The sequence below is a fragment of the Erwinia sp. genome, from assembly GCF_049696395.1.
In the GTDB taxonomy this organism is placed as follows: Bacteria; Pseudomonadota; Gammaproteobacteria; order Enterobacterales; family Enterobacteriaceae; genus Erwinia.
This window is the reverse complement of record NZ_JBAVTT010000114.1, coordinates 1-46694: the sequence shown is the minus strand read 5'-3', so window position 1 is coordinate 46694 and position 46694 is coordinate 1. Positions and strand designations below refer to the sequence as shown.

Below are 46694 nucleotides of genomic sequence, written 5' to 3'. Positions count from 1 at the left end.
TGATATTCGTGATGGCGGAGAGTGGTTTGCAGCGCAGTGATTTTGTCTTGTACGGATTCCATAGCGGCACCATAGCGATAAAAAACCCCCGACTGGCGGGGGTTTTGAAAAACGGGGAGTCAGGCTGTTGCCTTACTGCTCAGTGAATCAGGCGTTAGCCTCGATCACATCACGAATACGGTTTTTATAGGTTTCCAGCTTCTGCGGCGTCATCATGCGGCGCTCATCATCCAGCACCACACCGCCAACATCATCGGCGATACGCTGGGCAGACTGCAGCATCAGCTTGAAGTTCTGATTCGCATCACCATAAGAAGGCACCATCATAAAGATGGAAATCCCCGGCGTAGTGAAATCACCCATCTCATCCGGGTTGAACGAACCCGGTTTCACCATGTTCGCCAGGCTGAACAGCACAGGGCCACTTCCGGCCGGACTCAGGTGACGGTGGAAGATGTTCATCTCACCAAACTGGAAGCCGGCCTGCAACACGCCCTGCAACAGCGCTTCGCCGTTCAGCGTGCCGCCAGCATGTGCACCTACATGGAGAACCAGCACAGTTTCTTTCGCGCGTTCTTGCTTCGGTGCAGCTGCAGGCGCTTCTGGCTGTGTGGCTTCAGATTCTGGCTTAACGTCGGCAACTGGCGGACGAGGAGCGGTAACAGGCTGATGCGGAGCTTCAGGCTGTGGACGAGCAGGCTGCGGCTGACGAACCGGTTCAACGTCTGCTTCATCGTCGTAGTCTGGTTCAGGCGCATGCGGCAGCTCCCCGCCGAACAGCGGATCCAGTTCCGGCTGCTCATCAATCCGGGGCTGGTGACGCACCGGCTCAGGCTGGGCACGAACGGGACGTGGTGGCGCTTCATCAGTGCCAAAAGCAACTGGAGAAACGACGTCATCGTCTTCTTCAGCTCGCGACCGTTTCACCCGCACTTCACCCACGCCATCATCGACGTCGTCTAATGCTTCTTCTCTTTCCTGTTTTAAACGCTTGTGAGGGCGATCGCGAAAAACGGATGAGCGCTCTTTACGGCTGGTCCAGAGGCCGTGCAGTAAAAGCGCTATTATGGCGATCGCGCCAACAACGATTAATATCAGACGCAAATCCTGCATCATTGTATTCTCTGTTGTTCCAATACCTTGCCACCGCGGCAAACTTTATCCTCTAACTGTATTTGCCCTGGTTAACAAGTGCAAGTCCGTGCAGTATTTTCTGACAAATAAGCGTGCATCAACACGGTTTTTTGCTGTTTTTTCGTTCAAAAGCGCACTGGTCAGCGCAAATAGCTGACTTATGCTAGCGTTGCAACACCGACTGTAAGGAGAAAATCAGACCATGTCCCCGACGAATACCCCGACTTCTACCAATGGGATCCACTATTTTTCACAGGGCTGGAAGTTAATCCGCTTGCCGGGTATCCGCCGCTTCGTGATCGTGCCATTAGCGATCAACGTCCTGCTGATGGGCGGAGCCTTTATCTGGTTGTTCTGGCAACTGGGTCAGTGGCTTCCGGCCCTGATGGCTAAAGTTCCGGACTGGTTGCAATGGCTGAGCTATTTGCTCTGGCCGCTGACCGTGATCTCTATCGTTCTGGTGTTCAGTTATTTCTTCTCAACTCTAGCGAACTGGATAGCCGCTCCATTTTGTGGCCTGCTGGCCGAACAGCTTGAGGCCAGGCTAACAGGTAAACCGTTGCCAGACAGTGGCTGGGCCGGGTTAGTAAAAGACCTTCCGCGCATCATGAAACGTGAATGGCAGAAGCTGGCTTATTACCTGCCGCGGGCCATCTTGTTGCTGATCCTCTACTTTGTGCCGGGGTTCGGGCAAACCGTTGCACCGGTGCTGTGGTTCCTGTTCAGCGCATGGATGCTGTCGATCCAGTACTGCGATTACCCGTTTGATAACCACAAAGTCAGCTTCCAGCAGATGCGCACGGCGCTGCGGCAAAACAAAACCGATAACATGCAATTTGGTGCGCTGGTGAGCCTGTTCACCATGGTCCCTATTCTGAATTTAGCGATCATGCCGGTTGCCGTTTGCGGCGCTACAGCAATGTGGGTTGACCGCTATCGCGCGGCGCTTGGGCGAGTGGCGTAGGGCCTTATGCCTTTTATGTTGCCCTTATTTCTGCATAACATATATATATACGATTTCTTCACTTCCTTGAGAAACTGAAGCGGGTATGCTTTCTGCGTTCCCAATATTTCATACAGTTAAGGACGGGCTATGAGTAAGATCTATGAAGACAACTCTTTAACAATCGGTCATACACCGTTGGTTCGTCTGAACCGCATCGGTAACGGTCGCATTCTGGTAAAAGTGGAATCCCGTAACCCGAGCTTCAGCGTAAAATGCCGTATCGGTGCCAATATGATTTGGGACGCAGAGAAACGTGGCATTTTAAAACCAGGCGTTGAACTGGTTGAACCCACCAGTGGTAACACCGGCATCGCACTGGCCTATGTTGCCGCTGCGCGCGGGTACAAATTGACGCTGACCATGCCGGAAACGATGAGCGTTGAGCGCCGTAAGCTGCTGAAAGCGCTGGGTGCCAACCTGATCCTGACTGAAGGCGCCAAAGGCATGAAAGGCGCCATTGCCAAAGCTGAAGAAGTCGTTGCCGCCAACCCGGACAAATTCGTGTTGTTGCAGCAGTTCAGCAACCCGGCCAACCCGGAAATCCACGAGAAAACCACCGGTCCTGAAATCTGGGAAGACACCGATGGCAACGTAGATGTATTTATCGCCGGTGTTGGCACTGGCGGAACGCTGACCGGTGTTAGCCGTTATCTGAAAAATACCAAAGGCAAAAAAGAGTTGATCTCCGTTGCAGTAGAGCCAACGGATTCTCCAGTTATCGCTCAGGCGTTAGCGGGCGAAGAGATCAAACCAGGCCCACACAAAATCCAGGGTATCGGTGCCGGATTTATCCCTGGCAACCTCGACCTGAATCTGATTGACCGCGTAGTCGCCATCACCAACGAAGAGTCCATTTCTACTGCCCGTCGCCTGATGGAAGAAGAAGGTATTCTGGCTGGGATCTCTTCCGGTGCTGCAGTCGCTGCGGCATTGAAACTGCAGGAAGAAGAAGCCTTCGCCAATAAGACTATCGTGGTGATTTTGCCGTCCTCCGGCGAGCGCTATTTGAGTACTGCACTGTTTGCCGATCTCTTCACCGAGAAAGAATTGCAGCAGTAAGCGATCAGCAGGCGGATTTGTCTAAAAAAGCACCCAAACGGGTGCTTTTTTGTGGAGCACGTCAAAGTTTTGCCATCCTGCAGATTGCTTTTACCCGCCACAGTCTGGTATCTAAGCTGCCATTATTTCGATCCACAAAATTAATCGCCGCGTGAGATGGATCAAGCTGAATCGATTTACTGGTTTGGCGCTACAGCACAATTCGCGGCATAATGGGGACAGGAAAGCGAGACGAGTGTTGCACGTTTACCCCCGCCTCCTCCCTACCCTTAACAGCGCATTTTTTGGCGCGTCTTTGTACGCAGGCCAGCGCGACTTATCCAGGCTAAAGTCCGGTCACCAGGCTAGACTTCAGGTCAATAACATCTAACCAAATTAGTTGGGGAAAAAGAATGTTCCAGCAAGAAGTTACTATCACTGCACCTAACGGCCTCCATACCCGCCCTGCTGCACAGTTCGTGAAAGAAGCGAAAGCCTTTGCATCAGACATCACCGTGACGTCTAACGGTAAATCAGCCAGCGCGAAAAGCCTGTTCAAGCTGCAAACTCTGGGCCTGACTCAGGGAACTGTAGTGATGCTGTCTGCTGAAGGTGAAGACGAGCAGAAAGCGGTTGAGCATCTGGTTAAACTGATGGCAGAGCTCGAATAAGCGCCTCTCCTCATGCAGGGCCAGTAAAAATAGTGCAAACATTTTGATCGCGGACAGCATGTCCGCGTTGTTGCTTTCGTAAAGTACGACTTTGTGCAAACCGAGAGCAACCAGCGTGTAACGCTGTTGCCTAATCAGGCTGGTTCGCTGAGTGGATGAACCAACAGAATTCTGGGTTGATCGCCTCGGGTGATTACTAGTAATTAAAAAGGTAGGGTTATGATTTCAGGTATTTTAGCATCACCGGGTATCGCTTTTGGCAAAGCGCTTTTGCTGAAAGAAGATGAGATAGTCATCAACCGGAAAAAAATTGCTGCTGACCAGGTTGAGCAGGAAGTTCAGCGTTTTCTCGAGGGTCGCACCAAGGCTGCAAGCCAGCTTGAAGCGATCAGAATCAAAGCCGGCGAATCGCTGGGTGAAGAGAAAGCGGCCATCTTCGAAGGGCACATTATGCTGCTGGAAGATGAAGAGCTGGAGCAGGAAATCATAGCCCTGATTAAAGACGATCTGGCTTCTGCCGACGCGGCTGCTTTCTCTGTGATCGAAGGCCAGGCCAAAGCGTTAGAAGAGCTGGATGATGAATACCTGAAAGAGCGTGCGGCTGACGTGCGCGACATCGGTAAACGTCTGCTGCAGAACATTCTTGGCCTGCACATTGTCGATCTCAGCGCTATCGCTGATGAAGTGCTGCTGGTAGCGAAGGATTTGACCCCGTCAGAGACCGCACAGCTGAACCTCGACAAAGTGCTGGGCTTCATTACCGATTTGGGTGGCCGTACTTCGCACACCTCAATCATGGCGCGCTCGTTAGAGATCCCTGCCATCGTCGGTACGGGTAATGTCACCACTCAGGTGAAAAACGACGACTATCTGATTCTGGACGGCGTGAACAACCAGATTTACGTCAATCCTACCGCAGAGAAAATTGAAGAGCTGAAGGCGATTCATAACCAGTACGTCAGCGAAAAAAATGACCTGGCGAAGCTGAAAGATCTGCCAGCGATCACGCTTGATGGCCATCAGGTTGAAGTTTGTGCCAACATCGGTACGGTGCGTGATGTTGCCGGTGCTGAGCGTAACGGCGCAGAAGGTGTTGGTCTGTACCGCACCGAATTCCTGTTCATGGACCGCGATTCTCTGCCTACGGAAGAAGAGCAGTTCCAGGCTTATAAAGCCGTGGCTGAAGCAATGGGCTCTCAGGCTGTTATCGTTCGCACCATGGACATCGGCGGCGACAAAGACCTGCCGTACATGAACCTGCCGAAAGAAGACAACCCATTCCTCGGCTGGCGCGCAATCCGCATCGCTATGGACCGTCCGGAAATCTTGCATGCTCAGTTGCGTGCCATCCTGCGTGCTTCCGCCTTCGGTAAGCTGCGCATCATGTTCCCGATGATCATTTCCGTTGAAGAAGTTCGCACCCTGAAAGGCGAGCTGGAAACGCTGAAAGCGCAACTGCGTGAAGAAAGCAAAGCTTTTGATGAGACCATTGAAGTGGGCATTATGGTGGAAACACCGGCTTCAGCGGCAATTGCTCATCATCTGGCTAAAGAAGTCGATTTCTTCAGTATCGGTACCAACGACCTGACCCAGTACACGCTGGCGGTTGACCGTGGTAACGATCTGATCTCGCATCTGTACAACCCGATGACCCCTTCCGTACTGACACTTATCAAGCAAGTTATTGATGCGTCTCATGCTGAAGGTAAATGGACAGGGATGTGTGGTGAGCTGGCTGGCGATGAACGTGCTACACTGTTGTTATTGGGAATGGGGCTGGACGAATTCAGCATGAGTGCCATTTCTATCCCACGCATCAAGAAAATTATTCGTAATACGAATTTTGAAGATGCGAAGGCATTAGCAGAGCAGGCTATGGCTCAACCGACAGCGGATGAGTTGATGAACCTGGTTAACAAGTTCATTGAAGAAAAAACACTCTGCTAAGATGTGTAGACGCTGGCCCAATATTACTGCTTAGGAGAAGATCATGGGTTTGTTTTCAAAGCTTTTTGGCGATAAGTCAGATACCGCATCTGGAGCCATTGAGATCGTAGCGCCGCTGTCTGGTGAAATCGTCAATATCGAAGACGTACCGGACGTAGTGTTTGCGGAGAAAATTGTTGGCGACGGTATCGCTATCAAACCTACTGGCAATAAAATGGTTGCGCCAGTTGATGGCACCATCGGTAAAATTTTCGAAACCAATCATGCATTTTCCATCGAGTCAGACAACGGCATCGAGCTGTTCGTCCACTTCGGAATTGATACGGTTGAACTGAAGGGTGAAGGCTTTAAGCGCATCGCTGAAGAAGGCCAGAAAGTGAAAAAAGGCGACGTCGTTATCGAGTTCGACCTGGCACTTTTGGAAGAAAAAGCGAAATCAACGCTGACGCCGGTCGTCATCTCCAACATGGATGAGATCAAAGAGCTGGTAAAACTGACAGGTTCTGTGGTCGTGGGTGAAACACCTGTGATCCGTATCCGTAAGTAATCGGTTTTGCGTCTGAAACAGAGCCCCCTGAGCAATCAGGGGGCTTTTTTTTGATTCATCGCGCTTTAACGGGAAACGCTATTTTCTTTTCATAAAGAAGTAGTGGTTATCCTGGTGCCCATATGCCATTCGTTATATTACTTTGATTTTATTATCCATTTCCTCCAGCACGCTTGTGTTTTCCCTCTGAGCGGCACTGGCGATTATCGTTCAAAATGAGGGTGAGCCTCGCCCACTTTGGCAAGAGTGCTGTTCTTGCGGTCGTAAATACCCGATTCGGGGGCAGTAACTGAGGGCACTGGCTATTGCGGACTCTGCGCCTGGAAAGTGTAGCCGGAATACTGTTATGGTCATTTAAACTCGCCCCCCTCCTCACTAGAGTATTTTTTCGTTCCATTGCCCCTCAAACCCCAAAGATGGGTGGGATCAAGTTAAGAAACGCAATGCAACTCCAATCATCAATTAAAAAGAACGACCGAGATTGGGGGAGGTGAATTATCGTCGCCAGATCAATCCTGGCTGGATTTGAACTAGAAAATGTAGTCTATGTTTTATTTCATTCTAAAACGGAGTATGATGCCTTTTTCATATAACCATTCATTACATAGGGATAATGTAACATGGCAATTCCAGCATATTTATGGCTTAAAGACGATGGCGGCACGCATATTAAGGGGTCTGTAGATGTTCAAAATCGTGAGGGTAGTATTGAGATTAACGGATTCTCTCATAATCTGAGTATTCCTACAGACCGAATGACCGGGAAAATAACCGGAACACGCAGACACTCCGCTATAATTATTCAAAAGGAATTTGATTCATCTTCTCCCTACCTTTACAAAGCTGTAGCTACGGGCCAAACTCTCCAATCAGCTGAGTTCAAATGGTATCGCATCAATGACGCAGGCCAGGAAGCAGAATACTTTAACATGCTGCTTGAATATGTGAGGATTGTTGGCGTTTCGCCTGTAATGCACGATACCAAAGACCCAACCAAAGAAAAGCATAATCACCTTGAATGTATTGAACTTCGCTATGAAAAAATCACCTGGAAACACTGCGACGGGAACATTATGTTTACCGATAGCTGGAACGAGAGAGTGCAAGCGTGAGATACCCAACATTAGCGGCATCGCCTCACCCGCCGTACGATGTCACCTCATTAGCTCCTCCAGGAGTAAGTATCGTCAATAATATGATGATGGCTCGACTTCACCGTGGCCCGTCAGCCCTCACCTACATGTGGTTTTATTATCAGGTAAGGAATCACGGGCCTTGGGATTACAAGAATCAGCACGGTAGACAGTACGCAAACTTTGGAAACTTTAACTATGGTGCTGTTGGGTCTGCTGCTGGTATCACGGATCAGATTCTGCTTCGTGGTGCAGGTGCTGCGCAAATTCTTGCAGGTACAAGCCGCCCTGAGTTTGCGGATTACCCAGGTCCTGACTCTTACGGAGATGACCCTGAAGACCAGACGTGGATCAGGGCTGGTATAGATTATGCGAAACGTTCGGGTTTTTAAGTGGGCAGTTGTGTCTTTGGTCATCGTTGCTTTCTACGGTGCATGGAAGGCAATTAACTCTCCTGTCGATCAAACTGTTTACAAATATGAGAAAGTTAATTCACAGATAACGTTATATATCACTGAGGGGAGCGCAGGGGCTACCACAGATTTTGTATACCAGTTCTACCTGGTGCCGTCAGCAATTTCCAAAAGCGATTTCCTAAAAAATACAGGTGATAAATACCAAGCTTTTTTATCAACATCTGACGCAAGTACAAAGGTTGATATAAGTAACGAGGCTATCCATCTAACCGTGAAAGGGAAGGTATACCATTTCAATAATGGGGCGAGCTATTCAACGACGATATACCTGAATGCATCACCATTCTAATAAGAGAAGTCCGGTTAGCATTCATAACTGCGGCAGTGAGTGTCTTGATTTAGTTTTTTAACGAACGTAAAACTCAAGACTTTCACTGCCTTTTTCTATTGGTTCACGCTAAGACGTAATTACCCTTTTTCATGGCTGAGAGGGGGTGCGGATGAGGAATGAAGAGGTAAAAATTTCGCTCACGTCAGGATGCTGCCAGCTGCGCTCCGGATAGGTTTGTTGCAATGCAGCAAGCTGCACGCCAGCTTCCTGGTGAAGTTGATCAAGATCGTAACCCGGTTTCACCAGCTGCCTGTCCCACAGCACTTTCTCTCCTGCAACAATAACGCCCTTCACATCGCGACCATTGCCGTTGATCACTAACGCCGTGATCGGATCAAAAACCTGTCCCATTGCCGGTTCATCCAGATCGAACAGCACTATATCGGCCTGAGCACCGGCTGCCAGTCTGCCCAGATCCTCTCTGCCGAGGGCTTTGGCTCCACCCAGCGTCGCCATCCGGTAATACTCAGCCGCGCTGGCTGCCGTGCTATCCGCAGCCACAACACGGCTGAGAATCGTGCCGATGTGCATATTGCTGACCATATCGGGTGGAAAAGTGTCGGTGCCGAGCGCAAGGTTAACGCCCTTCTCCCGCAGCTCGTTAAAGGACTCCAGATAGTTGCCATGCCGCCCGGAAACCAGCGGGCAGGAAATCAGCGTGGCGTGCGCCGAAGCAAGGCGAGCTATATCTGCGGAGATCTTCGTTTTATCCGGCTGCGGCCCCCCTAAAAACTGGCCGTGGGGTAACAGCATATGCCGGTTAAGCAGCGAGAAATCCTCCAGCACCTCAAGCGAGCTTTTACCAGCAAAGCGGGAAGCCACCTCATTAACCTCCAGCTGGCTTTGGCAACAGTGTAGCCTCGTAGGACAGTGCAGACTGTTAACGGCCTGAGAGAGTGCGTTAAACAACGCTGGTGTGCCACCTTCAATCCGATCCGGTGCCAGCATTCCCTTAACCGTTGCGCTGTTGCTCTTCTCAAGCCGTTCAACATACGAGATAGCCTGCTCAAGACCGCGTAGCCCTTTAGCTTCATTCAGCCGCAACGCTATACGACCATCAGCTTCCACTACGTGATAGCCAGACATAAAAGCCGGGCCAAGATAAGCGCGGATGCCCAACGACTCGGCGACGTCAGCGGCGTAGCAGTACTCATCAAAGGTCTCGGCCCACTCCCGATAAAGAATTGAGGTGATTGGCAGCGCAGTGGTAATGCCGTTGCGCAGGAGCTGGCTATATGCGTAACGCTTACTGAAGTTGAGCTGATCGCGGTTGTAAAGATCGCGTCTTACCCAGTCAGCCGCGACAACCCTGCCCTTGCGCCAACCCGGCTGGTTATCAAATCCCAACACGGTGGTATCCACATCGCCAAGCGCGTCCAGGTCGATAAATCCTGGCCCCACCAGCGTATTTCCTGCCGCAATCTCTTCATCCACAGGGCCACTAAAACCGTGGCCGACAAAGACAATCTGCGCGCCCTGCCAGACGACTTCGCCCTCCTGATAAAGCTGATGGTCGCCATTTTCATAGCCCACAACCCAACGAGCGCGGATGCGGCAAACTTTCTGTTGGCTGTCGGTCAAAACAGGCACTCCCCGTCACGGGCAATCACCACGCCGTTCTTGATCACGGTACGTCCTGTCGGCGTGCTAACCACCGCTTCTGCCATCGATCTGGCTGGCACTAACACCATATCCGCCCGGCAACCGACGTTAAGACCGTAATTTTCCAGCCGCATCACTTGCGCGCCACCTTCCGTCACGGTGCGCGCAGCCTTAAGGATCTCACTGTCCTTGCGCCAGCGGTAGCGTAAGCCCATCAGCATCGCTCGCTGCAGCATGTCGCCGTTGCCGTAGGGATTCCAGGTATCACGCACGCCATCATTTCCGGCGCAAATCCGTACGCCAGCCGCGCGGAGCAGATCGAAAGGCGGCACGGCAACATTTGTCGGTGCAGTGGTTGCTATCGCGATATCCAGTTCCGCCAGCTGGTCGGCAAAGCGCTTCTGGGCATCGGCATCCACCATTCCCAGGCAGAAGGCATGACTGATCGTCACCTTGCCAGCCAGGCCATATTCGCGCGTTCTGTTGATGATCAGCTCAGTGCTGAAAGCGCCAAGTTCGCCCAACTCATGCAGGTGGATATCCACGCCTTTACCGTATTGGGTAGCCAGCCGGAAAAGGATATCGAGGTGCGTCACCGGATCTTTTTCATACGAGCAGGGATCCAGTCCGCCAATCTGGTCGGCTCCCATCTGCAGGGCCTTTTCAAGGTAAGCTTCCGTGCCCGGACTGCGCAAAATGCCGCTCTGTGGGAAGGCGACGGTCTCAATATCCACTTGCCCACGCAGCTTCTCTTTGGTTGCCAGCACGCCAGCAAAGTTATCCAGCCCACATTCATTATCAATATCGATGTGGGTACGGATAAACGACGTGCCGTGCTTGATACATTCGCGGGTTATCCGCTCCGATTGCAGCTGAATATCGGGCTTCTGCGTGCGCCGATACTCGCGTTCATTGGCAATAATCGCCGTCAGATCCCGCGGGACATCATTGTGATACCACTCGCGTCCCCACACGCTTTTATCAATGTGCGCGTGCCCCTCTACCAGGCCGGGAAAGAGCTGGAAGCCGCTGCCATCAATCACTTCATGGGCAGTGGTTGGAACAGGCAGCCTGGCGGCTCTGGCCACAATTTTACCCTCTTCCAGTAACCAGTCTTCGGGGTGGTTATGGTCAAAAGCCGTCGCCTGTTTAATGAATAAAGTCATCACGTTGCTTCTCCTGTCAGCAGGGAGGGTTGAGGCTGCACAGCCAGCTCGGGGAAATGGCATTCCACCTGATGGCTGGCAGAGCGGGAATGGATCGCTGGCGCTTCACTGCGGCATTTCGCCGTGGCGTGCGGGCAACGCGGATGAAAAGCACAGCCGGAAGGCGGGTTTAAAGGGCTGGGCACTTCACCAGCCAGCGGCGCCCGCTCTGTGGCTCCGCCAGCAAAATTGGGGATGGCCGCCATCAGCAGGCGAGTGTAAGGGTGCGCCGGATGACTGAAGATGTCTTCGACGGTTCCCGTCTCAACGATACGGCCCAGATACATCACGCCCACGCGGTCGGAGAAATGGGAAATCACCGACATATTATGGCTGATAAAAAAGTAGGTCAGCCCCAACTCACGCTGAAGTTTACGCATCAGGTTAAGCACCTGCGCCTGTACCGAGACGTCCAGCGCGGAGGTCGGCTCATCACAGATAAGAAACCCCGGCTGGGTGGCCAGTGCGCGGGCAATTGAAATTCTCTGCCGCTGTCCGCCGGAGAACTGGTGGGGATATTTCTCCATATCCGCCGCCGTCAGACCGACCTGCTCCAGCAGAGCAATGCATTGCTGCCGTGCCTGACGATAATGCCCTACCCGCTTTTGCAGACACAAAGGCTCGGCAAGGATCCGCTCAATTCGCCAGCGCGGGTTGAGGCTGGCGTAGGGGTCCTGAAAGATCATCTGAATCCCGCTGGCGGAAGGGGCAGCCTGCGGATCTAAAGGTTGCCCGGCAAAAGAAATCTGACCCGCTTCCGGCTGATAAAGCCCGGCCAGCGCTCGTGCTACCGTCGATTTACCGCAGCCAGATTCCCCTACCAGGCTGAACGTTTCGCCCTGACGAATATCGAAGCTGATCCCGCGTACCGCTTGCAGCCGCTGCGGCTTGCCTTTGCTGAACAGGCTGCGCTGGCCCACCCGGAAGCTGATATGCAGATCTTTTACCGACAGCACTACGCGAGGAGACGGAACTGAAGTATTCATAGCGAACTCCCAGGCAAATTAAGGCAGGCAACGCTTGATGAGCCCACGGTCAGCAAGGCTGGCTCCTGTTGCTGGCAATGTGCCGTACATTGCGAACAGCGCGGATGGAAGCTACAGCCTGAAGGCAGCTGCGTCAGACGCGGCATCGCCCCTTCAATCTGCGTCAGGAACTCCTGCCGTTGGTGCATTGAGGGGATCGAAGCCATCAACCCTTGAGTGTAAGGATGACGAGGATGATGAATCACCTCGGCAACCGGGCCAATCTCGACCAGCCTTCCGGCATACATCACCGCTACCCGGTCGCAAATTTCGGCGATCACGCCCATATCATGGGTAATCAGCATCACGGCGGTTTGATGCTGCTTGCACAACCGCCGTAGCAGCGCCAGCACCTGAGCCTGTACCGAAACGTCCAGCGCCGTCGTGGGCTCATCGGCAATCACCAACTGTGGGTCAACGCACAGCGCCAAAGCAATCACGATGCGCTGACGCAATCCCCCTGAGAGCTGATGAGGGTACTGGTCCATACGCATTTCCGGGCTACTGATCCCCACTTCCGTCATCAGATCAATCGCCCGCTGACGGCACGCTGCAGAAGAGAGTTTAAGATGGGTCGCGATAGTCTCCATCAACTGATCGCCGATGGTCAGCACCGGGTTCAGGCTGGTCAGCGGATCCTGGAAAATACAGCCAATCGCCTTGCCACGCAGCTTGCGCCGGGGCTCCTCTTTCAGGTTATCAATGCGCTGGTTGTTAAACAGGATCTCGCCACCGCTGATGCGGCCCGGCAGCGTCAGTAAGCCGCTTATTGCCGCGCCGGTCAGTGATTTTCCCGCACCAGATTCGCCAACAATGCCCAGAATTTCCCCCGGCTTAAGCGAGAAGCTGACATCGTGCAGCGCCTGCACATCCCCTTTACGGTGCAGGAATTCTACCGAAAGCTGTTTCACTTCCAGCAAGGGTTCAAGTTCAACAAAATCAGGGTTCATCATGGTTCTCTCCCTTAGCGCAGACGAGGGTTAAGGACATCGCGCAGCCAGTCCCCAAGCACGTTAAACGCCAGCGAAAGCGTCACTAATACCAGCGCCGGGAATAACACCACCCACCACTGACCAGAGAATAAATATTGATTACCTTCGTTGATCAATGTGCCCAGCGAAGGTTGATCTGGCGGCATCCCGACGCCGAGGAAAGAGAGCGTCGCTTCCGTGAGGATCGCCATCCCCAGATGCAGCGTCGCCAGCACCGACAGCGGGCTGATGACGTTTGGCAAGATATGCGCAAACATAATATGCAAGGTTCCGCCGCCGCTGACGCGGGAAGCCTGAACATACTCTTTCTGCTTCTCCAGCAGCGTCAGGCTTCTGATGGTGCGGGCATACTGCATCCAGCCTGTCAGCGTAATGGCCAGCACAATCACCGGCATCGCCACCGCGCTATACATCTCTTTTGGCACCAATCCTCTGGCCACGCCGCTGATCAGCAGCGAGAACATAATGGTGGGAATACTTAACATCGCATCGGCAAGCCGCATGATCAGCATGTCCACCCACCCGCCGAGGTAACCACTGATCACCCCTAGCAGCGTGCCCACCACCAGCGAGCAACCCACGCTTATTACGCCAACCGTTAAGGAGATGCTTAAACCGTAGAGGATCAAGGAGAGCACATCCCTGCCCTGCACATCAGTCCCCAGCCAAAAGCGCGGATCGCCGGCTTCTTGCCAGGCAGGCGGCAGTTCCGAATCCATCAGGTCGAAGCTGGAGCTGTCAAAAATGGCGTGCGGTGCCAGCCAGTGGCTGAACAACGCCGCCAGCAGCAGGACCACCGTCCAGATAAAGGCCAGCACCACCGGTTTAGATCGCCAAAAAAGCCAAAGAAAATCACTGTCTCGCCAGGCGGAAAGACGCTGGCGAAATCGGGTCAGCGTGCTGCTGGGCGCGGCAATGGCCGGGTTTTGTGGCGTTTTCATTGTTCAGCCCTCACTGTTTTTTCATTCGCGGATCGATCAGGAAATAGAGCAGATCGACCGTGGTGTTAATAACGATAAAAATCAGCGCAATAAAGATCAGATAGGCCGAAATCACCGGGATATCGACATAATTGATAGCCTGAATAAACAGCAGGCCCATGCCTGGCCACTGGAACACGGTTTCGGTGACGATGGCGAAAGCGATCAACCCGCCGATTTGCAGGCCAATAATCGTCACCACCGGCAGCAGCGCATTACGCAAGGCATGATGGAACCAGATGCTGCGCGACTTAAGCCCTCGCGCACGCGCGAACTTGATGTAGTCCGTGCCCATCACTTCCAGCATCTGTGTCCTGACCAGGCGGATAATCAGGGTGATCATAAACAGCGACAGCGAAATCGCCGGCAGGATCACCGAGCGCCAGCCGCTGAGGCTGAACAATCCGCTGCTCCAGAAGCCCAGATGCACCGTTTCACCGCGACCGCTGGAAGGGAACCAACCCAGCCAGACGGAAAAGAGGATGATCAGCAGAATGCCGGTGAGAAAGCTCGGCAACGAAATGCCGATTAACGACAGTCCCTGGATCAAACCGGGCATAATCCGGTTCTTACTGATCGCTGACCAGACGCCCAACGGAAACCCCACCACCAGCGACAGCACCACCGCCACAAACACCAGCTCAAGCGTGGCGGGCAGGCGTTCCATGATCAGATGGAACACATCAACCTGGTTGTAATAAGAGATGCCGAAATCGCCATGCAGGATCCGCTGCATAAAGTGCAGAAACTGCGTGAGCATCGGATCGTTAAGTCCCAGAGAAGCCCTGAGCTGCATCCGTTCAGCCTGGGTCGCGCTTTCCGGCAGCATGTTATTCACCGGGTCGCCCAGATACTGGAACATCGAGAAGGCGATAAACGCCACCACCACCATCAGACACAGCGCCTGAATCAGCTTCTTGATCAGAAAGAGAGGCATAGGTTTTCTGTCCGTTCAGAGGGTTACTTAACGCTGCTGTACCACAGGCGCACCACGTTGTCCGGGCTCTGTTTGATAGCAATATTCTTCTTCGCTACCCACACCACCGGCTCGAAATGCATCGGCATAAACGGCAGATCTGCCTGAGCAAGCGCGATCTCCTGACGAAGCATCTCAGTCCGTTTAGCGCTATCCAGTTCAGGGATAGACTGCTCGATCAGCTTATCGACGGCCGGATTCGAGTAGCGCGGCACGTTGAACATGCCATAGCCGCTGCCATCGTTGGTGTGCAGCAGCTGAACGGAAATGCTGTAGGCATCCATAATCGGCAGGTTCGCCCAGCCCAGCACGCCAATATCGGTTTTGCCGTTATCGGTAATCTGGTTGTAAACACTGTTGGTGTGCAGGGTGAGCGTGGTTTTGACGCCAATTTTGGCCCAATAACTTTGCACGGCCTGGCACCACTGCGGCGCGTTCATGTACATGCCTTCCGGGCAGTCAAAAGCCAGAGAGAAACCTTTGGCGTAGCCCGCTTCGGCCAGCAAGGCTTTGGCTTTTTCCGGGTTGTAATCCAGCTTAATAGCGCTGGCCGCGTCATAGCCTGGAATGGCCGGAGCGAGATAGGTATTGGCGACGGTGGTCATCTTTCGCATGATTTTCTGCACGATGGCTTCGCGGTTCACCGCCATCATCAGTGCCTGACGTACGCGCAGATCTTTCAGCGGGTTTTTGCCATCGGCATTGCCAGCATTCAGCGTGTCGCGCAGATTGAAGGTGAGGAAATCAACGCGCAGTGAAGGACTGATCAGGGTTTGTAGCGACTGATCCTGATTTAACCGGGCGATGTCCTGTAAAGGCACGCTGGTCACCAGATCGTATTCACCGGCCAGAATACCGGAGAGTCGAGTGGCATCAGCGGTGATCGGTTTGAAAATAATGCGATCGATATTGGTTTGTGAGCGATCCTTGTTCCACCAGTTTGGGTTACGCACCAGCACCATTTGCGCCTCACGCTGGCGACTTTGCAGGATAAATGGCCCCGTTCCATTGGTGTTGTTGGTGGCGTAGCCTTCCGTTCCCTGACTCATACTGGTTGGCGACAGCGCGTTGTGCTGCTCCATCCACTCCTTGTCCATCATCATTACGCCGCTAAGCTCGTTAAGCGCGATGCCGCTTTTCTCTTTCAGATGAATATCGACGGTGTATTTATCAACCGCTACGGCGTCTTTGATAGTGGAAGCGTTGGCACGGATACCTGAAGCAGGATCGGTTACGCGGGCAATGGACGCCACCACATCGGCAGAATCAAAGTCATCGCCATTCTGGAACTTCACGCCCTGCCGCAGGGTAAAGCGCAGCGTGGTGTCATTCACATAGTCCCAGTGAGTGGCCAGCGTTGGCTGAAGCGTTAACTCATTATCACGTTGCAACAACCCTTCGTAGATATGGTTCTGAAAGGTCAGCGCCGTGGTAGAGGCATAAGCGTAAGGATCCAGCGTGGGAATATCTGCGGCAACGGCCCAACGTACAACGTTTTCAGCCTTTGCCCAGGGAGAAGCAATCAGACCCAACAACAGTGTAACCATGACTTTTTTCATTTTTCCGCCCGGAGCTATCAGTGAAAGAAGAGGCACTTCTAAGCAATAGCAATAAACTGGTTAATTGCTAGCAATGATTGCTAGCATTATCTGTGCCAGGTCGCGGAACAGATAAAAATGCCAGATAAGTCGGGAGATTAGCGCAAAGGGGAGGAAAAGCAGGCTGGCGGGGGTTGCCCAAAAATGGCACAAAAAACATCGGACAACACCCCGAATTGGTGCAAAGCGGCAAAATGCCACTCCTGGCATTTATCAGGCAGTGCGGCCGATTTCTGGGGTCAGGATCCATTCAGCACTGTCGTTGAGCACGTCCATATGGGTGATTTTGCCGTCGCGCACTTCATAGCGGTCGACATAACGATTGCCAGCAAACTCACGGCCATCAGGCCATTGACCGTACAGCGTCCCGGTGGCGTAGACCACCACGTGATCTCCCCTGTCCATCCAGTCGAACTGCCCAAGCTGCTTTTTCACCCATTTGTAGCGCGCACCGTTAAACGCGGTGATGGCTTGAGGATCGGGCATTTCACGCCGTCCGGTGAAGGTGATTTTCACCTCCGGGGTCATATAGGTAGCCGCGAGCACCGGGTCCGGTGCCATTGATGCCGCCAAAAAGTCTTTGACGAGATCTACCGCTGAATGATCTTTAATCATGGGTCTTCTCCAGTTTTACTCGATTTCTGCATCATATTGGTTCAGTTAGCACCAGAATTGCGCAGGATTAGCGCTTCAACAGGCCAGAAAAGCCGCGCGCTATCAGGAATAACAAAATGGCATCTTAATTGCTAGAGATAATTATACTATTGCTAGCAATCCAAAGGTTCACTATGAATGCTGTTCAGTTTATCAACGCCAGGCTGGCCGCCAGCGACCCACTTCAGACATTGTGGGTTGAAGAAGGTCGTTTCGTTGCGCCCCCAGCCAGGGCGGATTCCCGCTATTCGATAGTCGATTTACAGGGCAAACTGGTGTTGCCGGGCCTGGTAGAAACCCATCTTCATCTGGACAAAGCCTGTATTTTATCGCGCTGCGAACTGCACAAGGGCACGCTCGGTGAAGCCATCGAACAAACGCGCCTGGCGAAGGCCACTTTTAGCGAAGAGGATGTCTATCAACGCGGGGCGAAAGTGCTGGAACAGGCGATATTGCAGGGCACCAGCTGGATCCGCACCCACGTGGAAATCGACCCGCAAATTGGGCTGACCGGGTTCAATGCCATCAAGCGATTGAAAGAGGATTATGCCTGGGCGGTCGATCTTCGCCTGTGCGTTTTCCCGCAGGAAGGTCTGCTGAACAATCCGGGAACGGAGGAGCTGTTAGAACAAGCGCTGGCATCAGGTGCCGATTTGCTGGGTGGCTGCCCCTATACCGACAGCGATCCCCGTGGGCAGATTGATCGGCTGTTTGCCATGGCCGATCGCTGGCAGGTCGATCTCGATTTCCATCTGGACTTTGACCTGCAGGCCGACAGCAGCATGATGGAGTATGTGATGGCAGCCACTGAGCGCTGGCAGATGGCTGGCCGGGTGACGCTGGGACATGCAACACGCCTTTCAGCGCTGGCAGAGCACCAGCTGCTTGCCATAGCAAAACGGTTGGCAAAGGCTGGGGTACAAATCACCGCGCTGCCCTCGACCGATCTTTTTCTCAACGGACGCGATCAGTTCCAGCTAAAACCCCGAGGTGTTGCTCCGCTCGCCACGCTGGATAGCTGCGGTGTGACCTGCTCGCTCTCCAGCAATAATATTGGCAACCCTTTCACTCCTTATGGTGATGCCTCGCTGGTTCGTCAGGCGAACCTCTTCGCCAATGTCAGCCAGTTAGCCACCTCCGCAGAGATGCTGCGCTGTCTGGCGTGGATCTCCAGCGAGTCGGCAAAAATGATGAGGCTGAGTGATTACGGCTTAACGCCGGGATGTCAGGCAGACTTTGTGGTGTTTGAAAGCCAACAGGCTTGCGAGGTAGTGAGGGAAATAGCCTTGCCGGTGCGGGGATTTAAGCGCGGGCGGCAAACCTTCTCCCGCCCGGCAGCTCAGTTATTCAAGGACTAAGAGGAGACAGTCAGTGCCTGGCGCAGGCTGAGTGAATCTGGCGAGGAGTCATTAAGGTCCAACTGCTGCTCAAGCTCATTCAGGTGGTCAATCATGATCGCCTGCGCACGAGCCAGATTGCCCTCTTTCAGCGCAACGATAATAGCGCCGTGCTCGTCACACTGGCAGGAAGGAATGTCGTTACGCTGATAAAGCGCCACAATCAATGAACTGCGTACCATCAGGTTAGCGAGGATCTCACTCAACACCTGGTTGCCGCTGACTTTGCCTAACAGCAGGTGAAACTGGCTGAGTTCACGGACAATTTCGCGGCGGTCGTCGAGCTTAGTGGCACTCTTTTCGGCCAGCTGCTGGGCTTCAAACTCCGGCAGATGGGCTGTCATATTCTCAGGCGTGATGCAGGCAATAATGGCGCTTTCAATAGCGCGGCGGGCGGTGAAAATCTCACGCGCTTCACGGGCTTCCGGCTGCGCGACCATCGCGCCACGGTTCGGCTCAATGGTGACGATATGCTGCAGCGCCATCCGTTGCAGGGCAGACTGAACGTGGTTGCGATTCGCCTCCAGCACGTCAACAATCTGCGCTTCTACCAGTCGCGTTCCCGGTTTCAAACGATGCTGAGCGATAGCGACAGACAACGCCTCAACGATCCGCTGAACTTCCTGTTGCTTGCTGGTCGCCACTTTACTCATCCCTTACCTCATGCACGTTATTGCTAACAATTCAGGCCGACAATCATAGCACCGTGCGGCGTAATTAAACCACCCAGTGTGGCAAACGGAGCGTAAGTTCCAACCCACCGTTCTTGCCATTGATCGCGCTTACCTCACCCTGATGGGCTAAAAGCACTTTGCGCACAATCGAAAGCCCCAGCCCGTAACCTTTACCGGACAGGGGTGAGTTCACCCGCACAAAAGGATCGAAGATGCTGGAAAGCTTGTCGGCATCCACGCCTGGCCCCTGATCGATAACGCTGATCGTCAGCCAGCCCTGTTCCTGGCGCAGGTTTATCGTGACTCTTTGCCCCTGCAATGAGAAGCGAAGCGCATTACGCACCACGTTTTCCACGGCGGAACGGATCAAATTGGCATCCCCTTTTACCGTGTAATCCCCGGCCTTGTCCGCAAACAGCAGGATTTCCACGCCGGGAATTTGCGCTTCATAACGCGCATCGTTGGCTACGGCTTCCAGCAGACCAAGCAGATCGAAATATTGTTCATCAGGCAGACTTTGATGTTCAGCGCGGGAGAGCGTAAGCAGTTCGCCGATCATCTTATCCAGACGACGAGCCTCGTCATCTATCCGATCCAACGACTGCCCAACCGATTCAGGCGTCTGACGCGCCAGCCCAGTGGCCAGCTGCAAACGAGCCAACGGCGAACGCAGTTCATGAGAAACATCATGCAGCAACTCTTCGCGCGCTTTTACCAGCACCGAGAGACGCTCAACCATCGCATCAAAATCCTGTGCCACCACCGAAAGCTCGTCATAACGACGTCGCATGACCGGGAACAATCGGACAGAAAGATCGCCTTTGGAGACCCGGTCAAACCCTGCCCGCAGTTGGCGCATCGGCCTTGTCAGGTTCCATGCCAGCAGCAAGCTGAACAGTAACCCGCCGCCGCCGGCCATAAACAGCATCGGTTCTGGCACGTTAAGGAAACTGCGGCGCGGACCGCCCATATTGCTGTCTTCACGCAGGCCCTGCACATCGTAGCGCAACTGATATTGCTGCCCGTCCGCGCCAGTAACCCACTCAATCACTTCTTTCGGAAACTCCCCTGGCCGCATATCGCGATTTAAATCACCACGGGGAATTTCCTGCGGGGGTTTTTGCATCACCTGCACAGAGAAAAAGCGGCGATCGCTGTCTGACCAGTCCGCCATCATGTCATTCAGCGCATCCATCCCGCCGCGCTGCAAAACCGAGACGGCAGACGTCATCTGCAAATTGACGATGCGCCGGGCAGCGAGATTTTCTGGCGGCTCGTGATGCTTGCCATAAAGCGAGAAGCCCAGCCACAAAAACTGGCTCATGATCAGAAATGTCAGCCAGAAGCCCAGCAAAATCTTCCAGAACAACAGTCCGCGAAACCCTGCTTTCATCGGATACGGTAACCAATACTGCGCACGGTTTCGATGTTGATCGTCTCGTTAGTTAAGGCAGCCAGCTTCTGGCGGATGTTGCTGATATGCACATCCACGCTACGGTCGTAGGCTTCACGCGGGCGTCCCAGCCCTTTCTCGGAAAGTTCGTCTTTAGAGACAACACGGTCAGGTGAACGCAGCAGCAGATCGAGCAAATTGAATTCGGAGGCCGTTAAGTCAAACGCCTCTTTTTTCCATTCGCTGATCCGCGTGGCCGGGTTCAGCGTCAGCTCGCCCCAACTTGCCAACTCTTTGCTTTCCACCATCACCGGCTGCTCTTCCACACGGCGGAGAACGGCGCGCAGACGAGCGACCAGCTCACGCGGGTAGCAAGGTTTTGGCACGTAATCATCCGCGCCCATTTCCAGGCCAATGACCCGATCAATGTTGTCGCCTTTGGCCGTCAGCATGATCACTGGCAGACGGCAGTTTTGCCGGACCTGGCGCAGCACATCAATGCCGCTCATATCAGGCAGCATAATGTCGAGGATCATCGCGTTATAGTGGCCAGACATCGCGCCTTCCACGCCCGCTTTACCGGTCAAAACCAGCGAAGCGTCGAAGCCTTCAGCAATCAGGTACTGGCTGAGCATGGTGCCCAGCTCGAGGTCGTCATCGACCAGTAAAATTTTCATGCAGTTTCTCTCAATGAGTCAGCCGCTATTTTCACCTGTCGGCAACTTAATAGCAGCAGATTTTACCTAATCCTTACAGTGTATCAGCAGGAATGAAAGGGGGCGGGAGAAGTGTAAAAGATAAGCTGTTGAAAGCGCGGGCCGAACAAGGTCGGCCCTGAGGAATAGCGGTTGAAGCCAGAAAGCGTTAATACACGCCAGTGGAGAGATAGCGGTCGCCACGGTCACAAATGATTGCCACCACAATGCTGCCTGGCAGCTCTTCAGCAATGCGCAATGCACCGGCAACGGCACCGCCGGAACTCACACCGCAGAAGATCCCCTCACGTCGGGCCAGCAGCCGCATGGTTTGCTCTGCTTCTGCCTGAGCCATATCGATAACCCGGTCTACCAACTCTGGCCGGTAAATGCCGGGCAAATAGGCCTCAGGCCAGCGGCGAATGCCGGGGATGCTGCTGCCTTCCGCCGGCTGTAAGCCAACAATTTGCACGCTGTCGCTCTGCTCTTTCAGATAACGGCCAACGCCGGTAATGGTGCCGGTTGTGCCCATGCTGGAGACGAAATGACTGACTCTTCCGGCAGACTGCTGCCAGATTTCGGGGCCGGTGGTGGTGTAGTGTCCCAGAGGATTGTCTGGATTATTGAACTGGTCGAGTACCTTGCCCTCGCCTCTGGCCTCCATCTCTTTCGCCAGATCGCGTGCGCCTTCCATTCCCAGCGTTTTGCTGATGAGGATCAGCTCGGCGCCATAAGCCTTCATCGCCATCTGGCGTTCCACGCTCATGTTCTCCGGCATTAACAGCCTCAACGCATAGCCTTTCATCGCGGCGATCATCGCCAGCGCGATGCCAGTGTTGCCACTGGTAGCCTCGATCAGCACGTCTCCCGGCTGGATCTCACCGCGAAGTTCCGCCTGATGGATCATCGAAAAAGCGGCACGATCCTTTACCGAGCCTGCCGGGTTATTACCTTCCAGCTTCAGCCAGATTTCGCTGCCGTTGGCTGGCGTCATCCGCTGTAACTTGATCAGTGGCGTGTTGCCGATGGTATTTTCTAGTGTAGTCACTGTGCGATTCCTGGAAAGAGCCAGAAAAGCTGGCAAAAAAAAGGGTCAGGAAGCCCTGACCCTGTTCGACTAGAAAATATCAGGCGCTTTGTGCAAAGGCAACCTGACGCAACGGCGTTTCGCCTTTGTATAAACGAGCCTGTTGCAGACCAACAAACAGCTGCTCGCCGCGAACCGGGGCAGTCTGATCCCCTTCCACGACCAGCGTAATCGGATCAAGACCCCAACCCGCAGGTTGCGCCACTAACTGCCAGTAGTGGCCGCGAGGGCTGACTTCCAGCACCTGGACCGGTAAAGGCGTTTCCAGGCTGCTGTGGCGGCTGACGTCAATTTCCCATGGCCGCAGGAACAGCTCGACTGCCCCCTGATGCGCTGGCGTGTAGCCCAGCGGCCAGTGATGTGCGCCAACATGGAACTGAGAGCCATGCACTTGCGCATCAAAGCGGTTCACTTCACCAAGGAATTCCAGCACAAAACGGGTAGCCGGATCGCGCCAGACTTCATCAGGCGTCCCCACCTGTTCAATGTTGCCCTGGCTCATCACCACCACGCGGTCAGCCACTTCCATCGCTTCTTCCTGGTCGTGCGTCACGAACACGCTGGTAAACTTCAGCTCTTCATGCAACTGACGCAACCAACGGCGCAGCTCTTTACGAACCTGTGCATCCAGCGCGCCAAACGGTTCATCCAGCAGCAAAATCTGCGGTTCAACTGCCAGCGCACGAGCCAGCGCCACGCGCTGTTTCTGGCCACCAGAAAGCTGTGCCGGGAAGCGAGTTGCCAGATGGCTTAACTGCACCATTTCCAGCAGCTTGGTCACTTTCTGCTTAATTACCGCAGCAGAAGGACGCTCGCGGCGTGGCAACACGGTCAGACCGAAGGCGATGTTATCGAAGACCGTCATATGGCGGAACAGGGCGTAATGCTGGAACACAAAGCCAACCTGCCGATCGCGCGCATGCAGCTGTGTCACATCTTTGCCATGGAAGCTCAGGCGGCCGCTGTTCTGGTTTTCCAGCCCGGCAATAATGCGCAGCAGCGTGGTTTTCCCTGAGCCAGAAGGCCCAAGCAACGCCACCATCTGACCGGAAGGGATATCCAGTGAAATATCGTTCAGGACCTTAGTACGGCCGAAAGATTTGTTAATTTTGCTGATATCAATGCTCATGGTTCCCCTCCTGTTGCAGACGCTTCTGCTGGTGTTCTAAACGCCATTGCAGCGCGCTTTTCAGAAACAGTGTGACTATCGCCATCAGGGTCAACAGCCCGGCTGCCGTAAAGGCGCCCACGGTGTTGTAATCCTGATGCAGTAATTCAACTTGTAATGGCAGCGTGTAAGTCTCGCCGCGAATCGATCCCGACACTACCGAGACCGCACCGAACTCGCCAATGGCACGGGCATTGGTTAACACCAGACCGTACAACAAGGCCCAACGGATATTTGGCAGGGTCACACGCCAGAACATCTTCCAGCCTGAAGCCCCCAACAACACCGCCGCTTCATCTTCATTGCTGCCCTGGCTCAACATCACCGGCACCAGCTCACGGACCACAAACGGACAGGTCACGAAGATGGTCACCATCGCCATTCCTGGCCAGGAGAACATCAGCTGGATATTGTGCGCATCCAGCAAGCCGCCAGCCGGGCCGTTTACGCCCCAGAACAGCAGATACATCAGCCCCGCCACCACCGGCGACACGGCAAAAGGAATATCGAATAACGTCAGCAACAGCTGACGGCCTGGGAAGTCAAACCGCGTAACCAGCCAGGCCAGCAGCGTCCCGAACACCAGGTTAACCGGCACGGTAATCAGCGCCATCAAAATGGTCAGCCAGATGGAGTGCAGCATGTCCGCATCTTTCAGATTGCTGAACATCGCCATAAACCCGTTGGCGAAGGCGCTGGCAAAAATAGCCACCATGGGTACCACCAGCAACCCGATGGAGATCAGCATCCCTAAAGCAATCAGGATCCATTTGCCCCAGTTGATGCGGCTGCGGCTTGCGCCCTTCAACTCTGTTACGTCAGCCATTAGTGACCTCCAATACGACGGCCAAAGCGGCTCTGCAAGGTGTTAATCGCAAACAGCAGCAGCAGGGATGCGGCTAAAATCACCGAAGCAATGGCGCTGGCAGCGGGATAATCAAACTCCTGCAATTTGACGAAAATCATCAGCGAGGTCACTTCGGTTTTCCAGGCAATGTTACCTGCAATAAAGATCACCGCGCCAAACTCACCCAGGCTGCGGGTAAAAGACAACGCGGTACCCGCCAACAACGCCGGAGCCACTTCTGGCAGCACTACACGACGGAAACTCTGCCACGGAGTCGCACCCAGCGTTTCAGCCGCTTCTTCGTATTCCGGGCCCAATTCTTCAAGCACCGGCTGAACAGTCCGCACCACAAACGGAATACTGGTAAATGCCATGGCTACGGCAATGCCTAACCAGGTGTAAGACACTTTAATGTCGAACTGCGCCAGCCACTGACCATACCAACCGTTCACAGAGAACAGTCCTGCCAGCGTTAAGCCCGCAACAGCAGTAGGTAAAGCGAACGGCAAATCCATTAACCCATCCAGCAGCGTGCGGCCTGGAAAACGGTAGCGGGTCAGGATCCACGCCATCAGCATGCCGAACACGGCATTGAACAGCGAGGCAACACCGGCGGCAAGCAGGGTAACTTTGTACGCGGCCATCACCTGTGGGTTGGTAATCACTTCCCAGTACTGAGCCAGCGTCATTTGCGACAGCTGCATCAGCAGTGCACTGATCGGCAACAGGAGGATCAGGCAGGTGAAGAACAGGCTGCTGCCCAGGCTGATACCAAAGCCTGGCAGCACGCGCTTACTTTTAGTGGCAAACATTACTGATGTCCTGCGGCTAACAATTTGTCCAGCTCACCACCGCTGGCAAACTGGGTTTTCATAACCTGTTCCCAGCTGCCGAACGCCTCTTCCACGCGGAAAAGGTCAACGGCCGGGAAACGGTCTTTCTGCTGCGCCATCAGCTCAGGGTTGTTAACACGGTAGTAATACTGCGTGATGATGTTCTGGGCTGCAGGCGTGTAAAGGAAGTTCAGGTAGTCTTTGGCAGCTTTCTCGGTGTTGTTGGCTTTCACATTCTTGTCCACCCAGGTCACCGGGAACTCTGCCAGAATATTGGTTTTTGGCACCACAACTTCATAGCCCTCTTGGGCGTACTGGTTGCGGATGTTGTTCACTTCAGATTCAAAGCTGATCAACACATCGCCCTGCCCGCGCTCAACAAACGTGGTGGTTGCACCGCGACCGCCGGTGTCAAAGACCTCCACATTCTTCAGGAACTGGGTCATAAACTTCTCAGTTTTGGCCTTGTCTTTCCCGTCCGCTTTATCGGCGGCGCCCCAGGCAGCCAGGTAAGTGTAACGGCCATTGCCCGAGGTCTTAGGGTTCGGGAACACCAGCTTCACATCACTTTTGACCAGATCATCCCAGCTGTGGATGTTCTTTGGATTGCCCTTACGAACCAGAAACCCCATGGTCGAGTAGAACGGCGAGCTGTTATTCGGGAATCGTTTTTGCCAGTCGGCCGGGATCAGATTGCCGCGATCGTGCAAAATCTGCACATCAGTCACCTGGTTATAGGTCACTACGTCGGCTTTCAGTCCCTGCAAAATCGCCAGCGCCTGCTTGGAGGAGCCGGCATGTGACTGGCGGATGGTCAGCTTGTCACCGTTATTTTGCTCTGCCCACTGTTTTTCAAAGGGCGCATTCAGGGCGACAAACAGCTCGCGCGACACGTCGTAGGAGCTGTTCAACAGCTCGGTAGCCTGAGCGGACCCGGCTAACAGCAACGAGAAAGCGGCACTGCTAATTATTTTTTTAACCGTCGGTAACGTCATTATGCACCCTGAAAAACAGTCGACTTGCGCCCTGAAGTAAGCTCAGTTTATTTATAACCACACTAAAACCAGTAACGATTTCATATACCGTTTGGTGATTTGGAAGTTTAAAACGCTATAAGCAGATGGAATTGTTTATGCAGGGGATGGCAAAGCACGCATTGTTACCTGGCTCGCCGTATTCTGTTGCAGGAGTTTTGCGCCTTTCGGCAGGAGACGGAGGTCACTGGATATGCGCCCTGCTTTTGAGCAAAAAAAGAGAAGCTGGCGTAAACACCAAGCCGACCTTCTCATACAGATCACTGCTGAGAAGGTCGCTGACAGATGACTGCTAAGAAAGTCGCTGACAGATCAGCAGAGTACTTCGCCGTACTTGTCGCGGTGCTCTTTCGGCGTCATGTCATAGTCTTTGCGGAACACAGAATAGAAGTACTGCAGCGAAGGATAGCCGCACATTTGCGAGATTTCGTTTATCGACAGCGAACTGGAGATCAGCAGGTTGCGAGCCCTCTCCAGCTTTTCACCGTGGATCATATTGTGGATAGTTTGCCCGGTCTCATCCTTAAAGCGCTTCTCCAGATTTGAGCGCGACATGCCCACCGATTCCAGCACCTGATCAACCTTGATCCCTTTACAGGCATGATGGCGGATATAATGCATCGCCTGGATCACGGCCGGATCGCGCAGTGAGCGGAAGTCCGTCGATCGCCGCTCCACCACTTTTACCGGTGGCACCAGAATGCGTTGCAGTGGCATTTCCCGCTCACTCAAGAGTTGGTGCAGCAGCTTGGCGGCGCGGTAGCCCATTTGCCTCGTCCCCTGCGCCACTGACGATAACGCCACGCGGGATAAATAGCGCGTCAGCTCTTCGTTATCGATGCCAATCACGCTCAGCTTCTCCGGCACGGCGATATCCAGATGTTCACACACCTGAAGCAGATGGCGAGCCCGCGCATCGGTCACCGCAATAATCCCGGTCTGTTGCGGCAGGGTTTGCACCCAGTCAGCCAGGCGGTTTTGCGCGTATTGCCAGTTTTCAGGGGCCGTTTCCATTCCCTGATACACTACGCCCTGATACTGTTCAGCCGACACCAGATTGCGAAAGGCTTGCTCACGTTCCTGCGCCCAGCGCTTTCCTCCTTCCGGGGGTAAGCCATAAAAGGCAAAGCGGTTCAGGCCCTTCTCTTTCAGATGCATAAATGCGGCTTCAACCAGCGCATGGTTGTCCGTAGCGATGTAATGCACCGGCGGATAATCTTCTTTCTGCAGATATGAGCCGCCAACACCCACGATAGGGACGGTCACGTTATGCAGCAGGCTGGCGATTTCACGGTCGTCGAAATCGGCGATAACCCCATCACCCAGCCAGTCTCTGATGTTGTCGATGCGACAGCGGAAATCTTCTTCAATGAAAATATCCCAGTCACACTGCGAAGCCTGCAAATATTCTCCCACGCCTTCCACTACCTGACGGTCATAGACTTTATTGGCGTTGAACAACAAGGTAATGCGGAAGCGTTTGCCAAACATACGGGATCCCCTGAAATCATGCTGCTCTCTGGATAGCACAGCCATCAAGAGAGCAGGGAAAATGCCGCCAGATTTGTGAGGCAACGCGAAGCCTTTCGACGGCCTGACGGAATTTCAGGCTGTTCAGACACGGCGTTTGGTGGCGGAGTCCATCCACACGGCTAACAGCAAAATGGCGCCTTTCACGATGTACTGCCAGAAGGTCGGGACATCCAACATGCTCATACCGTTATCCAGCGACGCCATAATAAAGGCCCCCATCACCGCCCCGGCGACGCTGCCGATGCCGCCAGCAAGACTGGTTCCGCCGATAACACAGGCCGCTATCGCATCCAGTTCGGCGATGTTCCCTGCCGAAGGTGAACCGGCACCCAGACGGGAACTGAGAATTAACCCCGCAATCGCTACCAGCAGACCATTGATGGCAAACACCGCCATCTTGGTGCGCTCCACGTTAACGCCGGAGAGGCGCGCGGCATCAATGTTGCCACCGATGGCATAGATGCGCCGTCCAAAGGCCGTTCGGGTGGCCATAAACATCCCGGCCAGCATCAGCGCGGTCAGGATCAGCACCGGCGTTGGCACCCCGCGATAGTCATTCAGCAGATACACGGCGCCCAACACGATAATCGCCATAATGCTTTGGCGGGTGACATCACCGCTGGCACTCGCTACCGGCAGTCCCATTTGTGCCCGACGGGCACGACGCCGCCACTGCCAGGCCACAAACAGCATCAGACCCACCGCTCCAATGCCAAAACCCAGACCACCAGGCAAATAGCTTTGTCCAATCAGTGACATCATATCGCTGGTGGGTGCTACGGTTGTGCCGTTAGTGATGCCGATCAGCACGCCACGAAACGCCAGCATCCCGGCCAGGGTTACGATGAACGAAGGAACTTTGCGGTAGGCCACCCACCAACCGTTCCACGCCCCCAACAGCAAACCTGCCAGCAGCGTGACCACAATCGTCAGCGGCAGTGGCCAGCCAAGCCAGACATCGAAGATGGCCGCCGCACCGCCCAGTAATCCCATCATCGAGCCCACAGACAGGTCGATTTCGGCAGAGACGATGACAAATACCATGCCCACCGCCAGAATGCCGGTGATCGCCGTCTGGCGAAGTAAGTTGGAGATATTGCGCGCGCTGAGGTAGGCCCCTTCTGTGGTAAAGGTGAAGAAAAGCATGATCACCACAATGGCTGCCAACATCACGAAGACCTGCAGATTAAGAGATTTCAGCCGCAGCCCTGCTTGTGGAACCGGCGGTAAACTCACTTCAGATTGCGTGCTTTTCGACATCAGTTTCACTCCTTAATGCAGCTTCCATTATCTGTTCCTGAGTGAGATTGCGGTTGAGCAGATCGGCTTTGATTCGCCCTTCATGCATCACCAGCACCCGGTCGCTCAGCCCCAGCACTTCGGGCAGTTCAGAAGACACCACAATTACGGCGATGCCCTGCTGCACCAGTTGGTTGATCAACTTGTAGATTTCATATTTCGCCCCGATATCAATCCCGCGCGTGGGCTCATCGAGGATCAGGATTTGTGGATCCAGCAACAGGCAGCGGGCCAGAATCGCTTTTTGCTGGTTGCCTCCGCTCAGCCGACCAATGGCTAACAGCGGCGAGGACGTTTTCACCTTAAGCCGAGCCAGAGAGTCCTGAATAGTGGCCTGCTCTTTCTCTTCATCGAGTAACGAAAACCGCCCGCTGTACTGGCCTAATGCAGCAAGCGTGATATTCGACCCCACGCTCATCACCGGCACGATGCCGTCGCGCTTGCGATCTTCAGGCACCATCGCAATGCCCTGCGCCATCGCATGGCGACAATGCTGAATAGCCACCGGGCTGCCGTTCACTGAGATGTTGCCCTGCCAGCGACCAGCATAAGAGCCAAAGAGACATTGCATCGTTTCGGTCCGGCCTGACCCCACCAACCCGGCGACACCCAGGATTTCGCCCCGCCGCAGGGTGAACGACACGTTATCAACCCGGCGAATATGCCGGTTTACCGGATGCCAGGCCGTCAGGTTTTCCACCTGCAGAATCACCTCACCAATCTGGTGATCTTCCTGCGGATAAAGTTCGGTTAACTCACGCCCCACCATCATCGCAATGATGTCGTCCTCGCTCATCCCTGCGGCAGAGCGCGTGCCGATATGCCGCCCATCACGGATCACACAGATCAAATCCGAGATGGCTTTCACCTCGTTCAACTTGTGCGAAATGTAGATGCAGGCAATATCGTGGTCGCGCAGGTCGCTGATGATCTCCAGCAAGGTGGCGGTTTCACTCTCAGTCAGCGAGGCTGTTGGCTCATCCAACACCAGCAGACGGACCTGCTTATTCAGCGCCTTGGCAATTTCCACCAGTTGCTGCTGGCCCAGTCCCAGCTCACCAACCCGGGTATTGGGATCAATTTTCAGCTTCACCTGCGCCAGCATTCTCTGGCAACGCAGATACATCGACTCATAATCCATCAGGCCATAACGCCCCCATTCGCTGCCAAGAAACATGTTCTCCAGCACGGTCATCTGTTTCACCAGCGCCAGCTCCTGGTGAATGATCGCAATGCCCTTTTGTTCCGTTTCACGAATGGTTTTTGCGGTGATCAGATCGCCAGAAAAATAGATATCGCCCTGGTAACTGCCGTGCGGATATATTCCGCACAGCACTTTCATTAGCGTTGATTTCCCTGATCCATTTTCACCACACAGTGACAGCACCTGCCCTGCTTCCAGTTGCAGGCTGATATTGTCGACGGCTTTTACCACACCGAATTGTTTGGTGATATTTTTCATCTCTAAAAGAACAGGCATCGCTTCCTCCCGTTATTCTGCTGCGGAAGTTTTAATTCAATTCGGATTTTTTATGGAATCCGTCAGCGACAATGGTGCTGTCGATATTGGTTTTATCTACCGAGATTGGCGTTAATAACCAGGACTTCACCTCTTTAGCGCCATTATTTAATGTGGCATTGGATTCTGGTTGTTGGCCTGAGCCTAATTGCACCGCAATTTTCGCGGCATCGTCGGCCAGCTTGCTGATCGGTTTATACACCGTCATGGTTTGGGTACCCGCCTCAATGCGTTTCACCGCCGCAAGGTCTGCATCCTGGCCCGAAATCGCCACTTTTCCGGCCAGCCCCTGAGCCGATAAGGCCTGAATTGCGCCGCCAGCGGTGGCATCATTTGACGCGACTACGGCATCGATGTGGTTATTGTTGGCGGTCAGCGCATTCTCCATAATCTTCAGCGCGTTCTCTGGCAACCAGCCATCGACCCACTGATCGCCTACTATTTTGATTTTCCCGCTGTCAATAAGCGGCTTCAGCACGGTCATTTGCCCCTGGCGGAACAGCTTGGCATTGTTATCCACCGGCGAGCCGCCCATTAAGAAGTAATTCCCCTGCGGAACGCGCTGCACAAGGCTCTGAGCCTGTAACTGCCCTACTTTTTCGTTGTCGAAAGAGATATAGAAATCGATATCGGCATTGTTGATCATTCGGTCATAAGCCAGCACTTTAATCCCCTCTCGCTTGGCTTCCTTGATCACGTTACTCAACACCTGACCGTTGTAAGGGATGATCACCAGCACATCTACGCCGCGATTGATCATGTTCTCAATCTGCGCCATCTGCGTCTCTTCATTGCCGTTGGCAGACTGCACAAAAACGTTCGCCCCCAGTGACTCGGCTTTTTTCACAAAAATATCGCGATCTTTCTGCCAGCGCTCCAGGCGGAGATCGTCAATTGCCATCCCAATTTTAATTTCTTTACTGAATCCGGGCTGGCTTGCCAGCACTAACAAGGCACAGGCGGAGAGTAAGAGGTGCTTGAATTTCATTTTATTACCCTTTTTTATTGGTGGTGTAGGGGGAATATTGGTCACGAAACTTCCAGCGGATTGTTGTCAATTGTTTCCTGTTCAGCAATTACTGATTCTTACCCGTTGATTACGATTTTTGGTTTAGTTTTTGTTTTATGACCACGGTCATGTTTTGCTGCTGTAAAACACTCTCGACGCAAATGAAAATGCGTACCCCCTCGATTTTAACTTTTGCTGCCGATTTATGAGATCTCACGCACAGTTAATAATTCTCTGAATTTGAGTGTGAAATAACGTAATTGAGTCTCTGCTTGTGACATCCGAAGATAAGCTCATCCCGCCAGACGGGCCAGCTACTGAGGAGTCGAGAATGCAATCCTATTTTGATCAGCTTGAACAAGTTCGCTATGAAGGAACCGGCAGTAAAAATCCGCTGGCGTTTCGCCATTACAATCCCGAAGAGATCATCCTCGGCAAACGTATGGACGAGCATCTGCGCTTCGCTGCCTGTTACTGGCACACGTTCTGCTGGACAGGCGCGGATATGTTTGGCGTGGGTGCCTTCGAGCGACCGTGGCAACAGGCAGGGGATGAGCTGGCGCTGGCGAAGCGAAAAGCGGATGTGGCGTTCGAATTCTTTCAGAAACTGAATGTGCCTTATTACTGCTTCCACGATGTGGATGTGTCGCCTGAAGGGGCCTCGCTGAAAGAGTACCTTAACAACTTTGCGGTGATGAGCGATGTGCTGGCGGAAAAACAGCAGGCCACCGGCGTGAAGCTGCTGTGGGGGACTGCAAACTGCTTCACCCATCCCCGTTATGGCGCGGGCGCGGCCACCAGTCCCGATCCGGAAGTGTTCAGCTGGGCGGCTACTCAGGTGTTCACCGCGATGAATGCGACCAAAAAACTGGGTGGTGAAAACTACGTGCTGTGGGGCGGACGTGAAGGCTATGAAACCCTCCTCAACACCGACTTACGCCAGGAGCGCGAGCAGATCGGACGCTTTATGCAGATGGTCGTTGAGCATAAGCACAAAATTGGTTTCCAGGGTTCACTGCTGATTGAGCCGAAGCCACAGGAGCCGACTAAACACCAGTACGACTATGATGTGGCAACGGTCTATGGCTTCCTGAAACAGTTTGGTCTGGAAAAAGAGATCAAGGTGAATATCGAAGCTAACCACGCCACGCTGGGCGGCCACTCTTTCCACCACGAGATTGCCACGGCGATTGCGTTGGGGATCTTCGGGTCAGTGGATGCCAACCGTGGCGATCCGCAGCTCGGATGGGATACCGATCAGTTCCCGAACAGCGTGGAAGAGAACGCGCTGGTGATGTTTGAAATTCTTAAAGCGGGCGGTTTCACCACCGGCGGCCTGAATTTTGATGCCAAAGTACGTCGTCAGAGCACCGATAAATACGATCTGTTCTATGGTCATATTGGGGGGATGGACACCATGGCGCTGGCCTTGAAAGTGGCGGCGAAAATGATCGAAGAAGGCGAACTGCATCAGTTGGTAGCGAAGCGCTATGCTAACTGGAGCGGCGAGCTCGGTCAGCAGATCCTGCAAGGCAAGCTGTCGCTGGATGCGCTGGCGAAATACGCTGAGCAGCACAGCCTGGCCCCTCAACACCAGAGCGGGCACCAGGAAAAACTGGAGAATCTGGTTAATCGCTATCTGTTTGGCTAATTCAGGGACAAGCTCACATGTATATCGGCATCGATCTCGGCACCTCAGGTGTTAAAGCTATCCTGCTCAGTGAAAGCGGGCAGTTGCTTGCCACGCAAAGTGAGCCGCTAACTGTTTCACGCCCCCAGCCATTGTGGTCGGAGCAGTCGCCAGCCGACTGGTGGCAGGCCACGGATAAGGCCATGCAGGCGCTGGCTAAACAGCAAAGTTTGCAGCAGGTGAAGGCGATTGGCCTGACCGGGCAAATGCATGGAGCCACGCTGCTGGATGCCCGGCAGCAGATCTTACGCCCGGCCATTTTGTGGAACGATGGAAGAAGTGCGGCGCAATGCCTGGAGCTGGAAGCAACGGTTCCAGCGTCGCGCGAAATAACCGGCAATGTGATGATGCCTGGCTTCACTGCGCCCAAACTCCTGTGGGTAAAGCAGCATGAGCCGGAGGTCTTCAGCAAGATCGATAAAGTCCTGCTGCCGAAAGATTATCTGCGCTGGCGCATGACCGGGGAGTTCGCCAGCGATATGTCGGACGCTGCGGGCACGATGTGGTTAAACGTCGCACGGCGTGACTGGAGTGATGACCTGCTCACCGCCTGCGGATTATCCCGTAGCAACATGCCTGACCTGTTTGAAGGTAACCAGATAACCGGCAAGTTAAGCGCCGAACTGGTCCAGCGTTGGGATCTGCCAGGTTCCGTGCCGGTGGTAGCTGGCGGGGGCGATAATGCCGCTGGCGCTGTCGGCGTCGGGCTTTATCAACCAGGTCAGGCCATGTTGTCGCTGGGCACGTCGGGCGTCTATTTCGCAGTGAGTGACGGCTTCAGAAGCAATCCAGAAAGTGCGGTACACAGCTTCTGCCATGCGCTGCCGGAGAGCTGGCATCTGATGTCAGTGATGCTCAGCGCCGCTTCCTGTCTGGACTGGGCCTGCAAGCTGACCCACGTTGCCGATGTGCCCACGCTGCTTAAGCTGGCTGAACAGGCCAGCCCGGCTGATGCCCCGGTTTGGTTTCTGCCCTACCTTTCTGGTGAGCGCACGCCGCACAACAACCCTGAAGCTAAAGGCGCGTTTTGGGGGCTGACCCATCAACACGGGACGGAGCATCTGGCGCGTGCGGTGCTTGAAGGGGTTGGGTTTGCGCTTGCCGATGGGATGGATGCGCTGCATGCCAGCGGCTTGCAACCCCGCAGCATCACGCTTATCGGTGGCGGGGCAAGAAGTGCCTGGTGGCGACAGATGCTGGCCGATATTTGCGGTCACCCGCTGGAATATCGCACGGGCGGTGACGTGGGTCCGGCGCTTGGCGCAGCAAGGCTGGCGCAAATAGCCCTGAATCCGCAGAAGCCGCTAAGCGATCTGCTGCCAGAGTTGCCGCTGGAGCAGCGTCATCTCCCTGACGCGACGACTCATCAGGATTATGCAAAACGCAGGGAGACGTTCCGACAGCTTTATCTGGCGCTGTTGCCTTTTATGTCCGGGGATAACGGCTAACAAAGAGGGAGGATCAGGCCTGTGACTTATGCCCCTTTTCAGGGGCTTTACTGCATCAGAGCGAGGCTAACTGCTGCTGAGAAGGGGCATAGAAATAGCTGCCACTGACCGGCTTAGTAAAGCGCAGCATGGCATCAAACTTCGTGTCCAGCTCGCCAAACATGCTTAACAGCTGCTTTTCAATGTTGTACAGCGTGGCGCAATAGGCGAGGAAGAACAGCCCGTTGGTCCCGCTTGCCGTGCCGTAAGGCAGGCTCTGGCGCAGAATTTTCAGTCCTTTGCCGTCTTCTTTCAAATCGACACGGGCAACGTGCGAGGTGGCAGGACGATCGTCGCCTTCCAGCTCTTCATTGCTCTCTTTAGTGCGGCCAATAATCTGTTCCTGCTTGTTTACCGCCATGCGGTTAAACATCTTCAGATTGTGTTCCCAGCGCTGGCTGAAGACATAGCTGCCGCCCGCATTTTCACCTTTGCCAATCAATGCCACCAGCGGACGCTGTTCGCCCTGCGGGTTTTCAGTGCCATCAACAAAGCCACTTAAGTCGCGCTCTTCCACCCAGCGGAAACCGTGAGTCTCTTCCACAACCGTAATTGCTTCACCAAACGCGGCCAGCGCAGCCTGAGCCAGGCTGAAGTTCACATCATGGCGTAAGGACTGAATGTGGATCAGCACATCACGCTGGGTGGCTGGCGCCAGGCCTTTTCCCATTGGCTGAAAGTCTTTCAGCTCAGCGGTGCTGTTATCCGGGTTCAAATCGTTCCATAACGCCGGACCAAAGGCGATTACCGCACCCAATCCAGCGTCCGGCCAGCGTTGTTGCAACTGCTCAAGCTGCTGCAGGAAAACAGGAATACCCTGGCGGAGGGCGGCTAAATCACCCTGCATCATCGCTTCAAGGTAGACAGCAAAACGGCGATGTTCTAACAGAATGCCGCTCTGGGACTGGGACATGGTGGGGTTCTCCTGGCTGTGCGTCACCGCTGGTCGGTTTTGCGGCGTATCATACCCGATGTTTTTGTGGGTATCTTGTCCGATCACAAACAATCACCGGATTATGACCAGCTGACAGCGTCAGGTGAAGCAAGGCCGCCGGTGAGGCGGCCTGAGGGAGCTACTTACTCCAGATGATTTTACTGATGGTCCATTTCTGCAGCGCTTCATCCGAAGGCATCAGACCTTCAGGACCGTGCCACTCGCCGGTGAACACGTAGCTGATGTGCTGGCTGCCTGGCGCGTTACACACCACACCTTCGCTGTCGCTGCCGGTTCCTTTCTGGCAGGCACCAAAGGCTTTGCGGAACAGGTCACTAAATCGCGTCCCAATCTTGTTACCGTCTGCGGAAGCAATGCTGCTGTCCATGACCTCAATGCGGTCGACCGTTGACTGCCCGCTCACTTCCACTTTCACTTTCTTGTCTTGCACAGCCTGGAAGAACGTCACCACGTTGCCGTTATCGCCGCGCATGCCTTTACGCACCTGATAGTTGCCGTTAAGTCCCTCACTGATGGCTTCTTCGGTCATTGCGGTGCTGCCATTCAGCTTGCCGACGCCCTGCTCTTCAACCGTTAACGAAGAGCCAAACCAGTGCCACGGGGCCAGACTGGACCAGGAATAGGTCAGCGGATTCCACCAGGTAGCGCCGCTGTCAGGCTGGGTTGAAGGGCCTGAACTGGCGCAACCGGCCAACAATAAAGCAACGGCGATCAGTGCCGGGCGAACAGATTTCATTGCAACTCCTGTCATGGTAACCAAAGACTTCTGAACTGATTGGAGTGTTAATCCGGGAAAAAGTTTTATCCGACTTTTTGAGTCGGATAAAAACTCAACGCTGTATGGCCTGACGTTTTATCCGACTTTCTGAGTCGGATAAAAACCCCAAGCTGCAGACATGAAATTTTATCCGGCGTTTAAGGCTGGATCAAAACAGGCTTTCAGACGAGTGTTGAAGCCCAGCCAGCACAGCGCCAGCAGATCAAACCCGGTGAACAGGATAACGATTGGCGAAACCTGATCGTCACCGTGCCAGAGCGTGAAGGCCTGCAACAGCAGCATGGCTACCAGCGTCAGCATCAACACCCCGCGCCAGGCCTGCCAGAGCTTTGGCAGTCGTTGACGATAGCCGGTCAGCAACAAACCCAGCGCAGCAGGAATCCCCAACCCTAACCCCAGCCAGAAAGCGTGAGGATCGGGGTAGAACAGCTCCAGCAGCGATGTCCCCTGCTGCCGGGAAGCACCAGCCATCACAAACAGCACCCAGGTTCGGGCCTGTAGCAGCAAAATCGCCCAGAAGCCCAGCGGTAATCTCAGCTGGCCTTTGGCGTCGTAATCATCAGGGGAAAACATCAGGCTTATCACATCACAGGCAGGAACGGCGGGTGGCAGCTCGCCACCCAACTTATTAATATTCGCGATCTTCAATCAGGCGCTTGCCCAGCAGGACGCTGTCCTGTGCTTCGTAATCGAGCTTTTCATAAAAGCCCATTACCGCGTCATTTTCTTCACGCACCATCACATTAATTTTCGGACATCCTCGGGCAATGAGTTTTTTCTCCAGCCGGTTAATCAGCGCGTTGGCAAAGCCACGCCCCTGATAATCAGGGTGCACGCCCAGATAATAGGCTGAACCACGGTGGCCGTCATAGCCGCCCATCAGCGTGCCGACAATCACTCCGCTCACCACCGCGACCAGAAAGAGATCCGGGTCATGATTGAGTTTACGCTCGATATCCATTTCCGGATCGTTCCAGGGGCGTAACAAATCGCAACGCTCCCACAAGGTAATTACTTCTTCAAAATCGTCCTGGCTAAATACGCGGATTTCCATGGCGTTGCCCCAGATGTTAACCACAATTTGCTGATTATCACGCTTTCTTTCGGCGGTGCAACCCTCAACCGCCATTAAAGCGGAAAAAAGAGGTCAGGGTCTTCTGTTAGCTTGCTGAAATGGAAAGTAAAAAGTTGAAATAGTTCCGTCCTCGCGCCCCCGCTGTTGTTACGATATAACAATAAACACTTTGTGCCCTGAGGATGTTTTGATGAAAAAGTTTGGCCAGATGACCCCGTTAACTTCCCGACGCCAGCTGCTGCTCTCCGGCCTGGCGTTGGCTTTACTGGCCAATAAACCGGCAAGGGCCAAAGAGGAAAGCGCCAGCCTGAAGCTCTCCTCAGCCAGGGCAAAAGCTCATACCCCGCCACCGCCTTCCGCTAACGGCAAAAAAATCGTGATGATCGATCCGGGCCACGGAGGCATTGATTCCGGCGCGGTGGGCGAAGAAGGGTCTGAAGAAAAGCATGTGGTACTGGAGATTGCCAATCACATCCGCGAGATGCTTAACGACCATCCGCATATTGAAGCCCGGTTAACCCGTGAGACGGACCACTTTATTCCGCTGGGTGAGCGAGTCGACATTGCTCATCAGCACGGTGCCAACCTGTTTATGTCGATCCACGCGGATGGCTTTACCAGCCCGGATGCCAACGGCGCCTCGGTCTTTGCCCTTTCCAATCGCGGTGCCAGCAGCAGCATGGCCCGCTATCTGTCTCAGCGTGAGAATGCCGCCGATGATGTGGGCGGCGTAAAAGCCGCGGAAAAAGATCACTATCTGCAGCAGGTGTTGTTTGACCTGGTGCAGACTGACACCATCAAAAACAGCCTGACGCTGGGTAAGCATGTGCTGGGCCAAATCCGGCCCGTGCATCATCTGCACAGTCAGCATACCGAGCAGGCCGCATTTGCCGTGCTGAAGTCCCCTTCTATTCCGTCAGTTTTAGTGGAAACTTCCTTCATCACTAACCCTTCTGAGGAGCGTCTGTTAGGCACCACCGCCTTCAGGCAAAAAATCGCCACGGCGATTGTCGGCGGCATCGTCAGTTACTTTAATGAGTTCGATGCCAACAACAGACGCCCCAGCTGATTGATTTTGGCGTATACTCCGCGCGTCATTTTTCATCAGCAAGGTAAGCCATGAACGCACCCGACCTCGCCCAGGTGAAGCAGTTTCTGCTCACATTACAGGACAACATTTGCCAGCAGTTAGCTCAGGCTGACGGCAAAGCAAGCTTCGAAGAAGACAGCTGGGACCGTGAAGGCGGCGGCGGCGGTCGAAGCCGTGTGCTGCGCAAAGGCGCAATATTCGAGCAGGCGGGCGTTAACTTCTCCCACGTTCATGGCGATCAAATGCCGGCTTCAGCCACCGCACACCGTCCGGAGCTGGCAGGCCGTAGCTTTGAAGCAATGGGCGTGTCGCTGGTGATCCACCCGGAAAACCCTTACCTGCCGACCAGTCATGCCAACGTGCGCTTCTTTATTGCAGAGAAGCCCGGTGCCGATCCGGTGTGGTGGTTCGGCGGTGGCTTTGATATGACACCGTATTACGGCTTCGCTGAAGATGCCGTGCACTGGCATCAGACCGCCAGCAACCTCTGCCAGCCGTTTGGTGAAGACGTTTATCCGCGCTATAAAAAATGGTGTGACGACTACTTCTTTATTAAGCACCGCAATGAACAGCGCGGCATTGGCGGTCTGTTCTTTGACGACCTGAACACGCCTGACTTCGACTATTGCTTCCGCTTCACTCAGGCGGTAGGAGAAGGCTTCCTGAAAGCTTACCTGCCGATTATCGAGCGCCGTAAAGCGCTGAGCTGGGGCGAACGCGAACGGGATTTCCAGCTTTACCGCCGTGGCCGCTATGTTGAGTTCAATCTGGTGTGGGACCGCGGGACCTTGTTTGGCCTGCAAACCGGGGGACGGACAGAATCGATCCTGATGTCGATGCCGCCGCTGGTGCGCTGGGAATATGATTACAGTCCGCAGCCCGGCACGCCAGAAGCCGCACTGTACACCGACTTCCTGCCGGTGAAAGAGTGGATTTAAGGTAAAAAGAGGGGCGACCGTTCGCTGTCGCCCTTTTTACTCGTTTTCAGCTTGTTACTAACACTTCACCCGCTATATACCCTACCCCTTATAACGGTGCCGTCTGCGCCTCAACCACGGCCAGCGCGACCATATTGACGATGCGCCTGACTGAAGCAATCGGCGTCAGCACATGCACCGGTTTCGCAATCCCCATCAATACCGGCCCCACCGTTACGCCTTCCGAACAGGAGACACGCAGCAGGTTATAGCTGATCCTCGCCGCTTCGACGTTCGGCATAATCAGGATATTTGCCGCGCCTTTTAACGGGCTGTCCGGCATCAGGTCCTGACGGATGCTTTCCACTAACGCCGCATCGCCGTGCATCTCCCCGTCGATTTCCAGCTCAGGCGCCCGAGCTTTCACCAGTGCCAGCGTTTCCCGCATCTTACAGGCCGCAGGCGCGTTGGAGGTGCCGAAACTGGAGTGAGAGAGCAGCGCAACTTTGGGTTCAATCCCAAAGCGTCGCACCGTTTCAGCCGCCATCAGCGTCAGCTCGCACAGCTGCTCTGGCGTGGGATCTTCATTGACGTAAGTATCCGCAATAAACGTGTTGCCGCTGGGCAGCAGCAGCGCATTCATCGCCCCGGCTACTTTCACATCTTCACGGAAGCCAAACAGCTTCTCGATCACGTCGTAATGCTCTTTATAGTCGCCAATGGTACCGCAGATTAACGCATCCGCTTCACCGCGATGCACCATGATGGCGCCGATCAGCGTCGGGTTACCAATCACCGCTCGCTGGGCCTGTTCCGGCGAAACGCCGCGCCGTTTCATGATCTGGTAATACTCACCCCAGTAGGCTTTAAATCGCGGATCGGATTCGTTATTCACCACTTCAAAATCTTTTCCGGCTTCAATCTTCAGCCCCAGCTTTTTCAGCCGCATATCGATAACGCTGGGACGGCCGATCAGGATCGGCTTGGCCAGACCCAGCGAGACTAATTCCTGCGTGGCATGCAGCACTCTGGCCTCCTCACCTTCGGCCAGCACAATGCGTTTTGGGTCTTTGCGCGCCTGCGAGAAGATCGGCTTCATAAACAGGTTAGTTTTATAGACAAACTCGGTGAGCTTTTCGCGGTAAGCCTCCAGATCGTCGATTGGCCGCGTTGCCACGCCAGAGTCCATCGCTGCCTTCGCAACCGCTGGGGCTATCTGCACGATCAGACGCGGGTCGAAAGGTTTCGGGATCAGATAATCCGGGCCGAAGGAGAGTTCTTCATCGCCATAGGCTGAAGCGACCACTTCGCTTTGCTCCGCCAGAGCCAGCTCGGCGATGGCATGCACAGCGGCCAGCTTCATCTCTTCATTAATCGCCGTAGCGCCGACATCAAGCGCGCCACGGAAGATAAACGGGAAGCACAGCACGTTGTTCACCTGGTTGGGAAAGTCCGAGCGCCCGGTGCAGATAATGGCATCAGGCCGGACTTCTTTCGCCAGCGGCGGCAGGATTTCCGGCTCCGGATTGGCAAGCGCAAGGATCAGCGGGTCGCGCGCCATTTTTTTCACCATCTGTGGCGTCATTACGCCAGGCCCTGAACAGCCAAGGAAGATGTCGGCAGCTTCAATGACGTCATCCAGCGTGCGCTTACCGCTGTCCTGCACCGCATAAGCCGCTTTGGTTTCCGCCATATTCTCTTCACGGCCCTGGTAGATCACACCTTTGGAATCGCAGACCACAATGTTCTGTTTCTGCATCCCCAGTGCCACCAGCAAGTTCATGCAGGCAATGGCGGAAGCTCCGGCACCTGATACGACCAACCGTACATCGGAAATCGTTTTCTTCACCACGCGCAGCCCGTTTAACACCGCCGCCGTACAGATAATGGCCGTGCCATGCTGATCGTCATGGAACACCGGGATGTTCATCCGCTCACGCAGCGTTTTCTCGATATAGAAGCATTCGGGCGCTTTAATATCTTCCAGGTTGATGCCACCAAACGTTGGCTCCAGCGCGGCAATCACGTTGATCAGCTTATCGGGATCCAGCTCATCAATTTCGATATCAAACACATCAATGCCGGCGAACTTCTTAAACAGCACGCCCTTGCCTTCCATCACTGGCTTACCAGCCAGCGCACCGATATTGCCCAGCCCAAGCACAGCAGTGCCGTTAGAAATCACCGCGACAAGGTTACCCCTCGCGGTGTATTTGAATGCAGCAAGCGGGTCTGCGGCAATTTCCAGGCAGGGAGCCGCCACGCCAGGCGAGTAAGCCAGAGCGAGGTCGCGTTGGGTAGCCAGAGGTTTAGTCGGTGAGACCTGAATTTTTCCCGGAACCGGGAACTGATGAAAATCGAGCGCACTCTGCTTCAGTTGGTCGTCCATTATCAGGATCCTTGCTTTCTACGGAGGGAGTAAACGCGTCAGTATAAAAGGGCTTAGCAAGGCAAAACTTGAAGCAGTGCATAAAACAGCCAGGAAGTTGCAGCTTATGGAAATGGTTTCCAGTTTTAAGGTTATTACTCTGGAGATCAGAGCGGCATCAATAATTTCGTGCGGTGTAAACCAGCCCAGCTTAACCCTGTAGCTGTTCTCGTCCATGTCGCCAATGCCCACCAGCGCGTAATCGGTCCTGAGCTGGCCCGTTCGATTGTCAACAGCTGGCTGAACTCAGAATTTGAGGGTGGAGGCTCGTCGGCCAAGGTGGATAAAATCAGCTATTACGAACTGAACGCCACGAAATAAGCGCTCTGAGGGCGTGCAAGCGTGCGCGCCATCACGAAATTTCACAGAAGTGCTACACTGAAAAGTGCGGCATTTTTTTCATCCGCACGGCCTGACCTTTGGGCGAACCCATTGCAACAATCAGAGAAAACGCATTTCTATTACAGGACGTCTGATGCAATGTTTGGCCTGAGAACAGAAAACCCTGTCGGGCAGACTGGCTGTTAGCCCCTGAAAATTCCCCCTTACGAGAAGATTCAAGGCTGGACAGTTGGCCTTCAGCCCGCGTTGCCCGTCAGGGTTATAAACGCACGCAGATTGCACATCAAGGAGCCAAGAGATGAACCAGCTAGACGCACTGAAACAATACACCACCGTGGTGGCTGACAGTGGCGATATCGAATCCATCCGTAATTATCATCCGGAAGATGCCACCACCAACCCGTCTCTGATCCTGAAAGCCTCCAGCCTCGACTCATACAAACACCTGATTACCGACGCTATCGACTACGCCAAAAAACAGGGCGGCAGCAAAGAGACGCAGATCATTAATGCCAGCGACAAAGTCGCCGTCAACCTCGGTATGGAAATTCTGAAAAGCGTTCCTGGCCGGGTGTCTACCGAAGTCGATGCACGCCTCTCTTTCGACCGTGGCATGTGTGTGACCAAGGCTGAGAAGCTGGTCAGAATGTACGAAGACAACGGTATTGACCGCTCGCGTATTCTGATCAAACTGGCGTCCACCTGGGAAGGTATCCGCGCTGCGGAAGAGCTGGAAAAGAACGGCATCAACTGTAACCTGACGCTGCTGTTTTCCTTTGCCCAGGCCCGTGCCTGTGCCGAAGCTGGCGTGTTCCTGATTTCGCCGTTTGTTGGCCGTATTTATGACTGGTACAACAGCCGCAAACCGCTTGACCCGTATATCGTGGATGAAGATCCAGGCGTAGTTTCCGTACGTAACATCTACGAATACTACAAACAGCACCGCTATAACACGGTGATCATGGGAGCCAGCTTCCGTAACACCGAGCAGATCCTTGCCCTGGCTGGCTGTGACCGTCTGACCATCGCCCCTAACCTGCTGGAAGAACTGCAGGCGAGCGATGCCCCGGTTGAACTGAAACTGAAGCCGTCTACTCAGGCGTTTAACCAGCCGACTCCGCTGACCGAAGCCGAGTTCCGCTGGGAGCACAACCAGGATCCAATGGCGAATGACAAGCTGGCTGAAGGTATTCGCCAGTTCGCCGTTGACCAGCAGAAGCTGGAAGACGTGCTGTCCGCTAAGCTGTAAACAGCCTCAATATGGGCGAAACGCCAGGCACACCTTACGGTGAGTCAGAGCCTTCGCCCATTAGCGTTTTATCCGCCCATTTTATCCCACCCCAAAATCAGGGAGAAAAACATGTCTTCACGTAGAGAACTGGCTAATGCGATCCGTGCTTTAAGTATGGATGCGGTACAAAAAGCCAATTCCGGTCATCCAGGTGCCCCAATGGGCATGGCAGATATCGCGGAAGTGTTGTGGCGCGACTTCATGCATCACAATCCGACCAACCCAATGTGGGCCGATCGTGACCGCTTTATTCTTTCCAACGGTCATGGCTCCATGCTGCTGTACAGCCTGTTGCACCTCACCGGCTACGATTTGCCGATGGAAGAGCTGAAAAACTTCCGCCAGCTGCACTCTAAAACCCCAGGTCACCCGGAATATGGCTACACGCCAGGTGTAGAAACCACCACCGGTCCGCTGGGTCAGGGTCTGGCAAATGCCGTAGGGATGGCGATTGCCGAACGCACGCTGGGCGCGCAGTTCAACCGCCCTGGTCATGACATTGTTGACCATAATACTTACGTCTTCATGGGCGATGGCTGCCTGATGGAAGGGATTTCCCATGAAGTCTCTTCCCTGGCCGGTACGCTGGGTCTGGGCAAACTGATCGGCTTCTATGACCACAACGGCATCTCGATTGATGGCGAAGTGGAAGGCTGGTTCAGCGATGACACCGCCAAGCGCTTTGAAGCCTACAACTGGCATGTGATCCACGAGATTGATGGTCACGATGCGGATGCCATCACCAACGCCATCAAAGAAGCACAGAGCGTTACCGATAAACCTTCGCTGATCATCTGCAAAACCGTGATTGGTTTTGGCTCGCCGAACAAAGGCGGCAAAGAAGAAGCACACGGTGCCGCGCTGGGTGCTGAAGAAGTGGCGCTGACCCGTAAGCAGCTGGGCTGGAACTATCCTGCCTTTGAGATCCCGAAAGATATCTACGCGCAGTGGGATGCCAAAGAAGCCGGTGCGAAATACGAGAAGTCCTGGAACGAGAAGTTTGCTGCCTATAAAGCCGCGCACCCGGAACTGGCGAAAGAGTTCTTACGCCGTGTAGCGGGCGATCTGCCAGAAGTCTGGGAGCAGGAAACGCAGAAGTTCATTACTGAACTGCAGGCGAACCCGCAAAAAATTGCCAGCCGTAAAGCCTCGCAGAATACGCTGGAAGCCTACGGCAAACTGTTGCCAGAATACCTCGGCGGTTCTGCTGACCTGGCGCCAAGTAACCTCACCATCTGGTCTGGCTCTAAGTCGATTAAAGAAGATCATGCCGGTAACTATATTCACTATGGCGTGCGTGAATTTGGTATGACTGCCATCGCTAACGGCCTGTCGCTGCACGGGGGGTTTGTTCCTTATACCGCCACCTTCCTGATGTTTGTGGAGTATGCCCGTAACGCCGTACGTATGGCCGCGCTGATGAAAGCTCGCCAGATATTGGTCTATACCCATGACTCGATTGGCCTGGGCGAAGATGGTCCAACGCACCAGCCGGTTGAGCAGCTTGCCAGCCTGCGCGTAACGCCAAACATGAGCGTCTGGCGTCCCTGTGATCAGGTAGAGACCGCCGTGGCGTGGAAACATGCCGTTGAGCGCCAGCATGGGCCAACCGCGTTGATCCTCTCAAGGCAGAACCTGTTACAGCCTGAACGCAGTAAAGAGCAGGTAGACAATATCTCTCGCGGGGCTTACGTGTTGAAAGACTGCGAAGGCACGCCAGAAGTGATCCTGATTGCTACCGGCTCCGAAGTGGAGATTACCCTGGGCGCAGCAGAGAAACTGACGGCTACTGGCCACAAAGTCCGCGTTGTCTCCATGCCTTCTACCGAGCTGTTTGATAAGCAGGAAGTGGCTTACCGTGAGTCCGTGCTGCCTTCCACTGTTACCGCGCGTGTAGCGGTAGAAGCGGGTATTGCTGACTACTGGTTCAAATACGTTGGCCTGAACGGCTCAATCGTCGGCATGACCACCTTTGGTGAGTCTGCGCCTGCCGATAAGCTGTTTAACGAATTTGGCTTCACCGTAGAGAATATTGTCAGCCATGCAGAAAAACTGCTGAAACCTCACTGAGGCGACTCTCAGCGATCCCCTTTATCCGGGATCGCTGGCTGATAATAAAAAGCCCGGCAACCTCAGTTGCCGGGCTTTTTTTATGCTGTGAAGGGTTTGCCCCCTTCAGGGCAGAGCACATTAAGGGGTCATTTCTACACTGCCGGTCGGCGGAGTCACTGGCTGGGTCTTGCTGGTCCACAAGGTTGGCCAGTCGTCGCTGCCGTGCCACGCATCGCAAGTGCCCTCTTCCGCGTACTCGGCCAGCACAAACTGGCGTCCGTTAAACTGCCAGCGCGTGGCGGTGCCACAATCTCCCAGCCCGCGTCCTTTGCTGAAGGTCAACAGCTCCCCTGAATTGGCATCATAAGCCGCGTTGATCAATTCCAGCTGCTTGTCGCCGTGATTTGGCGGAACAAACGGCAGAGCAAGCGTGATGCCTTTGGCAATATAAGGCTCTGTGCGGCTGACTTCGAAAGCCAGATCGATCACGTTATAGGCCCCCATTTCACAGCTCACCAGCAGCAGCGCCTTCTGATCGGATAACGGGGCCACGCTAACTTCACGCCGTTGCGGATCCAGCGAGCATTCGTCGGTATTGACCCGCCAGGTGCCAAAATCAATCAGCCCGGTGGTTTCATCACGCGTCAGCGGTAAAGGAGGACGACGTGGCGGGGTGATGTCAGGTATTGCAGGCTCCGGCGGGACATCCATCGCCGCACGATCGCCCCGTTTAATCCAGGCGCTCATGCCGTTAACTCGCCCCTGAATATCGTCCATCAGCAACAG

41 protein-coding genes and 2 pseudogenes are annotated in these 46694 nt (G+C 54.2%); 15 read left to right on the top strand and 28 right to left on the bottom strand.

What is annotated here, in order from left to right; translation table 11 throughout:
- Window positions 1–147: 147 nt before the first annotated feature.
- Window positions 148–1116, bottom strand: coding sequence for a cell division protein ZipA (gene zipA, locus WCC56_RS14775; RefSeq protein WP_424693101.1), 969 nt, complete (start codon window positions 1114–1116; stop codon window positions 148–150).
- A 220-nt stretch (window positions 1117–1336) separates the two neighbouring features.
- Between zipA and cysZ the strand changes: the two genes are divergently transcribed.
- The 7 genes from cysZ (at window position 1337) to WCC56_RS14740 (ending at window position 7868) form a co-directional block, all read left to right on the top strand.
- Complete coding sequence (cysZ, locus tag WCC56_RS14770; protein ID WP_424693100.1) at window positions 1337–2098, top strand: sulfate transporter CysZ; 762 nt, start codon at window positions 1337–1339, stop codon at window positions 2096–2098.
- A gap of 129 nt (window positions 2099–2227) precedes the next feature.
- Complete coding sequence (cysK, locus tag WCC56_RS14765) at window positions 2228–3199, top strand: cysteine synthase A (RefSeq protein ID WP_424693099.1); 972 nt, start codon at window positions 2228–2230, stop codon at window positions 3197–3199.
- Between the two features lie 392 nt (window positions 3200–3591).
- The gene (gene ptsH / locus WCC56_RS14760; protein WP_013203290.1) at window positions 3592–3849 is read left to right on the top strand and encodes a phosphocarrier protein Hpr; all 258 of its coding nucleotides are present in this window, start codon (window positions 3592–3594) and stop codon (window positions 3847–3849) included.
- Between the two features lie 219 nt (window positions 3850–4068).
- A complete protein-coding gene (gene ptsI / locus WCC56_RS14755; protein ID WP_424693098.1) occupies window positions 4069–5796 on the top strand; it encodes a phosphoenolpyruvate-protein phosphotransferase PtsI in 1728 nt (575 codons plus the stop codon).
- Between the two features lie 43 nt (window positions 5797–5839).
- Window positions 5840–6343, top strand: coding sequence for a PTS glucose transporter subunit IIA (gene crr / locus WCC56_RS14750; protein WP_053144436.1), 504 nt, complete (start codon window positions 5840–5842; stop codon window positions 6341–6343).
- Window positions 6344–6963: 620 nt separating this feature from the next.
- On the top strand, window positions 6964–7455 hold the full coding sequence (locus tag WCC56_RS14745) for an Hcp family type VI secretion system effector (RefSeq protein ID WP_424693097.1): 492 nt from the start codon (window positions 6964–6966) through the stop codon (window positions 7453–7455).
- A gap of 83 nt (window positions 7456–7538) precedes the next feature.
- The gene (locus WCC56_RS14740; RefSeq protein ID WP_424693105.1) at window positions 7539–7868 is read left to right on the top strand and encodes a polymorphic toxin type 44 domain-containing protein; all 330 of its coding nucleotides are present in this window, start codon (window positions 7539–7541) and stop codon (window positions 7866–7868) included.
- 502 nt (window positions 7869–8370) lie between these two features.
- Here WCC56_RS14740 and WCC56_RS14735 read toward each other — a convergent pair.
- From WCC56_RS14735 to WCC56_RS14700, 8 genes are all read right to left on the bottom strand, one after another.
- Entirely contained in the window at window positions 8371–9873 is a 1503-nt protein-coding gene (locus WCC56_RS14735; RefSeq protein ID WP_424693096.1) for an amidohydrolase family protein, read from the bottom strand.
- On the bottom strand, window positions 9861–11051 hold the full coding sequence (locus tag WCC56_RS14730; RefSeq protein ID WP_424693095.1) for an amidohydrolase family protein: 1191 nt from the start codon (window positions 11049–11051) through the stop codon (window positions 9861–9863). The genes WCC56_RS14735 and WCC56_RS14730 overlap by 13 nt, the downstream gene beginning before the upstream one ends.
- A complete protein-coding gene (locus WCC56_RS14725; protein ID WP_424693094.1) occupies window positions 11051–12076 on the bottom strand; it encodes an ABC transporter ATP-binding protein in 1026 nt (341 codons plus the stop codon). The genes WCC56_RS14730 and WCC56_RS14725 overlap by 1 nt, the downstream gene beginning before the upstream one ends.
- Window positions 12073–13065: an ABC transporter ATP-binding protein gene (locus WCC56_RS14720; protein ID WP_424693104.1), complete on the bottom strand. Its 993-nt coding sequence runs from the start codon at window positions 13063–13065 to the stop codon at window positions 12073–12075. The genes WCC56_RS14725 and WCC56_RS14720 overlap by 4 nt, the downstream gene beginning before the upstream one ends.
- A 14-nt stretch (window positions 13066–13079) precedes the next feature.
- Complete coding sequence (locus tag WCC56_RS14715) at window positions 13080–14048, bottom strand: ABC transporter permease (protein WP_424693093.1); 969 nt, start codon at window positions 14046–14048, stop codon at window positions 13080–13082.
- A 10-nt stretch (window positions 14049–14058) separates the two neighbouring features.
- Window positions 14059–15024 (bottom strand): ABC transporter permease, encoded by a 966-nt coding sequence (locus WCC56_RS14710; RefSeq protein WP_424693092.1) that lies wholly within the window; start codon window positions 15022–15024, stop codon window positions 14059–14061.
- 23 nt (window positions 15025–15047) lie between these two features.
- A complete protein-coding gene (locus WCC56_RS14705) occupies window positions 15048–16622 on the bottom strand; it encodes an ABC transporter substrate-binding protein (protein WP_424693091.1) in 1575 nt (524 codons plus the stop codon).
- A gap of 252 nt (window positions 16623–16874) precedes the next feature.
- Entirely contained in the window at window positions 16875–17276 is a 402-nt protein-coding gene (locus tag WCC56_RS14700; RefSeq protein WP_424693090.1) for a nuclear transport factor 2 family protein, read from the bottom strand.
- 173 nt (window positions 17277–17449) lie between these two features.
- Here WCC56_RS14700 and WCC56_RS14695 point away from each other — a divergent pair, with 173 nt between their 5' ends.
- Entirely contained in the window at window positions 17450–18673 is a 1224-nt protein-coding gene (locus WCC56_RS14695; protein WP_424693089.1) for an amidohydrolase family protein, read from the top strand.
- Here WCC56_RS14695 and WCC56_RS14690 read toward each other — a convergent pair.
- The 12 genes from WCC56_RS14690 to xylF all read right to left on the bottom strand — a co-directional run bounded on the left by WCC56_RS14690 (window position 18670) and on the right by xylF (window position 31782).
- The gene (locus WCC56_RS14690) at window positions 18670–19365 is read right to left on the bottom strand and encodes a GntR family transcriptional regulator (protein ID WP_424693088.1); all 696 of its coding nucleotides are present in this window, start codon (window positions 19363–19365) and stop codon (window positions 18670–18672) included. The two genes, WCC56_RS14695 and WCC56_RS14690, sit on opposite strands and share 4 nt — an antisense overlap.
- A gap of 64 nt (window positions 19366–19429) precedes the next feature.
- Complete coding sequence (locus WCC56_RS14685) at window positions 19430–20779, bottom strand: ATP-binding protein (RefSeq protein ID WP_424693087.1); 1350 nt, start codon at window positions 20777–20779, stop codon at window positions 19430–19432.
- Window positions 20776–21456 (bottom strand): response regulator transcription factor, encoded by a 681-nt coding sequence (locus WCC56_RS14680; protein ID WP_424693086.1) that lies wholly within the window; start codon window positions 21454–21456, stop codon window positions 20776–20778. The genes WCC56_RS14685 and WCC56_RS14680 overlap by 4 nt, the downstream gene beginning before the upstream one ends.
- A 187-nt stretch (window positions 21457–21643) precedes the next feature.
- Window positions 21644–22522: a cysteine synthase CysM gene (cysM, locus tag WCC56_RS14675; RefSeq protein ID WP_424693085.1), complete on the bottom strand. Its 879-nt coding sequence runs from the start codon at window positions 22520–22522 to the stop codon at window positions 21644–21646.
- 79 nt (window positions 22523–22601) lie between these two features.
- On the bottom strand, window positions 22602–23690 hold the full coding sequence (gene cysA / locus WCC56_RS14670; RefSeq protein WP_424693084.1) for a sulfate/thiosulfate ABC transporter ATP-binding protein CysA: 1089 nt from the start codon (window positions 23688–23690) through the stop codon (window positions 22602–22604).
- Window positions 23680–24555, bottom strand: coding sequence for a sulfate/thiosulfate ABC transporter permease CysW (gene cysW / locus WCC56_RS14665; RefSeq protein ID WP_424693083.1), 876 nt, complete (start codon window positions 24553–24555; stop codon window positions 23680–23682). Before cysW ends, cysA begins: the two co-directional genes overlap by 11 nt.
- Window positions 24555–25388: a sulfate/thiosulfate ABC transporter permease CysT gene (gene cysT / locus WCC56_RS14660; RefSeq protein WP_424693082.1), complete on the bottom strand. Its 834-nt coding sequence runs from the start codon at window positions 25386–25388 to the stop codon at window positions 24555–24557. The genes cysW and cysT overlap by 1 nt, the downstream gene beginning before the upstream one ends.
- On the bottom strand, window positions 25388–26404 hold the full coding sequence (locus tag WCC56_RS14655) for a sulfate ABC transporter substrate-binding protein (RefSeq protein ID WP_424693081.1): 1017 nt from the start codon (window positions 26402–26404) through the stop codon (window positions 25388–25390). Before WCC56_RS14655 ends, cysT begins: the two co-directional genes overlap by 1 nt.
- Before the next feature lie 351 nt (window positions 26405–26755).
- Window positions 26756–27934, bottom strand: coding sequence for a D-xylose utilization transcriptional activator XylR (gene xylR, locus WCC56_RS14650; RefSeq protein WP_424693080.1), 1179 nt, complete (start codon window positions 27932–27934; stop codon window positions 26756–26758).
- A 123-nt stretch (window positions 27935–28057) separates the two neighbouring features.
- Entirely contained in the window at window positions 28058–29236 is a 1179-nt protein-coding gene (gene xylH, locus WCC56_RS14645; RefSeq protein ID WP_424693079.1) for a xylose ABC transporter permease XylH, read from the bottom strand.
- Entirely contained in the window at window positions 29214–30755 is a 1542-nt protein-coding gene (locus tag WCC56_RS14640; protein ID WP_424693078.1) for a xylose ABC transporter ATP-binding protein, read from the bottom strand. Before WCC56_RS14640 ends, xylH begins: the two co-directional genes overlap by 23 nt.
- Before the next feature lie 31 nt (window positions 30756–30786).
- Window positions 30787–31782 carry a D-xylose ABC transporter substrate-binding protein gene (gene xylF, locus WCC56_RS14635; protein ID WP_424693077.1) on the bottom strand — a complete coding sequence of 332 codons (996 nt, stop codon included), beginning with the start codon at window positions 31780–31782 and terminating at the stop codon, window positions 30787–30789.
- Between the two features lie 352 nt (window positions 31783–32134).
- Between xylF and xylA the strand changes: the two genes are divergently transcribed.
- The gene (gene xylA / locus WCC56_RS14630; protein ID WP_424693076.1) at window positions 32135–33454 is read left to right on the top strand and encodes a xylose isomerase; all 1320 of its coding nucleotides are present in this window, start codon (window positions 32135–32137) and stop codon (window positions 33452–33454) included.
- Between the two features lie 17 nt (window positions 33455–33471).
- On the top strand, window positions 33472–34941 hold the full coding sequence (gene xylB / locus WCC56_RS14625; protein WP_424693075.1) for a xylulokinase: 1470 nt from the start codon (window positions 33472–33474) through the stop codon (window positions 34939–34941).
- Between the two features lie 55 nt (window positions 34942–34996).
- Here xylB and WCC56_RS14620 read toward each other — a convergent pair whose 3' ends face one another.
- The 4 genes from WCC56_RS14620 to WCC56_RS14605 all read right to left on the bottom strand — a co-directional run bounded on the left by WCC56_RS14620 (window position 34997) and on the right by WCC56_RS14605 (window position 37767).
- Window positions 34997–35893 carry a Dyp-type peroxidase gene (locus WCC56_RS14620; protein ID WP_424693103.1) on the bottom strand — a complete coding sequence of 299 codons (897 nt, stop codon included), beginning with the start codon at window positions 35891–35893 and terminating at the stop codon, window positions 34997–34999.
- Between the two features lie 160 nt (window positions 35894–36053).
- The gene (locus WCC56_RS14615; protein WP_424693074.1) at window positions 36054–36671 is read right to left on the bottom strand and encodes an RpoE-regulated lipoprotein; all 618 of its coding nucleotides are present in this window, start codon (window positions 36669–36671) and stop codon (window positions 36054–36056) included.
- 168 nt (window positions 36672–36839) lie between these two features.
- The gene (locus tag WCC56_RS14610; protein WP_424693102.1) at window positions 36840–37286 is read right to left on the bottom strand and encodes a DUF2919 domain-containing protein; all 447 of its coding nucleotides are present in this window, start codon (window positions 37284–37286) and stop codon (window positions 36840–36842) included.
- A gap of 55 nt (window positions 37287–37341) precedes the next feature.
- On the bottom strand, window positions 37342–37767 hold the full coding sequence (locus tag WCC56_RS14605) for a GNAT family acetyltransferase (protein WP_424693073.1): 426 nt from the start codon (window positions 37765–37767) through the stop codon (window positions 37342–37344).
- A 211-nt stretch (window positions 37768–37978) separates the two neighbouring features.
- Here WCC56_RS14605 and amiA point away from each other — a divergent pair, with 211 nt between their 5' ends.
- Both amiA and hemF read left to right on the top strand, forming a co-directional pair.
- Entirely contained in the window at window positions 37979–38857 is an 879-nt protein-coding gene (amiA, locus tag WCC56_RS14600) for an N-acetylmuramoyl-L-alanine amidase AmiA (RefSeq protein ID WP_424693072.1), read from the top strand.
- A 50-nt stretch (window positions 38858–38907) separates the two neighbouring features.
- Window positions 38908–39816, top strand: a complete 909-nt coding sequence (hemF, locus tag WCC56_RS14595; protein WP_424693071.1) for an oxygen-dependent coproporphyrinogen oxidase — start codon at window positions 38908–38910, stop codon at window positions 39814–39816.
- An 88-nt stretch (window positions 39817–39904) separates the two neighbouring features.
- Here hemF and maeB read toward each other — a convergent pair whose 3' ends face one another.
- Window positions 39905–42184 carry an NADP-dependent oxaloacetate-decarboxylating malate dehydrogenase gene (gene maeB / locus WCC56_RS14590; protein WP_424693070.1) on the bottom strand — a complete coding sequence of 760 codons (2280 nt, stop codon included), beginning with the start codon at window positions 42182–42184 and terminating at the stop codon, window positions 39905–39907.
- Window positions 42185–42316: 132 nt separating this feature from the next.
- A pseudogene (locus tag WCC56_RS14585) lies at window positions 42317–42433 on the bottom strand (sugar-binding transcriptional regulator); the annotation flags it as partial.
- Here WCC56_RS14585 and WCC56_RS14580 point away from each other — a divergent pair.
- The 3 genes and pseudogenes from WCC56_RS14580 to tkt all read left to right on the top strand — a co-directional run.
- Window positions 42419–42544: pseudogene (locus tag WCC56_RS14580) on the top strand (RpiB/LacA/LacB family sugar-phosphate isomerase); the annotation flags it as partial. The pseudogenes WCC56_RS14585 and WCC56_RS14580 overlap by 15 nt on opposite strands.
- 319 nt (window positions 42545–42863) lie before the next feature.
- Window positions 42864–43814, top strand: coding sequence for a transaldolase (gene tal, locus WCC56_RS14575; RefSeq protein WP_424693069.1), 951 nt, complete (start codon window positions 42864–42866; stop codon window positions 43812–43814).
- A 111-nt stretch (window positions 43815–43925) separates the two neighbouring features.
- Window positions 43926–45926 carry a transketolase gene (gene tkt / locus WCC56_RS14570; RefSeq protein WP_424693068.1) on the top strand — a complete coding sequence of 667 codons (2001 nt, stop codon included), beginning with the start codon at window positions 43926–43928 and terminating at the stop codon, window positions 45924–45926.
- Window positions 45927–46046: 120 nt separating this feature from the next.
- Here the strand turns inward: tkt and WCC56_RS14565 are convergent.
- Window positions 46047–46694, bottom strand: a 648-nt coding sequence (locus WCC56_RS14565; protein WP_424693067.1) for a DUF1176 domain-containing protein, incomplete at its 5' end; no start/stop codon positions are given.

What these genes read in the sequence shown, in the direction of transcription:
- cysA (WP_424693084.1), bottom strand. Translation starts at nt 23,690, where the DNA reads ATGAGCATTGATATCAGCAAAATTAACAAATCTTTCGGCCGTACTAAG.
- cysK (WP_424693099.1), top strand. Translation starts at nt 2,228, where the DNA reads ATGAGTAAGATCTATGAAGACAACTCTTTAACAATCGGTCATACACCG.
- WCC56_RS14655 (WP_424693081.1), bottom strand. Translation starts at nt 26,404, where the DNA reads ATGACGTTACCGACGGTTAAAAAAATAATTAGCAGTGCCGCTTTCTCG.
- WCC56_RS14610 (WP_424693102.1), bottom strand. Translation starts at nt 37,286, where the DNA reads ATGTTTTCCCCTGATGATTACGACGCCAAAGGCCAGCTGAGATTACCG.
- cysT (WP_424693082.1), bottom strand. Translation starts at nt 25,388, where the DNA reads ATGTTTGCCACTAAAAGTAAGCGCGTGCTGCCAGGCTTTGGTATCAGC.
- WCC56_RS14640 (WP_424693078.1), bottom strand. Translation starts at nt 30,755, where the DNA reads ATGCCTGTTCTTTTAGAGATGAAAAATATCACCAAACAATTCGGTGTG.
- xylB (WP_424693075.1), top strand. Translation starts at nt 33,472, where the DNA reads ATGTATATCGGCATCGATCTCGGCACCTCAGGTGTTAAAGCTATCCTG.
- ptsI (WP_424693098.1), top strand. Translation starts at nt 4,069, where the DNA reads ATGATTTCAGGTATTTTAGCATCACCGGGTATCGCTTTTGGCAAAGCG.
- WCC56_RS14680 (WP_424693086.1), bottom strand. Translation starts at nt 21,456, where the DNA reads ATGAAAATTTTACTGGTCGATGACGACCTCGAGCTGGGCACCATGCTC.
- amiA (WP_424693072.1), top strand. Translation starts at nt 37,979, where the DNA reads ATGAAAAAGTTTGGCCAGATGACCCCGTTAACTTCCCGACGCCAGCTG.
- WCC56_RS14685 (WP_424693087.1), bottom strand. Translation starts at nt 20,779, where the DNA reads ATGAAAGCAGGGTTTCGCGGACTGTTGTTCTGGAAGATTTTGCTGGGC.
- WCC56_RS14705 (WP_424693091.1), bottom strand. Translation starts at nt 16,622, where the DNA reads ATGAAAAAAGTCATGGTTACACTGTTGTTGGGTCTGATTGCTTCTCCC.
- WCC56_RS14615 (WP_424693074.1), bottom strand. Translation starts at nt 36,671, where the DNA reads ATGAAATCTGTTCGCCCGGCACTGATCGCCGTTGCTTTATTGTTGGCC.
- WCC56_RS14720 (WP_424693104.1), bottom strand. Translation starts at nt 13,065, where the DNA reads ATGAACCCTGATTTTGTTGAACTTGAACCCTTGCTGGAAGTGAAACAG.
- WCC56_RS14710 (WP_424693092.1), bottom strand. Translation starts at nt 15,024, where the DNA reads ATGCCTCTCTTTCTGATCAAGAAGCTGATTCAGGCGCTGTGTCTGATG.
- WCC56_RS14700 (WP_424693090.1), bottom strand. Translation starts at nt 17,276, where the DNA reads ATGATTAAAGATCATTCAGCGGTAGATCTCGTCAAAGACTTTTTGGCG.
- WCC56_RS14730 (WP_424693095.1), bottom strand. Translation starts at nt 11,051, where the DNA reads ATGACTTTATTCATTAAACAGGCGACGGCTTTTGACCATAACCACCCC.
- WCC56_RS14620 (WP_424693103.1), bottom strand. Translation starts at nt 35,893, where the DNA reads ATGTCCCAGTCCCAGAGCGGCATTCTGTTAGAACATCGCCGTTTTGCT.
- WCC56_RS14605 (WP_424693073.1), bottom strand. Translation starts at nt 37,767, where the DNA reads ATGGAAATCCGCGTATTTAGCCAGGACGATTTTGAAGAAGTAATTACC.
- xylR (WP_424693080.1), bottom strand. Translation starts at nt 27,934, where the DNA reads ATGTTTGGCAAACGCTTCCGCATTACCTTGTTGTTCAACGCCAATAAA.
- WCC56_RS14695 (WP_424693089.1), top strand. Translation starts at nt 17,450, where the DNA reads ATGAATGCTGTTCAGTTTATCAACGCCAGGCTGGCCGCCAGCGACCCA.
- tkt (WP_424693068.1), top strand. Translation starts at nt 43,926, where the DNA reads ATGTCTTCACGTAGAGAACTGGCTAATGCGATCCGTGCTTTAAGTATG.
- xylF (WP_424693077.1), bottom strand. Translation starts at nt 31,782, where the DNA reads ATGAAATTCAAGCACCTCTTACTCTCCGCCTGTGCCTTGTTAGTGCTG.
- ptsH (WP_013203290.1), top strand. Translation starts at nt 3,592, where the DNA reads ATGTTCCAGCAAGAAGTTACTATCACTGCACCTAACGGCCTCCATACC.
- maeB (WP_424693070.1), bottom strand. Translation starts at nt 42,184, where the DNA reads ATGGACGACCAACTGAAGCAGAGTGCGCTCGATTTTCATCAGTTCCCG.
- cysZ (WP_424693100.1), top strand. Translation starts at nt 1,337, where the DNA reads ATGTCCCCGACGAATACCCCGACTTCTACCAATGGGATCCACTATTTT.
- xylH (WP_424693079.1), bottom strand. Translation starts at nt 29,236, where the DNA reads ATGTCGAAAAGCACGCAATCTGAAGTGAGTTTACCGCCGGTTCCACAA.
- WCC56_RS14715 (WP_424693093.1), bottom strand. Translation starts at nt 14,048, where the DNA reads ATGAAAACGCCACAAAACCCGGCCATTGCCGCGCCCAGCAGCACGCTG.
- zipA (WP_424693101.1), bottom strand. Translation starts at nt 1,116, where the DNA reads ATGATGCAGGATTTGCGTCTGATATTAATCGTTGTTGGCGCGATCGCC.
- WCC56_RS14745 (WP_424693097.1), top strand. Translation starts at nt 6,964, where the DNA reads ATGGCAATTCCAGCATATTTATGGCTTAAAGACGATGGCGGCACGCAT.
- hemF (WP_424693071.1), top strand. Translation starts at nt 38,908, where the DNA reads ATGAACGCACCCGACCTCGCCCAGGTGAAGCAGTTTCTGCTCACATTA.
- crr (WP_053144436.1), top strand. Translation starts at nt 5,840, where the DNA reads ATGGGTTTGTTTTCAAAGCTTTTTGGCGATAAGTCAGATACCGCATCT.
- xylA (WP_424693076.1), top strand. Translation starts at nt 32,135, where the DNA reads ATGCAATCCTATTTTGATCAGCTTGAACAAGTTCGCTATGAAGGAACC.
- WCC56_RS14690 (WP_424693088.1), bottom strand. Translation starts at nt 19,365, where the DNA reads ATGAGTAAAGTGGCGACCAGCAAGCAACAGGAAGTTCAGCGGATCGTT.
- cysW (WP_424693083.1), bottom strand. Translation starts at nt 24,555, where the DNA reads ATGGCTGACGTAACAGAGTTGAAGGGCGCAAGCCGCAGCCGCATCAAC.
- WCC56_RS14725 (WP_424693094.1), bottom strand. Translation starts at nt 12,076, where the DNA reads ATGAATACTTCAGTTCCGTCTCCTCGCGTAGTGCTGTCGGTAAAAGAT.
- tal (WP_424693069.1), top strand. Translation starts at nt 42,864, where the DNA reads ATGAACCAGCTAGACGCACTGAAACAATACACCACCGTGGTGGCTGAC.
- WCC56_RS14740 (WP_424693105.1), top strand. Translation starts at nt 7,539, where the DNA reads ATGATGATGGCTCGACTTCACCGTGGCCCGTCAGCCCTCACCTACATG.